The sequence below is a fragment of the Providencia sp. PROV032 genome (assembly GCF_028484875.1).
In the GTDB taxonomy this organism is placed as follows: Bacteria; Pseudomonadota; Gammaproteobacteria; order Enterobacterales; family Enterobacteriaceae; genus Providencia; species Providencia rettgeri_E.
Genome location: NZ_JAMPSX010000021.1, coordinates 1 through 57,671, shown reverse-complemented (window position 1 = coordinate 57,671; position 57,671 = coordinate 1). Strand labels below are relative to the sequence as shown.

Here is a 57,671-nt window from a genome sequence, read left to right as displayed (position 1 = left end):
CAACGATTTTCATTGCGTCGCGTAGCATTGGACCTAAGACATCACGCATCCAATTTAATCGGTCAATGACGCTTTGGTCATTGGCACCCATGCGCAGGATTTTCGCCATTTGTTCACTGAGGTTAGTGAATGCACGGTTACCATAGGTTTTATTTTCAACGATATGCATAAACATCGATGCTGAAGTGACGCCAGCCATCGAGCCAACGCAATCATGTTCATGGCAAGGAGAGAAAATGATTTCCCCAGAAGCCGCAACGCGTTCTGCATCGGCTAAATCTTTTGCCAAGCCTTCGAAAACCAGTGCACCAGTCACCGCACCTTTCATGGCGCCACACATATCTTTCCAAGCAACAGGTGGGCCTGCGTGCAGGATGGTATTTTTGGTCATACCTGGAACTACGTTAATCGCTTGGTCGTAACCGATTAACACAGGCTGAGATTGAATAATGCGCTCAAGTGCTTGGGCATTAGCCGCCGCAATTTTTTCTTGTAGTGCCGCATTACCTTCAATCTGGTCTAGGGCGCGAATGACCGCAACGTTGCCTTGTCCTGGAGGCGTCCAGTTTAAATGCGTGACCGGAACATGTTGTTTTTTCAAGTCATCACTGAACATTTCGATGCCAACGTTAATCACACTTAATGGCTGTTTAAATAATGAAGTCATTATGCTTTCTCCCCTTTCCATACAAACTCACGCCCTAATAAACCCGTATTGGTGCTGCTACTTGCCCAGATGACTCCGGCATCAGTTAGCATTTTGACTTGCGCATCCATTGATGGCGTATCTTGATCGGTGCCCAATACATAGCCTAAAATTTCTAATTCACGGCCATCTTGCTTGGCAATATTCTTCGCTTCTTTAATTGCATCGATCATCACGCCCACTGGGTCTTCGTGAGAACCAAAGCCTAAAACAAAGTCCATCATAATGACGCCAACTTCAGGATCACGAGCTTCTTGCAGTAAACGTTCAATACGGTTGGTTGGGTCGATCATTGGGTGTGGTTTACCGTTGGTAAAGTCATCATCACCAAAGTCGAGGAAAGTGTGCGCAATACTTTTATTGAGGTCTTTTAAGCGATAGTCAGGGTTTGGCTGAATATTGCTGTAAACATCATCGTATTTTTCCAGCGCGGCAAACATGGCTTCGTCACATAGCGTTCCACCACAGAATAAGCCTCGAATGTATTTCTGCTCAGGCTTCAGTTTTGCTCTGACTTCATCAATTAGCGGTAAATTGAGCGGGTGTAAATCTAAATCTTCTTTGCGAATACCGGTTAATAGAACAGCTTTCAGTGCTGCTTCTTTGGTGCTTTGGGCGAAGGTTAAACCCGGTTTGTCTTCTGGTAGTGGCTGGCTACCTAAGAAACACACAACAACAGGTTTATGGCATTTTTCCGCTTGCTCTAGCACTTTTTTGGCTACGCTAGGGGCTGGTGGCTTAGAAATCAATGTGATAACTTGAGTTTCATCATCGGCATCGAGCATTTTTAAGGCGTCAATCATCATGATACCGCCAATCTTCTCGCTTAAATCACGACCACCGGTACCAATTAATTGGGAAACGCCTGCGCCAAATTCGTGAATACGGACGCTGAGTTCTTGGCTACCCGTACCGGATGCACCGATGATGCCAATGCTGCCACGGCGAACGCTATTACCAAAGCACAGCGCGGTTCCGTTGATAATGGCAGTTCCGCAGTCAGGGCCCATCATCAGCAAACCTTTCTTGCTAGCCAATTGTTTAAGGGCAAGTTCATCTTCAATGGAAACGTTATCGGAAAACAGCATGACGTTGAGGTCATTTTCTAACGCAATGCGCGCTTCACGAGCAGCAAACTGACCATTGACTGAAATGACGGCGAGGTTGGCATCTGGGATATGCGTCTTCGCTGAATTAATGGTGGCGTATTTGGCTTCATGTTGCCCACCACCCTGATTTTTCTTATTAAATAAGTCTTCGATAGCAATTAATGTGGCATCGTTTGCTTCATCGCTTGGGCCTTTAATGACAATCATTAAATCGCCATTTTTGGCCTCTTCTAATTCAGGTGTTAGTAACCCTAAATTACGTAAAACGCCTTTATTCATCTCTGTTGCCATCGCGACAAACGCTTGTTCAACATTGTCGAGCTGATTGGCTTTTGTCGAAATAGACATCAGTGATACGGAATCAAAATAAGTATTCTTTTTTATGACAACTTTAGTCGACATAGTTTTCTCCGAAATAATGGGTGATATACAGGGCATCTCGCAAGCCAAATAGCATGTCGCTGCCAGAACTCGACCCGATATTTAAAATCTCTAAAATTTGTGGATAAATATATGTTTCTTTCGCATCAACTAATGATTGAATTAATTGCTGCATATTTTCTCGATATTCTTGGTTTAACGCTTTTTCCAATGTGATGGCACTAATTGGTGTCGTCTGGCTGAGGCTTTGGGTTATTCCTTGATAAAACTCAGGGTAAAAAGTGGCAGCCGGATGACCGGTTAATAATAAAAATGCCATTAACCCAACTAAGTAATCATCTCCTGATGGTGTTAGCCCGATACCTAATCCAACAAGCTGGCGGATCACATCGATAACATTTTCTTTGTTTTTCTTAATTATTGATTCAATCAATTCAGAACGTAATTGAACCAATTGCGCTGTCATAGAGAGATAAAAAAAGTTATCTCCCTGATATTTAAATAGAGAATTTTCATTTTCAGTTAAGATTAGATCCAAATTACTTATTTGTTCTTCGATATATAATAAATAATTTAATTTTTTCAGTTTGTTATCGCTAAAGTTGATAACAGGTTGCCGCCATTCTTTACATAAAGAAAATGATATTAAATAATGACTACCAATCAATATTTCTTTATTTGATAAATTAATGTTCTCTCCTTCTTTAATATCGAAAAGAGAAAAGTCTTTATTGATTAGTCGGCAACTATTTGGTGCATTATCTAACTGAGAACAAAGCAAAGTATAAAGTTCATTATCAATAGAAAAGTTAATGGCTTTATTAAAAACTTGTTCTACTGTTCCTTGGGGTTGTGGCTGATGAAACAAATTGAGAAAATGTGTATCAGCCGTTAGCCCGTATAACCTTTGCCGATGAGATATGGATGCGTTCACATGCCTCCTTATCTATACTCACCATACTTCAAATTACATGGGTGTTAACTGCACTCAGCAACCCGAATGATTTAGAGTATATGGTTTAATTATGCGCCCGCGGCAATCAGCAGCTCTACAATTTCGTTGTAACCCTTTTCACGCGCTAACTCTAATGGTTTTTTACCATATTTATCAGTCATATGTGGGTTTGCACCATGGTCTAATAGCAATTTAACGATTTGCTGTTGTTTTTCGCCACCGTCATTGAGCACGATAGCTTCTAATAGTGGTGTCCAGCCCACGAAGTTGGTGTGGTTAACATTAATCTCGGTTTTTTCAAGTAATTCGCGAACAATTTCCACGTGGCCTTTTTCACTTGCAGGTGTAATACCCACGCCACCAAAACGGGTTAATAAATCTAAATTTGGTTTTGCAGGTAAAACAATGCGTAACAATGTGAGGTCATCATTAAGGCAGCTTAATAAGAAAGGGTTAAAACAGGTTTGGTCTTGTTTATTAATATCCGCCCCTGCATTAATTAGAAAAGAAACACATTCATAATGTTTATTCAGGCTTGCATTAACAATTGCCGTGCGGCCTTGGCGGTTGGTGGTATTAATATCCACACCTTTTTCAAGACAACTTTTTAATATTTCTAATTGTCCTTTTTCAGCTGCAGTTAAAAAGTCGTGAGCGAGAGTACTAGCGGTCATCATTTTCCCCTTAGGTTGGTTTTTATTACCAACATAGATAAAGACAATTTGAAGATTATTTATGATGTTTAAAGCATAGCAATTGTCATTAATAAAAAGAATCCATTTAAATTTAATTCATCAATGAGGCGTTTGATTGTTGAATTCAATTCAATAATCCGGCTTTTTTGTGCGTACGAGCATCCTTTTTTATCGTTTTTTGATGGTTTGTGACTGTTTTATGAACAAAATTGTATGATTTATTTTGTTAATTAAAATCGAAAATCATGATTTACTCAGTTCTGTGATAGACATCAAATTGAAAGTTTTTAATTTGTTAAATTTGTAATTTTATTGATCTCGACTGTGTCGAATGTTAATGCTTGGTTTGCCTATTAAATTCAATAATATTAAGTATTTCGAATATTAATAGTGACGTTAAATGTACGGTTTTTACCTAGGGGGAATACATATCAAATTTAATCTATTCCAGTTGTTAGTAATTCTGTTAAGCTATAAAAATATGCTCGAAAAATAATCCGATTTTTGCGTTATTGAATTTTATTCACATAAAAACATGATTTGTCTAAATTTTAAACATTTTGGCGGTGGGTATGAACTCAATTTTTACGGAAGAAAACTTACTGACTTACACAACAGCAGCCAAGTTTGCGAGTTTTAGTAAAGCCGCGGAAGAATTAGGCGTGACCACCTCTGCGGTAAGTTATACCATCAAACGTATTGAAACTTATTTAGATGTCGCATTGTTTATTCGTAATACCCGTAATATTGAACTCACAGAAGCGGGTTATTATTTTTATCGTAAAGCGACCGACTTACTTAATAATTTCCATTCTATTCAAAAAAGTATTTACTCTATTGAGCAAGGTATTGAAGCGCGGGTGCGTATTTGTATTAATCAGTTATTATATACGCCGTATCATACCGCTAAGTTACTGCAAATATTAAAAAAACAATTTGCTACCTGCCATATCACCGTGACAACAGAGGTATATAATGGGGTTTGGGATGCCATTATTAATAATCATGCGGATATTGCGATTGGTGCTCCGGGTACGTTGATGGATGGCGGTGGAATTGACTACACTGAAATCGGTGCAATTCATTGGCAATTTGCTATCGCAGCAAGTCACCCATTGGCGCTGATGCCAGAGCCCATCGCTGAGAGCCAATTGCGCCTCTATCCAAATATTATGGTAGAGGATACTGCGCATACCATTAACAAGCGAGTAGGCTGGCTATTACATGGACAAGAAGCAATTCAAGTTCCTGATTTTAACACTAAATGCCAGTGCCAGATACTCGGTGAGGGGATTGGTTTCTTACCGGATTATATGATCAAAGAACATGTTAAACATGGCTTGTTGGTAACGAAACAAATTCAGAATCCGCGGCAAGACTCCCATATGCTACTCGCCACACAGCACTCAGCGACTGGGCTTGTGACACAGTGGATCCGCAAAGAATTTGGCGAAAAGGGGGTTTTAGCAGATCTCTACAGCGATCTTCTAAAACCCATCAATTAGTCTTATTGGCTAGCGACATCAAGGGCTTTATCGATGGCATCAGGGATCACTGAACCGTGGTTTTTGCCATCGAATAAGGTAAATTCACAGTGCCTTTGGTGGTTTGCAATTTCAGTGCAAACTTGGCGTGTGCTAATCCAACTTTTGCGCGCTTGGTAATTTTGTACTTGTTCGGCGCTCAATTTGGATAAATCAGGGCTCTCTTCTAAACCGCCTAAAGTCACAAATAAGGGGGAAGCCGTTTGTTTCGCCGTCAGTTTCGCTAAATCCACCATACTTCCTTTACCCCACCATAATGATGGGCTGGCCGAAACATAAAACTGAAAATCATCCGGTTGTTGTTGGTATGCCATCAAGGTAAATAATCCACCAAATGAATGGCCAAATAGGGTTTGCTTGCTTTTATCGATAGGAAACTGCTGCTCTGCCCATGGGCGGATAGTGCCAGTTAAAAATTGGTACAGTACAGGGGCCCCCCCGCCTTGTTTAAAATCCTCACCCGTAACCGGTGGGGTATAATCGAGCGTTCGCCATACTTTTGGGAAGGCTTCGTCGATGGGGTAACCAATTCCAATAATAATTGGTAGTTTATCCGCAGGGAGCTTTGCAACTGCGCGATTAACCGCTTTGGGGTATAAACCATTGCCATCAAGCATATACAGGACAGGGCGTTGTGCGGTGACATTATAGGGTACCGCACTGTAAATGCGCAGCGCACGGTCACCGTAGGCCATATCCGTTTGTTGGATATTGTAAAATTGGCTGACTTGCTCGTCCATACTCGGGATAGTCTGGCTAGGGCGTGCGAATGCACTGCTTGCCATACATAATAATAAGCTGGAAATTAATAATTTATTCAATACTCGTCATCCTTCAAGCTGCAGGGGTGTTGACTACGCTCAGCAACCCGAATTACATACTTTTGAGGGTATACCTGAAACAGGCACACCCTCAGAGCTAATTAGAAACTAACGTTAACGTTCGCCCAATAGCGGCGTCCGTCTTCAACATCCCAGTTGCCATCAACTTTATCAATTTTAGGCCCTTTCTCATTACCAATATTCAGTACCGCAAAGTTCAGTTTCGTATTCTTAAATACTTGGTAAGTTGCCCCTACATCCATGGTAGTGTAGCCACTGCGGTAACGAGGTACTTTCGATCCATTACGTTGTGCAGCCCATACTTGCTCACCGATATATTGCGCACGAGTATATAGATTGAGGTCTTCGTTAAACTGCCAATCTAATTTTGCGTTAGCCATATGTTTTGGTGTTTTATCTAACGGGTAGCCTTTAAGTGATAAAGTTTTGTTGAGTTTTTCATCATCACTTTTGCGTTCTGAATCAGTATAGGTGTAATTCATACTGAGCTTCCAACGTTGAGCTAAAGGAATATTAGTAGCGACTTCGACCCCTTTAATATTGGCTTTTCCCACATTATCATATTTGTAAATGGAGAGATCTTTAATCGTATCTTTTTCACCAGTATCATAGCTGGTTAATTTATTTTTAAAGTCGGTATTAAAGAAGGTTAAGCTAGCATCAAAGCCTGATTCATGGTTATACACGATACCAATTTCTTCGCTGACGCTTTTTTCCGGTTTGAGGTCTGGATTACCATAAATAATCCCATTTCCACCTTCAGTGGAGGTGCCATAACCTTTACTCACTTCACGTAACGTTGGGGCACGAAATGCAGACGAAACACCACCTTTAATGGTGATTTCATCTGTTAAATAATAAACCGCATAACCACGAGGGTTCCAGTGGTTACCATAAGTTTCATGGTGATCTAAACGTAATCCGCCTGTTAGAATAAGATCCTCGGTTGCGGTAAATTCGTTTTCAATAAATAGTGCGGATTGGTCGACACTCATACTGTTATTTTCAAATTTTCCTTTTGAAACCAGTGAGCTGTCTTTGAGTTTTGAGTATTGGTATTGACCACCAACGGTTAGGATATTGTCCGGTAAAAACGCAACAACTTTACCATCTACGACAGTGTTGGTAATTTCAGGTACACGGCCTTCATAGCGGTATTCGAAAAGTTTTGGATTTGTATTTTCTATCTCAATCTCGGTTTTGGTTTTTCTTTTGGTTTGTTCTTGATAAACACTCAATTCAGTATTAAACGAATCCCATTCACCTTTATACGTGAGTGCAGCATGATTTCGATTATTATAGATTTGGGTCTTCTTGTTGTCTTGCTTTGATTTTCCTCGCATTTCATATTCTGCAAGGGACTTACCTGGATTTTCTTCCCTTTCTTGAGTGGTTCTACCTGCTTCTAATAAGAAAGTTTGGTTTTCCATCGGGGTAAACGTCAGTTTTGCGGTTAAGCTTTTATTGTCTTTTTTGTAGTGGCCGTCAGTAATTTTATCTTCTTGGCGGTAATCCCCACCACCATATAATTGCAGGCCGAGTTTATCTTGAATTAATGGGCCTGATAGGTAGAAGTTACCGTCGGTGGAATTACCGCTATCGCTATTTTCTTGAATAATCGCGCCTGTTGTCACACTACCGTGCCATTCATTGGTCACTTTTTTGGTGATGATATTGATAACACCACCCATCGCATCAGAACCATACAGGGAGGACATAGGACCACGGATCACTTCGATGCGTTCAATCGCTTCAACAGGTGGCATAAAGCCCGCTTCAAAACCACCACTGCCGTTTGGACGTGATTCACGGCTGTTTTGACGACGCCCATCGACCAATATCAACGTATATTCGCCGGGTAAGCCGCGGATATTAATATCTTGTTTATTGGCAGCACCAACGATACTCACCCCTTCTACGTCTTTAACCGCATCGGCGAGGTCACGAACAGGTTTGTTTTGTAGTTGGTCTGCACTGATCACAGTCACGCTAGCTGGAGCATCACGCAGTTGTTGCGAGAAGCCTGACGCACTGACGACCATAGTATCTGTTTTACTGTCTGCTGCTGTAGCGCTAAATGAAGATAAAGCCGCACAAACACCGGCGGCAATAAGGGTGTAGTGATATTGCGAAGTCATAGTTATCCCTAGTAAATATAAATGAGAATGATAATTATATTGTTTGCGAATACTATCACTAAAACATATCAAAAATAAATAATGTGCTAACTAATTTATGAGCAATATTTGATCTCAGCTAAGAATTTTCACCTACGGTATTTTCTTCAGTCACCACGTTTGTCTAGTTTAACGAAAAATTAAGGTTTAACTTGTTCGGTTACCGCTGTAAATAGCATTACATTAGCCTTATTAGCACAGGAAGACCGCAATGAGTAAAGGGATAAAAGCTGGCCAAAAGGCCAGTACTGACCCGTACACATTATCACTCTATTAAGCACTGCATTAAGTCCATATTTTATCGACTCATCGAACGCCAATTTCACTCGTATGACCAAAAATAAAAATTGTAAGTTAATAAAATATAAGAGTGGCCTAATAAATAGGGTTATTACATCAAAAAAAGAATGTCAGTAATTGAATGGTAATTTGTTATCAAAAATAAATATAATTAAATATTTTTTATTTTTAATTCTTCCCATTAATCTAATTAAGAATGGATTTGATTAAGTTGATAATAAAAATCAATTTAATGTTCAATTCGGTTTGTTTGTAATTACTTGTTTTATATCAATGGATTAGTTGTTTTTTGTTAGGATTAATTTAATCGTAAATTATTAGCTATTGCTTTATTACATATACTTCGTAAATATAGAGGGAGAATTAATATTGATTTCAGACCTTGAGAGTTATTATGAGTCAAGAAACCCATTCAGAAATACACAATCAAAAAACGACCAATGAAAAACGTAGAACAATATGGATGGTGATAGCCACAATAATTATCGTTCTATTATTTGTAGCCTATGGTGTTTATTGGTTTTTAGTTTTACGCTTTCAAGAATATACCGATGACGCCTATGTATCTGGTTTGCAGATACCGATAGTTGCGCAAACAACGGGTAATGTTACTCAAGTTAACTTTGAAAATACCGACTTGGTAAAAGCGGGTGACGTATTGGTTGTATTGGATAAAACTAATGCCCGATTGGCATTTGAACAAGCCAAACATGATTTAGCAACAACTGTGCGCAAAACCAAAGAGCTGTATATTAATGGTGATGAGTATCAAGCGCAAATTCAAAAAAACCGGGTGACACTTGCGCAAGCGCAAAAAGATTATCAACGTCGTGTGGCGCTAGGGCGTAGCGGAACTATTTCGAAGGAAGACCTACAGCACTCCCAAGAAGCCGTACAACTTGCGCAGGCGGCTCTGGATATTTCAATTCAACAATATAATGCTAACCGTGCATTGCTGCGCAACACGGAGCTTAAAAAGCAACCGGCAATTCAGCAAGCAGCTGATAGCGTACGCAGTGCGTGGATAAACTTACAACGTACTGAAATTAAAAGCCCGATGACGGGGTATGTTTCACGGCGTAATGTTCAAGTTGGTTCTCAAGTCAGCCCACAGAGCTCTTTAATGGCCATTGTGCCTGTCCAGCCTGTTTGGGTAGATGCAAACTTCAAAGAAACCCAACTGGAAAAAGTCCGTATTGGGCAACCCGTGACTATCAATAGTGATTTTTACGGAGAAGATATCGTTTATAACGGCACTGTTGTTGGGCTTGATATGGGAACCGGTAGTGCTTTTTCATTATTACCCGCCCAAAACGCGACAGGGAACTGGATTAAAGTTGTACAGCGTTTGCCTGTCCGTGTTGAATTAGACCCTGAGCAAGTGGCGAAGCATCCATTACGCATTGGGTTGTCTATGAATGTCACGATAGATATTAAAGACCAAAATGGCCCTGTGTTAGCGGAAGTTCAGCGTACAGTACCGGCATTTGAAAGTGATGTGTTGGTCTTAAACTTAAGTGATGTCGACCACATCATCGACACCATTATCAGCGATAACGCAGACTAGCTTGAAAGGAGCCGTTGTGGCAGATATTCAACCACTTAAGGGTGCAAAACTGGTATGGGCAACGATTGCGTTGTCCCTTGCAACTTTCATGCAGGTGCTTGATTCCACGATTGCTAACGTGGCTATCCCGACTATAGCTGGTGATCTCGGGGTTTCCATGTCACAAGGAACCTGGGTCATTACCTCGTTTGGCGTATCGAATGCGATTTCTATTGCGATTTCAGGTTACCTCGCGAAGCGTTTTGGTGAAATCCGTGTTTTCTTATGGGCAACGGCACTTTTCACATTATTTTCATTACTTTGCGGGTTTTCTGATAGCCTTGGTATGCTGATTTTATACCGTGTATTGCAAGGTGCTGTTGCAGGGCCAGTGATCCCGCTTTCGCAAAGCCTTATCATGCGTTGCTACCCGCCGAAAATGCAAAATATGGCGTTAGCATTTTGGTCGATGACCATTATTTTAGCCCCAGTGTTCGGTCCTATTTTCGGTGGTTATATTAGTGATAATTTCCATTGGGGATGGATATTCTTTATGAATGTGCCTTTGGGAATTTTCGTCATTATTGTTGGCTCTATTATCCTAAAAGGGATGGAGTCGAAGATCGTGAAAGTCCCATTCAATGTGATTGGTTTGGCGCTACTTTCGGTGGGCGTTGGTTGCTTACAAGTTCTGCTCGATAAAGGGAAGGAACTGGGATGGTTGGCGTCGAATGAAATTGTTATCTTAGCCGTTGTTTCCGCGATTGCATTGGTCTTCCTCGTGATTTGGGAACTTACTGATAAAAACCCAATTGTCGAATTATCGTTATTTAAATCGCGCAATTTTACTATCGGGACGATTTCTGTCAGTTTGGCATATATGGCCTATTTCGGCGCTATTGTATTGTTGCCGCAACTCTTACAGGAAGTGTATGGCTATACAGCAACCTGGGCAGGGCTAGCATTGGCGCCCATTGGCTTATTGCCAGTGTTGTTCTCGGCTCCTGTGGCGAAATTATCCGATTTTCTTGATATTCGCTGGATAGTGACCTTTAGCTTTGTATTCTATGCGATTTGTTTCTTCTGGCGAGCGTATACGTTTGAGCCGGATATGGGCTTTTCTGCTGTGGTTTGGCCGCAATTGGTACAAGGGATGGCAGTAGCTTGTTTCTTTATGCCACTGACCACATTAACCCTTTCAGGCCTCCCGCCGGAAAAACTCGCTTCCGCGTCGAGCTTAGCCAACTTCTTCCGTACCTTAGCGGGTTCAATAGGGACTTCCATTACTACAACGTTGTGGAGCGATAGAGAAGCCGTGCATCATAGCCAATTAACGGAATTTATTACCGATTACAATCCTGAATCTTTAGGGATGTATCAAGAAATGGCAACTCATGGATTGAGTAATGAACAGACCTCCGGCTTTATTGCCCAGCAAATTACTAACCAAGGATTAATCATTGCTGCCAATGAAATTTTCTGGCTCTGCGGCTGGGTCTTTATTGCACTGATTATTACGGTTTGGTTTGCTAAGCCGCCATTTGGTAGCAAGGCAAAATAATTGAGAGATGGGGCAACGTATGTTTCGCCCCATCTAGCTTATAACTGGGATTTAGGAATAATATTTTCGAAATGTAGGGCCGGCCGGTTTGCTTCGATTTCTTGAAGCGGCTCGACTTCTTTAAAGGTGTTTAAGCAGCGTGTGACTAAGTTTTGATAATCTTTGGTTCCGCTGGTTTTCCACGCAATCTCTTTTTCCGATAGCGCGCGTAGCACTTTGGCCGGTGTTCCTACGATAAGGCTATTATCAGGAAATATTGTTTCAGCCTTGACGAAAGCACAGGCACCGACAATTGAGTTTTCCCCAATCACCGCACCATCCATAATCACACTGTTCATCCCAACCAAGGCGTTACGTTTGATATGGCAGCCATGTAAAATAGCACCATGGCCAATATGCCCATTTTCTTCAATGAGGGTTTCATATTGCGGGAAGCCATGCATTACGCAGTTATCTTGCACGTTTGCACCATCTTTGATAATCAATCGGCCAAAATCGCCACGTAAACTGGCATTTGGCCCAATATAAACATTTTTACCAATAATCACATCTCCAATCACTACCGCAGTAGGGTGGACAAAACTTTCAGGGCTGACGACTGGCGTAATGCCATCGATTTGATAAAAAGGCATATGGGCTCCTGTAATAGAGGTTTTAGGCTGCGAGGTCTCGGAGTACACCACCAAAGCGGCGATAGTAAGCGCTGGATGGTTGAGGAAGTTCGCCTACCGTGGTTTCACACTGTTCAGAAACATATTGGGTCGCAGCTTGGTCGATACGCTGATAAATATTGGTGCAAAGGTGACGCGCAATATGGCCTTCCCATTGTATGGGGAGGAGTTCGTCTGGCAATAACGGGTCTTTTAACGTGACACGGCGATAGAAATGGATCAGCAATAAACGTAATTGAAAGCTGTGTTCCGGGGAAATTTGCACATCAATATTTTCTTTAAGCAGTAATGCGAGTGGCCTAAATAATGAAATAAATTGGTGATAGTGTTCTGAAATTTCTTGCAAAGACCAAGCATGGGAAACCAGTTCTTTGAGGTTTTTTTCTGAGCGGCTATAGGGGTAATCTGCGTGAAAATAAATGACATTTTCCGTCGCATTGAGTTCATTGAGTAACGTCGGTACATCACTTTGTGCACAGCTTGGTGCCGCCATAAGTGATGAATTAAACTGCCCGAAACCAAGCCAGCTCAGTTCTTTTTTTAGCCTGATTTTTTCGTCTTTTTCAGCGGTTTCAAGAAGAAGTAAGTCCCACTTTCCATCCCAATCAGGCTGCTCTGCGAGATAAATTTTATTTTCTGCACGGCGAAATCGGCTTTGCCCGCGCTCAGAAATACGGTAATAGCTGCGACGGCCGATTTTTTCTGTATCAAGCCAACCTTCTTTTTGTAAGCGGAAAACAGAAGTTCGAACAAAACGATCAGTAAAGCCCATCGGCTCTAACAGCTTAGTTAAGCTTCCTAACCACACTTCGCCACCACGATGGTGCAAAGCATCACCATATAGTGAGCTAATGAGAGAGGTACCACTAATAGGTTGACTTGCTATTGCATGTTGTATGAATTGGTTAAGTTTATTTTCCATTTATATTTCATCTATAAAATTTATGTATCAGAAGGCTTACTGAATAGTAGACATAAATTTAAAGGTTGTCTTTGAAGTGACTCTATAAAGTTGATACTTTTAGTTAAATGGCTTGCAAGGCCTAATTTCAGTATTCAACTGGAGTCAGATTTTTTAATTTGATTTTTATCCATTAGGTATTGCAATACTCTTCAATAGTGCCGAGGCTGTTTTTACCTGTGTGGATGATCAAGCGATCACATTCCTAGTCATATCGGACATTCACCATATCGTCGTTCTTTATAGTGTGGAACAACGTACTTAATATCGATTGGTACATGTTAAAGCCAGATAGGCCTTCAAAGGTAAGTTTCTTTTGAGTCTGTTATTGAGTCTGAGTAGTAGGTATATCGGAACTACGGAAGTGAGTAAATGGTCATAATAAAACTGACTCCACCTGTACCAATGACGAATAGCAGATGAAAAAATAAATTATCGTGTTGAAAATACTCAATTACTCGTTTGATTTATAGTTAAGCTTTGAATTCTAATTATTCAATTTATGAGTAACGATTTCAATTAATTGTTATTAAAAGGAAAAAATAAATACATTAATTACTAGAAATAAAGATTCTTACTGTATGAACAAAAGTGTTGCGGAAATTAATATTTTTAACATACCTTGTTTACATTAAGAGTAGAAAAAAATATTAATTGTTTATTAATAAGGTTAGATATCTTTTTTCTTTTTTTTAGTTACTACCAATAATTAAAAATGGAGTTTTACTGGTATGAATAATTACGTGAATGAATATCTTAGAAGATTGAATGTTTCCCCCTCTGAATTGTCAAAACTCGAGTTTTTATTCAGGCTGCATCATGCTCATTTTTATTTAATTCCATTTGAAAATATAGATATGAAACGGAACGCTTTAGAGTTTATATCTGATCAGGATGTTATGAAAAGAATTATTTATAGTAACCGAGGGGGAGTGTGTTTTGAACTTTCCATTTTAATAAAATCCGTATTTAAGCATTTGGGTTATAATTACGGGATTAGATTAGGGAGAGCTTTAACGCCTAAAATAACACCCGCCACACACCAATTCTTTGTTGTAAATATAGATGGAGCCAAATGGATATTTGATATTGGTTATGGAGCTAAAGGTCCTCGCTCTTTACTTAAATTATCTGATGGTTATTTACATGAACACCCATTTTTATCCTCAAGAGTTGAAAGACACAATGAACATGGTTGGGTTGTTTCAGTAAAAGAAAATAGCCAACCAAATGAAAATTGGGAAAACATATATTCTTTTCATGATATTGAAGCACTCAAGCAAGATGTGGAAATGGCTTATTTTTATACTCTACACTCTTCAAACAGCCTTCTCAATAAAAATGTAGTAGTGAGCTTACCGAAAGAAATGGGAAGGATTAGCATTCGTAATAACGTATTTACAGAAATAAAAGGATATTCCGCATCAAACATAAGTATTACGAATAAACATATGATGTCAGATTTACTGTTTGAACGTTTTGGGATTGATATCCCTCCCTCTCTCCTTACTAACTAGAGAAATAAAAACCCATGAATGCAACATATCTCATTGTTCCTGGATATACAAATTCAGGTAAGGGTCATTGGCAATCCTACATGGAAAGAAAATATAGTAATGTCATTCGTGTGCAACAAGATGATTGGAATAATCCATCACGGTATGAATGGGTCGAGAAAATAGATAAAGCAGTTAATGATATTGAGGGAAACATTGTACTTCTGGGTCATAGTTGTGGCGCGGTAGCCATTACTCAATGGGCTGCTTTCAACGCTTGCGAGAAGATAAAGGCATTAATTCTTGTTGCTCCAGCAGATGTTGACTCTGAAATAGCGATTACTCCGATTAAAAATCAGAGGCCATTACCATTATGTTCACTAAATACCAAGTCGTTGCTTATATTTAGCAATAATGATGAATACTTAAGTGAGTCTCGTGCAATTTATTTGGCAAAATTATGGGGTTGTACGACCCATTTTATTCATAACGCTGGTCATATTCACACCAATGCTGGATTCGGAGAATGGATAGAAGGTGAGACTTTATTTGAAGAATTCACAGGTTTTTTATTACTAGATTCGAGAAAAGGGACTGAAGATGTTTGAGGATATCAAACAGTTTTCTCCTGCTGTGCGCCATTTCCTTATTGCAACATTCTTAATGGGATTAAGTAATGGAATGTTTGATACGGTTTATAATTTTTATCTAGAAGCTCGCGGTGTGGATAAAACAAAAATTGGTTACATTTATGCGGTTGCAATGTGTATGATGGCTGGTGTTGTAATTCCATTGATATATCTAAGCAGACGTATGTCTCAAAAAAAACTACTTATTATTTTTTCATTCATTTACGCAGTGCCATTCATTCTATTGCCAATAGTTTCCTCTGTATGGGTAAGTGCAATTACACTTGGATTAATACTTTCAGGTATGATTGCATTATTATCTTTGGGTAATTCATTGACTGGTTCAAATACTAAATCTGAAAGTAGGACAATACTATTCAGTTGTTTTTTTGTTGCTTATTTAGGTGCGGCAATGATAGGCTCGCTAATAGTTGGTTTTATAACTCATTATTTAAAATCAATGGCTCTAATAAGTTTTCAGCTAATTCTTTTAACTTCTTTTATTTCTTCAATTTTGATGATCTATTTTCGGTTTAAATCTATTGTCGGGCTTTCTGAACCGGAGAATGATGCAAGAAAATTCACCTGGGGAAATAAAATGGAATGGAGGAATTTATCTAAATTATTTTTAGCATCTTTATTTTTAGGTGCTTCTATTACATTAATATTTAGGTTTGTTAATGTTTTATTTAATTTAGCTTATTCCATGAGTTTGAGCGAAATATCTCTAATAATGAGCATTGATAAAATAATTAGTATTGTAGGTGCGTTATTTTCACCACTTCTTATTAATAAGCTTACATTGAAGCCGACTATAATGATCATTGGAATATTAACCGCTTTATGTCTTTATCTACAGTCACTCCATATATCGGTAGTCACTTTTATTTTACTGTATTTTATCAGATTACTGCTAAATTATTGTTTGATGCCGCTTTTAGATACTCTAGCAATTACTGGTTTTTCTACTGAAAGAACACTTTTATCCACAAGTGTGCGACAGCTTGCATTTTATTTAGGGAGTGCCCTATCGGCCATAACTTATGGGAGGTTATTGGATGCGGGATATTGGGAGAAAGCTTTAGTTATATCTTCTATCTTTGCATTTGTCGGCACTATCTTCATGAGTCTTATTCATGTAAAAAACAAATAATATTTCTATATCTAATATGTAGGGGGTTAAATGAAAACTACTTTTGAAATACCAGATAGTCATAGCGTTGAATTGATGTTATCCAAACTTTCGATGCTTTGGGCAAATAGAGCCGCAGTTAATAATAAACATTTAGACTACGCAGATCTTGTTTTCGATGCTACAAAGAGTGACTTCAGTGAATCATTATTACCATTTAGAAACCACGATGCGTGGAAGGAAGCTCCTGAAATCGTTAAAAGCCGATGCTTATCATACGCATGGGGGATTTATAATTTAAAGACAATCTATATAGAATGCGATGTAGTTACTCCGGCTTGTGAAGATATTATTAAATGTCCACCGACTAACTCTAAGAATAGAGCTAGATTACAGGATGTGATGTCCGAAGCTCTTCTTGATGAAGCTTTGCATACAAGAATGTCGATTATGGCATGTAATTATATTTATGACCGTAGAAAATTAGAGCATCTAAATTACACTGATTTTAATTTGATTAAAGCTCGTCAGGTAATGCTTTCGGATTGCACCGCTGAGTGGCAAAGACGACTAACTTGTTTTGCCGTGGCGTGCGCAAGTGAAACTTTGATAACCGACTATCTAAAGGTTATGGCAGAAGATTGCAGCATTCAAAATATTTGTCATGAGGTTACAAAAACTCACGCTCATGATGAGTGGAGCCATTCTAGTGTTTTCAGTTATGTTGCTTATGATATTGTCCGTGATTTAGGTTTTAGTGAGCGTAAATATATGAGAGATATAATGCTGAGAACTGCTAACCTTTTTGCTGATAACGAACTTGGATCTTGGAAGGAGGCTTTCAAGCTTTCAGGTATGCCTCATGCAAGAGATATTATTGAAGAGACAGATAACTTAAATGAAATTCAGATTTATTTAGAATCGGCAGAAGCTGTAATTACCAGAATAGGCTTATAGTTAAAATAGAGAGTATGAAATGAAATTCACTTTGGTAGAGTCACATATGTTAACCGACAAAATCAGGATGTTTCTTCTTAAACCGACATTAGACTCAGATATTCTAACTGGCGCAGTTCCTGGAAAACATTTCAACTTCCAATTTATTGGAAGAGATAAACGATTAAAACAACGTAGTTATACACTGGTATCTCAGGATATAAATAACCACTATAAATTTATTATTGAGAACAGAGGATGCGATAGTGAATCTTCAACAATATGGAAATTGTTATTAGATAATGTAGGCATTAGTGTTTGTGGGGTCGGAGGTGAAATAACATTTGATACTATTAAAAATAGTAGAAATGTACTTTTACTTGCAGGAGGAATTGGTATAACGCTACCTATTTCTTTAATTTATGAATGCGCTAAATATTATAGCCACATAATGTCAGATAAGAACATCCAATTAGTTATAAGTTATCCCAGTCTTAGAGATATTCCATATTTAAATGAGTTTATTGGTTTTCACTTTAAATATAAATGGTTTACATTGAGGATTAACATTACGCGCTCTAAATTAAGAAAGACTAGTGATATTATTAATATGGGCAGAATAGACTTAGCAACTGAAAAAATAAATGGAATTCCAGATACAGTAGTTATTTGTGGAAGCAAAATGTTTACTGAATCCATGGTTGCAGGTGTTAGATACAGTTTTCCACAAGCATCTATTTTCACGGAAGTGTTTGGTTCAACTCAGGTTCAACTTACTAACTCCGAAGAACTCAACAAAGATAAAAGTATTGTAAGAGTAAAGGACTTCGATACGCCATTGTTAATAGATAATAACAGAACTGTGTTAGATAACCTATTACAGCATAATATCCCTATTAGATATATTTGTTATTCGGGGATTTGTGGTAGCTGTAAATATAGATTAATTAGAGGTTCAGTGTTGAACCATCCTGAATTTTGTTTAACAGAAAAAGAAAAGGATGAGAATATTCACCTTGCCTGTTGTTCTTTTCCTAAAACTGATATTGATATTGAAATCGTCTGAGGTTACTAATATAAGGAAATTCAATGAGCAATAAATGTGTATTGATTGTAGACCCATTTTCCAGTGGAGCAATTTTTGTTGGGCGAGTTAAAAAATACTTTGGTTATGATGTGATTGCATTAATAACTAATAATGAGCTTCCAGCTATAATATTGAATTCATTCAAGGAAGAGGAATATTCATTCGTTTTTTATTCCTCCTATCATGATGATGCTGCACGCCAAATAGAATTATATTTAGGTCGAGCCCCTGATTTTATAGTATGCGGTTCTGAGCCTGGTGTACTTATTTTTGATCAATTAAGTAACAGGTGGAACTTATTACCTAATATATTTAAGCTTAGCCAAACTAGACGAGATAAGTATTTGATGCAAAATCAACTAAAGCTTGATGGAATACGTTACATTCCACACTACAGAGCCAGGAAATTAATAAATATGCTGGCATGGTGCGATGAGAATAATTTTTCTGAATATGTTGTAAAACCAATTTACTCTTTTGGAACTGATGGTGTTTTTTTCTGTAAAAATAAAAAAGAAGTTGAGAAAGCATTTAATTTGTTAATTAATACGTATGACTATTCTGGTAATAAAAATAATGAATTATTAATTCAACAAAAAATAGAGGGTATTGAATATGTAGTGGATGCTGTAACAAGTAACGGAGTTCACTTTATTGTTAATATATTCAGATATATAAAGCAAGAGGTGCAAGGTATACCGATTTATCATCAGATGGTAACGGAACCAATAGAAGAACATCTTGAATTGGTAAATTATACAAAGTCTATACTCACGTCTCTTGGTATATGTAATGGTACATCACATAATGAAATAATACTGTCTTCTGAGGGGCCTGTATTAGTTGAATCAGGAGCAAGAATGCATGGAGGGTTAGGGCCAGCCATTGTCGAACGATGTAACACTCACTCTTTGATTGACCTTAGCTTAATTGTTCGGATTGACCCTGCTAAATTCATAGAGAAAACACGTATACCACCTACATTACATTGCTATGGAATAGAGTATTTTCTTAGTTCAACTAATTCAGGGTATGTAAAAGAAATAAATATAGAAGATCTTTGTGAACCCTTAGAAAGTTATGGTTTAACTGTTTGTAAATTAAAGACTAAGGACTATTTAGATAAAACGGTTGATTTGATTACTTCCTACGGAAGAATAGTTTTTTTTAATAACGATCGTGAGATTTTATCATCTGATGTTAAAACTGTTGTTGATTTAGAGAAAACTGGGAAATTAATTACTTTTATGTAGTTAATGAAAACGTCTTGCAATGGGAACAGCGGAACTAATGTAATATGCTCTTCTTAAAGAGTAATATACAACCAGATGATCTAACGCTTTGATAAATTTTGCTATGTTTTCGTAACTAAAGTCACTGTCTGACTGTTTGTAGAGATGATTGAGTCATTTCCCTCATCATGCTCTTCCTCGTGTTTCTTGAAGTCCGGCAATAAGCGGCTTTTGTAAGCCCAGTTTGAACAACTGATGTTCACTAAGTCGTGAAATATCTTTCATAGCTTTTCCTCATTCGGTTTTTTTTAGTCCATCGCGGAGTCTCTTGCCCACGAAAAAAGACTCTCAGTAATTAGTTGTCCAGCCCCTAGGAAGGACTTCACTTCCATTACCTGTTTTGAACACTTTCTCAGAGATTAAGGCATATCAGAGTAGTTCATTCCAATATGCCTTAATAATTTGAATTAAATCGCAATTCTAGTATCAATTACTCGTTCTGCTTTGCCTTGAGAACGGGGGATGTCGCCGCAATTTACAATACTAATACGGGTGCTAATGCCCACCATCGATTTGATTCGGTGCTTTAAATGGTGGCAGATATTACAGCGTTCATCATAAGTGAGCTGTTCAGGGTGTTTAAGTTCAACACGGACAGATAAATTGTCCATATTGCCTTGGCGACCAATCTCTAATTGGTAATGAGGAGAAAGCTCCTTAAATTGCATGATTTGTTCTTCAATCTGAGAAGGGAACACATTCACGCCGCGAATAATCATCATGTCATCCGAACGACCGGTGATTTTACCAATTCGACGCATATTGCGGTTGACCCCCTGCATGAGGTGGGTGAGGTCGCGAGTTCGATAACGAATAACAGGCATAGCTTCTTTTGTCAGGGTAGTAAACACTAACTCACCATGCTCACCTGCCCCCAGTGTTTTTAAGGTGTTGGGGGAAATAATTTCTGGGTAAAAATGGTCTTCCCAGATAGTTGGGCCGCTCTCACCTGAGTCGGCACACTCCATAGCGACACCAGGCCCCATGACTTCAGATAAACCGTAAATGTCTAATGCTTTGATACCAAGACGAGTTTCAATTTCTGTTCTGAGGGATTCAGTCCAAGGTTCAGCGCCAAAGACACCTAATCTAAGTGAGCACTTACTAGCATCTCCGCCCATGATTTTCTCAAGCTCATCAATAATACTTAAGCAGTAAGAGGGCGTTACCATGATCACATCGGGTTTGAAATCCGCGATTAGTTGCGCTTGTTTTTCAGTTTGCCCACCAGACATAGGAATAACGGCGGCGCCTAGGCGCTCCGCACCATAGTGGGCCCCTAGGCCTCCGGTGAATAAACCATAGCCGTAAGCAACATGGACTTTATCGCCTCGGACAGTGCCCGCAGAGCGTAAACTACGTGCGATCAGGTCAGCCCAGTTATCGATATCTCGTTGAGTGTAACCCACTACTGTTGGTCGGCCAGTGGTGCCGGAAGAGGCGTGAATACGGATGATTTGGTCCATTGGCACCGCAAAGGTGCTAAATGGGTAGTTTTCACGTAAATCCTGTTTGGTGGTGTAAGGGAACTTTTCGATATCGCTAAGTTGTTTGAAATCGTCAGGGTGTACACCTGCGTCATCGAATTTTTTACGATACATGGGCACATTTTCATAGGCGTGAGTGAGTGTCCACTTCATTCGAGAATACTGTAAAGACTCGATCTCATCCCGTGATGCGAATTCAATTGGGTCGATGCTATCTTGTATATTGCTCATAATTGCCTGTCCTCATAATTATTATGGTACCCGTTCGCTGTGATCGCGTTATGGGTATAAGCCTGAGCAGGTGTAGGGTTTTCAGGCTGTTTTTATTTGTAGTAAGACGTTGTTCAGACTCGTTCAATAATCATTGCTATGCCTTGGCCAACACCGATACACATGGTGCATAATGCATAACGACCTTGTTTGCGGTGCAGCTCATTGATAGCAGCAATAACAAGCCTTGCTCCACTCATTCCAAGTGGATGGCCTAGCGAAATTGCCCCCCCGTTAGGGTTAACGTGTGAGGCGTCATCAGGTAAACCAAGCCCTCGTAAAACGGCAAGTGCTTGTGCGGCAAAGGCTTCGTTTAATTCAATCACATCCATTTGTTCGATGGTGAGTCCTGCCATTTTTAATACTTTTTGCGAGGCTGGCAGTGGGCCGATGCCCATCAACCTTGGTTCGACTCCACAAGTGGCTGTCGCGATGATACGAGCCCGTGGTGTTAACCCTTGCTGCTTGGCAATAGTGTCGGATGCGATAATCAGTGCGGCAGCCCCGTCATTAACACCGGAGGCATTACCCGCTGTTACCGTTCCGTTATCGCGAAATGGGGTTTTTAGTTTCTGTAGTTGTTCAAACGTCGTTTCTGCTCTTGGGTGTTCGTCTTCGCTGACGACGTATTCATTTTTACGTTGTTTGACCGTAACGGGGATGATTTCTTGCGCAAAAATGCCGTTAACTTTGGCAGTTTCGGTGCGTTGTTGGCTGCGTAATGCAAAAGCATCTTGGTCTTCACGGCTAATGTTGTAGGTTTCAGCCACATTTTCCGCAGTTTCTGGCATTGAATCTGTGGAAAACTGTTGTTCCATTAGTGGGTTGATAAACCGCCAGCCAATAGTGGTATCAAACACTTGTGCTTGGCGTGAGAATGCGGACTCTTGTTTGCCCATGACAAACGGTGCGCGGCTCATGGACTCGACGCCTCCGGCAATCATCAGCCCAGATTCCCCCGCTTTGATACTTCTTGCCGCTAACGCAATGGCATCAAGCCCAGAGCCGCATAGGCGGTTAATGGTGGTTCCAGAAACGGAAACAGGGAGCCCGGATAACAGCCCAGCCATACGTGCCACATTACGGTTGTCTTCCCCTGCTTGGTTTGCGCAACCAAAAATAATGTCGTCAGTTAATGACCAATCAAGTTGCGGGTGTCTTTCCATTAATGCTTTTAATGGGATAGTGGCAAGGTCGTCAGGACGTAATGGTGATAAAGCGCCCCCATAGCGGCCAATTGGAGTGCGAACGCCATCGCAAATAAACGCATCAATCATGATTGTTCTCCTGTTAAACGATGACCTAACCGATGAGAACGACCGTGGAACAGCGCGAGTGTTTTGCCATCTTGGTTAGTTATCTCGACTTCATATAAGCCGTTACGTTTACCTTGGTGTTTCATCGTGGCAGTGGCAGTGAGTAAGTCACCTTCAAAACCGGGACGGATAAAATCAATGGAACACATAGAGGCAACAGCAGCATGCCCTTGGCTATTACAGGCGTAGGCAAACGCAGTGTCGGCGAGGCTAAATAATTGCCCGCCGTGGCAGGTTTTATGGCCGTTAAGCATTTGTGCTGTGATAGGCATTTTTAATTGCGCAAAGCCTTCTTCGACTTTTTCAATGGACATACCCATAGCTTTTGCACATGCATCATCACGGTACATAATGTGAGCTGATTGCTGGGCCAGCGTGTCGTTTGGCAGTGAAATCATGATATCTCCTTGAAAGTTAAAGATTGATAACCTGCGGCTAATTGCCTTAACAGCGGATTTGGCCGATAACGGTTGTCCCCATAAAACTGAGCCAAATTTTCAAGTACTGACAGCACGCGTTGCCAGCCTAGCTGCATACCCCAAGCGAGGGGGCCTTTGGGATAATTCACCCCAAAACACATGGCATTATCGGTATCTAAGGCTGTTGCTATCCCCTTATTGACGATATCTAACGCTTCATTGCATAACATCGCGACCGTTCTCATGGTTAACAGCGCTGGGTAGTCTGGCAATACAATCACGTGTTTACCTAATGATTGAAAAAACGCGATAGCTTGCTGGTTTTGTTGCGCACTGTTTTGTGCTGCACAGCTTAACGTGATGGTTGTTGCGGCAAGGTAATTTGCCGATAAGTCAAAATGCACGACGGCTTGTTTCTGCATTTGCGCATGTGATGATGCCAATTCACCATTTGTTAACATAATAATAACGTCATTAACAATAAGTGTCGGGGATTGTTCGGAATGTTGTGTTAATCCTTCGAGAGAGATCCCATTTTCAGTTAAAAGCTGCGCAAACTCAGGAAATATCTGCCAATCGCCACAAACTGTTATATTTTGAGGTTGGTCAAGGTGGATTTTTTCTACAACGGAGGGTAAAGGTTGAGGTTTATTATCATCATAATGATAAAACCCTTGCTTCGATTTACGGCCTAAATGACCTGCTTGGACTAATTCCAATTGCATTAATGAGGTTTGAAAGCGTGGGTCATAGCCGAAGGCCTGAAATACGGATTCGGTGACAGCATAGTTCACATCATGGCCAATTAAATCTGTTAGTTGTAGTGGTCCCATGGCGAACCCCCCAGCGTCACGTATGGCGCTGTCTAATGTGGCAGGTGTGCCAACTTGTTCTTCAAGTGCGCGTAATGTTTCAGCGTAGAATGGCCTGGCGACACGATTAACAATAAAACCAGGTGTTGAGCGACAAACGACAGGGACTTTACCAAATGATAGCGTCAATTCTTGTAGCTGTTTTATTACTGAATCTGATGTTTCTAGCCCACGGATCACTTCAACCAATTTCATTACGGGCGCTGGGTTAAAAAAGTGTAATCCGGCAAGACGCTCTGGATGCGTGAGTTGTCTACCGATTGCGGTAATTGATAAAGACGAAGTGTTACTAGCGAAAATGGTTTTTTCACTACAAATACCTTCAAGTTCACCGAAGATGGCTTGTTTTATTTCAAGTTTTTCAGCAATAGCTTCTATTACCAATTGTGCGTCCGACAGTGCCGAGAGACTTTTTGCCACCGCAATGTTTGCGATAATCGCCTCTGTGGCCTCGGGTTTGACTTTCCCTTGCGCAACACGTTTGCGTAAACGTTGGGTCATCGTTGATAAACTACGGCTTAAGACGTCTTGGTTCACATCAAACAGCAAGACGGATAAACCCGCCGTTGCTGCCACTTGCGCTATACCAATCCCCATGGTTCCAGCGCCAATTACCGCGACGGTGTTGATGGTTGAATTCAAAGGTAAGGTCATGATTATCTTCCTTTAAACTGTGGTTCACGTTTATTTAAAAAAGCATTGACCCCTTCGCGATAATCTTCACTTCGTCCACCAAGGCGCTGTAAATCGCGCTCAAGGTTGAGTTGCTCATCGAGAGTATTGGTTGCCGCGGCATAAATGGCCTTTTTGATAAGTCCTAAACCATAAGTGGGCTGGGTTGCAAGGTGTTGTGCGAGCTGTTGAGTGGTACTGATGAGCTCTTCATTCTCAGTGACTTGCCAAATCATTCCCCACTGTAATGCTTGCTCAGCACTTATTTTATCGCCTAATAATGCCATCCCCATTGCCCGCGCATGGCCCGCTAATTGAGGTAAAAACCAGCTTCCCCCTGAGTCAGGAACCAAGCCAAGGCGGCAAAAAGATTGAATAAAACTGGCACTTTTTGCTGCGATAACAATATCGCCAGTGAGTGCAATGGCGGCGCCTGCACCTGCGGCAACACCATTAACTGCGCAAATAATCGGTTTCGGTAATGCAGTTAGACGACGGATCAAGGGGTTATAGTAAGTTTCAACGGAAAACCCAAGATCGGGTGCTTCACTGCCCACGCTCACATTGCGATCATTCAGATCTTGCCCCGCACAAAATCCACGGCCTGCGCCAGTGATCACTAAACAGCGTACAGTTTCATCGCGTTCTGCTATTTTGATCGCTTCACTGAGCTGGCGATGCATTTCGTCATTAAAGCTATTCAGCCTATCAGGGCGGTTAAGAGTGACGGTGAGAACCCCATTTTCTAACGTAGTGAGGATCATTGCTTCATTGGTCATGATTATTGTCCTGTAAACTGAGGTTTTCGTTTTTCGAAGAATGCCTCGATCCCTTCACGTCGATCGTTCGTCCCCGCTAAAGTCACAAAATATTGGCGCTCAAGCTGTAACCCTTCGGCAAGGTGGTTTTCTTGAGAATGCACCAGTGAGGCTTTTGCCGCTTGTACCGCTAAAGGGGCATGCATCGCGATACGCTCTGCCAGCTTTTGGGCGCGTTCTAGCACTAACTTATCCACACAAATTTCACTGATTAGCCCTGCTTGTAGCGCATGTTTTGCTGTGATCGGTTCACCTGTTAGTACCATTTGCATGGCGAGAGATTTACCGACTGTGCGGATTAAACGCTGTGTTCCTCCCGCGCCTGGCATTAAACCCAGAGTAATTTCGGGTAATCCGAAGCGAGCAGACTCACCGGCAATAATGATGTCGCTGGCGAGTAATAATTCAAAACCTGCACCCAGTGCATAACCATTTGCAGCACTAATGATGGGCTTTGATATCATCGATAACCTGCGCCAAACTTGGGGGCGTTTGTCGGTGATCGCACTAGCAACGGTTTGCTGCTGTAGTTCTTTAAGGTCGGCGCCAGCCGCGAAAAAACGCGGATTTCCGGTGATCACGATCGCACCGATCTCATCATTTATTTGTGCTTGTTCGAGGTGCTGAACCAGCAACTCTAAGCAGGCGGTGCTCAGCGCGTTGCGCACTTCAGGGCGGTTCAACGTGAGTGTGAGAACGCGGTTATGTTGTTGTGACAAAATCCAGTGGTTTTCCATTGCAGCTCCTACACATCAAAGTCTAGAACAACACCATCGCCTTTTGGCCACGCTTGGCAGCTAAGGATGTACCCCGCAGCGATTTGGTCGGGCTCAAGACTGTAATTGACCCCCATTTCCACTTCACCAGAGCGCAATTTACATTTGCAGGTTGCGCAAACGCCCCCTTTACAGGCGTAGGGTAAATCTGCGCCTTGACGTAATGCGGCATCCAAAATGCTGTCGTCTTGGCTATCCATAGCGATGTTCATGGTTCTGCCGTCTAGGTGAATACTGACTTGGCGTGTTTCGCTAGTTATGGCGGTTGCGGGTTTGAATTTGGCGCCTGAAGTGTTGAAACGCTCGGTGTGAACATATTCTTTTGGCATGCCATAACCGACTAAAGTGTCATGCACTTCATCCATCATGCTGTCGGGCCCACAAATAAACGCTCGGTCAAATTGTTTAAAATTCAATAAGGTTTTGCCTAACGCATTGAGCTGCTGTTGGCTGATTCTGCCGCTGAGTAGTTCGCTATCTTGTTGTTCTTGGCTAAATAAATAGAGAATTTGAAAGCGTGTAGAAAAACGGTTTTTCAGATCAGCAATGCTCTCTTTAAACATCACGGAGCGGCTATTGCGGTTACCATAAATCAACACAAAACTGCTTTTAGGTTCAGTTTGTAATGTGGCCTTAATGATGGAAAGCAATGGGGTGATCCCAGAACCAGCTGCGACGGCAAGGTAGTGTGCGTGGGTATCTGCCTCTGGTTGGTAGCCAAATTGCCCTTGCGGAACCATCACATCAAGGCTATCGCCAACTTGTAGTTCTTGGTTAACGAAATTAGAAAAACGTCCCTCGTAAATGGCTTTTACTCCAATTTTTAGCGTGTTTTCATCCGGTGAGCTGCAAATGGAATAACAGCGACGCAGGTTTTCGCCATTAATAGAGGCCTTTAATGTGAGATGTTGCCCTGGGCGGTAATGATATTGCTCTCGTAATGCATCTGGTACGTTAAAAGTAATGGCGACAGCTTCAGGGGTGTCACGCTCAATGGCAGCAATACTTAAACGATGAAATACAGTCATATGGGTGCCCCTAAATACATTTAAAGTAATCAAACGGTTCTAAGCATTCAGTGCATCGATACAATGCCTTACATGCAGTGGAACCAAATTCACTAATTTTTTCGGTCTGCTCGCTGTCACAACGTGGGCAACGAACCGCACCTTTGTGTTCTGGGTGTTCGCAGGACGTACCTTGTGGTGGTGCGATACCGAATTCACGTAGGCGCCTTTTCGCATCCTGATTCATCCAATCTGTTGTCCAAGCCGGGGTTAACAGAATTTCGATGTCGATGTTTGGAAAACCGGCATTACCTAGAACAGTTTTGATTTCATTGATTAAAAATTCAGTTGCTGGGCAACCTGAGTAGGTAGGTGTAAAAATAACTTTCCAACCCTGAGCCGCAGGTAGCACATTGCGGATCATGCCGAGATCAGTAATAGAGAGTGCGGGTAGCTCAGGATCGGGTATTTGGTGAAGCTGTTGCCAGATCTGGTGAACCTGGGGCGATTGAAGCTCACGATATTGCAGTCTCTGTTCCATAACATCACCACTGGCTGTTCGGGTAAGCGCGTTGCACAAACTGCAATTGCGTTAATAACAAGCCCAAGTGCTCAGTGTGGCTGCCTTGCTTGCCGCCTAAGCGATACGCTTTTTTCTCTGGCACAGTGAGGGTCGCTTCCGTGAATGTTTCGTTAATGGTGTTTAACCATGCGGCTTGTAAAGAACGTGGGTCAACAGCGATACCTGCTTCGCTGAGTGCAATTTCAATTTCATCAGCATGGAAAAGCTCACCGGTAAAGCGCCATAGCGCATTCACTGAACGTTGGATCCGTTGATGGCTTTCTTCACTGCCATCCCCTAAGCGGATCATCCACCCACGGCTAAAGCGCAAGTGATAAACGGCTTCTTTGAGGGATTTTTCCGCAATTGCTGACAATTGTTCATCACTGCTATGAATTAAGGCTTCATATAATGGAACATGATAAGCATCCATAAAGAATTGGCGCACTAGAGTGTCATCAAAGCCATTGTTGGGTTGCTCAACCAGTAATAAATTGCTGAACTCCCGTTCATCACGCAAAAAAGCAAGGGTATCTTCATCACATTCAGCCCCTTTTAGTTGCGCGGCATAGCTTAAAAAGTGACGCGACTGCCCTAGCAAATCTAAGCCGATATTCGATAGCGCTAGGTCAATTTCGAGCTCAGGGGCGTGGCCGCACCATTCGCACAGACGCTGCGCTAAAATTAAGGGACTATCGCCAAGGCGCAATGTGTAATGGTGGAGCCGTTCTTGTTGGTTCATGGCAAGCTCCTTACATGTTTTTGATGCCATCAGGGATGGTATAGAAGGTTGGATGACGATAGACCTTGGTGTCCGCTGGGTCGAAGAACGTACTTTTATCTTCGGGCTGTGAGGCGATTAAATGCGTGGCCTTTACCACCCAAATTGAGCAGCCTTCACTACGCCTTGTATATACATCGCGGGCATTTTCTAGCGCCATTTGGTCATCAGCAGCATGTAAACTGCCGACATGACGATGGGCAAGCCCTTGCTTACTCCGAACAAAAACTTCATATAAAGGCCAATCTTGATTGCTCATGGTGTTTTCCTTTTCGTAAAATGGTCAGTGATTAAGCCGCAGATTTAACGGATTTCTGTTTGCGGCTATGTGCCATTGCACCTTCACGTACCCATGCGCCGTCTTCCCACCCTTTGCGCTTTGCGCTGAGGCGTTCGTGATTACAAATACCATTGCCTTTGATGACTTGGTAAAACTCTTCCCAGTCGATTTCACCGAAACGGTAATGGCCAAGTTCTTCATCCCAAACCAGCTCAGGATCAGGGATCGTCATACCTAACGCTTCCACTTGCGGAACGGTGTTATCAACAAACTTTTGCCGTAGCTCATCATTACTGAAGCGTTTGATTTTCCAAGCCATGCTTTGAGCGCTGTGTGGGGAGTCCGAATCATTCGGACCGAACATCGTGAGCACGGGCCACCAAAAGCGGTTTATCGCATCTTGCAGCATCGCTTTTTGTTCATCGGTGCCTTCTGCGAGCGCCATCACTGCTTCATAGCCCTGACGTTGGTGGAAACTTTCTTCTTTACAGATTTTCACCATCGCTCTGGCGTAGGGGCCATATGAGGCGCGACATAGCGCGACTTGGTTCACAATGGCGGCACCATCGACTAGCCAGCCAATAACGCCAATATCAGCCCAACTTAACGTGGGGTAATTGAAAATGGAGGAGTACTTCATTTTTTCATCAAGTAACTTTTGATAGATATCTTGACGGGAGCAACCGAGGGTTTCGGCGGCGCTATATAGATATAAACCGTGGCCTGCTTCATCTTGAATTTTAGCCAGTAAAATCGCTTTACGGCGGAGTGTCGGGGCGCGTGTTAGCCAATTTGCTTCTGGCAGCATACCGACGACTTCTGAATGGGCATGTTGGCCTATTTGACGGATAAGGTTCTGCCGATACGCATCGGGCATCCAATCCTTGGGCTCGATGGAAATATCGGCTTCGATTTTGGCTTCGAAGTTAGCCTGATTTTGCTCGCTCATTGATCTTTTCCATTAAGTGATTCGATTGTTATTATCTTTTCGGTAATAGTGAATCATATTCATTTAACATCAATGCTAGGAATTGTTAACAAAAAGATCAATATTCATTAACCCTATTTTGCGAGTGGCTTCACAATCAATAAATTAAATTCAAATGAAAACAATGAGTTGGTGTTGATTGTTTTTGTGTGGTTTTTATGGGTGTGGGTATTTAAGACAAAGTTGTTCTTAATTTGTTAAATTTAAATTGGCGTCTATGCTTATTTTTATGATACATATTTGTTATCTGATTTTAATTGGTGTTTTTTATTTCTGGAGAGGAATATGCAGCATTTAACAAGTTATATTATGGGGAAATGGGTGCAAGGTGAGGGCGAAGGGCGAAAAATTCATCATGCACTAACGAATGAAACCTTATATACGGTGACGACTGAAGGGTTGCCGTTAGCAGAAAGCTTACAGTATGGCCGCCAAGTGGGGGGCGAAATATTGTCAGCGATGACATTCCAGCAACGCGGGCAGATGCTTAAGGCACTCGCAAAATATCTACTGGAACATAAAGCGCAGTTATATGCGATTTCGGCACAAACTGGCGCAACCAAAGCGGATAGCTGGGTAGATATCGAAGGGGGAATTGCTACACTGTTTTCTTATTCGGGTCTCGCTAACCGTGAGCTGCCAGATGACACGATTTGGCCAGAAGAGGAAATGATCCCGTTATCGAAACAAGGGCAATTTATTGGCCATCATATTTTAACGTCTCGCCGTGGCGTTGCCCTGCACATTAATGCATTTAACTTCCCGTGTTGGGGAATGTTAGAAAAATTGGCACCCACATGGCTTGCTGGCATGCCAGCCATCATCAAACCAGCAACTGCCTCAGCACAGTTAACACAGGCGATGGTGAAATTGATGGTGGACAGCGGCTTGGTACCTGATGGTGCTATCCAACTGGTTTGCGGTGGTGTTGGCGATATGTTTGAACACCTTGATTTTGAAGATGTAGTGACTTTTACAGGGTCGGCAAATACAGGGCAAAAACTGAAATTGCACCCACGTATCATTGCTAAATCAGTGCCTTTTACAATGGAAGCGGATTCACTGAACTGTGCAATTTTAGGCGATGACGTCCAGCCAGAACAGCCTGAATTTGCGTTATTTATTAAAGAAGTCGTTCGTGAAATGACCGCCAAAGCGGGGCAGAAGTGTACCGCTATCCGTCGCATCATTGTGCCGCAAAACCAGCTCGAAAATGTGAAGCAGGCATTATTGAAACGCTTATCCGCTACAACAGTGGGTGACCCTGCGGTTGAAGGGGTCAGAATGGGGGCGTTGATTAACTTAGAACAGCGCCAAGACGTACAAGAGAAAGTAAATTATTTACGTGATCATGGCTGTGATGTCTTATGTGGTGGGCAATTCGAGAAGCTTGATGTGATTGGTGCAGATAGCCAACACGGGGCTTTTTATCCACCTACGTTGTTGTATTGTGCAGAGCCTTTTAAATCTACAGCAGTACATGAAATCGAGGCTTTTGGTCCAGTCGCCACGTTAATGAGCTATGAGAATATCGAACAGGCGGTGCAATTGGCGATTTTAGGTGGTGGGAGCCTTGCGGGGACGTTAGTCACTGCGGATACACAAGTCGCGCAAACGGTCATTCGTGCGAGTGCGCGAGCTCATGGGCGGATGCTAATTTTAAATGAAGCATCAGCCGTGGAGTCCACTGGCCACGGTTCACCGCTTCCGCTACTGGTACACGGTGGCCCAGGGCGTGCGGGTGGTGGTGAGGAGCTAGGTGGCTTGCGAGCAGTCAAACACTATATGCAGCGTACTGCCATCCAAGGTAGCCCTTCGATGCTAACGGCAATTACCAAACAATGGATCCGAGGTGCAGATACCATCGCTGATGTGGTTCATCCATTCCGTAAACATTTTGAAGACTTAGTGATTGGCGACACGTTACTGACCGCAAGGCGTACCGTTACAGAGGCTGATATTGCTAATTTTGCCTGTCTCAGCGGTGATAATTTTTATGTTCATGTTGATAAAATTGGCGCAGCACAGTCGCTATTTGGTGAACGGATTGCGCACGGCTATTTTGTCGTTTCAGCCGCTGCGGGGTTATTTGTCGATGCAGGGGTTGGGCCTGTGATCGCCAATTATGGGATGGAAAGCTTGCGCTTTATTGAACCTGTGAAAATTGGTGACACCATACAAGTTCGCCTAACGTGCAAGAAAAAGATCAAGAAAACGCAGAAACTTGCTGAAGACAAACCTAATGGCGTTGTTGAATGGGATGTGCAAGTGTTTAATCAGGACGATACCGTTGTGGCGTTGTACAGTATTTTAACGCTGGTGGAGCGTCGTGTAGGTGATTTTCACTAGTCATTATACGGTATGAATTAATTGTCGAGCTAATAGGTGCTTTTTCAATCATTTTCTGTTGTGATGAGGTAAAAAGTCATTTTGCTGTACAAGCCAATGGCTTATTTACCTCAGATGTGGTTATGTGAATTTCAACGTCAGTAAGCGGTTAGTTGGTAATAAACTGCGCTTGGTTCAATTGGCTAAGCGCGGTATTGACCGCAAAAATTTCACCACGTACTTCAGGGATACCGAAAGATTTCAGGCGTGCGCTGTGTTTTTGTAGATATGCTTTGGCATCGGCTTCAGAGGTAAACAAATAAACGCCTCCGGCTTTTTGAGTTTGTTGGTTTTCTGTCCAAATTTTCCACACAAAACCAGGTTCTTGGTTGATTGAATTGGCTAATTCATCCATTGCCACGGTCATTTCTGCGCCCCAAGGCCCTTGATACGGGAAATCAACTTGTAAAATAACGCTCATATCTGCTCCTTATGATTGAAGCGCTATAGTAATTCTTAAAGCAAATAATAACTTTGCTATTTATCGTATTTTAAACGATTTATTGCTTCAAACTATTACGCTTACCCGCTTCAAATGCCGCTAGAGTGGCGAGACGGGCTTGTTTATGGTCAACAATCGGTTCTGGATAATTAATCGGTGTGCTGCTGAGCACCGCCCATTCATGGGGTGTATGAATATACTTATCGGGAACTTGCTGTAATTCGGGTAACCAATGGCGAATAAAAGTCCCTTGCACATCAAACTTTTTCCCTTGAGTGGTTGGGTTAAAGATACGAAACCAAGGGGAGGCGTCAACGCCAGTAGAGGCTGACCACTGCCAACCGCCGTTATTTGCGGCTAAACTGCCATCAAGGAGTTGGCTCATAAAGTATTTTTCACCTTTGCGCCAATCAATCAGTAAGTCTTTGACTAAAAAGCTAGCCACAATCATACGTAGACGGTTATGCATCCAACCTGTTGTATTCAGTTGGCGCATAGCGGCATCCACAATTGGGTAACCCGTTTGTCCCGTTTTCCATGCGGCAAAATCGGTTGAAGAATCATTCCAGTGAATGTGTTGTGTCCATTGAATAAATGGCTGATGGCGACATAGGCGTGGGAACGCCACTAAAAGATGCGAATAAAATTCACGCCAAATTAACTCATTTAACCAAGTGAATGCCCCGCTATCTGGGTAATCCAACACTTGGGGATTTTCTGCTTGTAATCGGTTGAAGCATTGGCGAGGGGACAGCACCCCCACTGCGAGGTAAGGTGATAATTGGCTGGTACCATCAATAGAAGGAATATCTCTATCGTTTTTATAACCGGCGACTTTCTGGGAACAAAACTGCCTGAGTCGCGTTAAAGCAGATTTTTCACCAGCAGGAAATTGTGGTGAGTCTTCAATGGGCTGATGCGGAAATAACGGTAAAGTTTTATCAATGTTGATGGCGAAAGCTCGTTTTTCTGGGGCACGCAGTGAACGACAATCTGTCACGGTAAGTTGGGTGATGAAAGCTCGGCGAAAAGGGGTATAGACTTGATACATCTCCCCTTTTTGATTCGTGACGGAACCCGGGGGAAGTAATAAGTAATCGTCAAAAGCATGGATATGCAACCCATGAGGTTGATTGATTAACCATTCATCCCGTTGTTTTTCGTTCCACTCGTATTGCCGATTAAAAAACAAGGCATCAGCCTGTTGCGTCTTTGCGTAATCGAGTACCCATTGTGCCGCATCGGCAAAATTCGCCTCAGTTTGACAAACCAGTGGAATACCAAGCTCAGCGAGTGAATTTTGCAGTTCAACGAGGTTTTGGTGAATAAAGGAGATTTGTCGCTCAGCCATATCATGTTGTTGCCATTGCTCAGGGGTGGCAGTAAATAGGGCGATGACTTGCGCATCTGGATCTGCGCAGGCGGAGGAAAGTGCTTTGTTATCAGTGACCCGTAGGTCATTGCGAAACCAGATAAGATGACAAACTTGTTTGGCTGCCATCGCCTCCCTCCTCGGTTAACATTTTTGTTGAAGTCAAAACAAAGGGCCGGTAAACGGCCCTATTATGTTTAATCTAATTTAGGATGCTGATTGATTAAGGATTGGCGTTTTTTCTCAAGTTCAGCAATTTGTTCGTCAATATCTTCAACTTTTTGTTCAATATTGTCAAAGTGCTCGCTAAGAATTTCTTTTGCCTCGGCTTTATCTGATGCCGCAGGTGTTGCGCCCCGCAATGGTTTATTTGCCGTTTCTGGCATTCTGATACCCGTATATAAGCCAATTAAAGCAATCACGATTAAGTAATAAGCTGGCATATATAAGTCAGTGGTTGATTCGACCAACCATGCCGCAACAGTCGGTGTCGCACCGGCAATTAATACTGAAATATTAAAGGCAATCGCTAATGCACTGTAACGAATGTGCGTTGGGAAAATCGCGGGTAAAATGGAAGCCATAACCCCAGTAAAGCAGTTCAACAGCACCGCTAAAATTAATAAACCTAGGAAAATTAAGCCAACAGAACCACTGTTGATTAACATAAATGCAGGGTATGCCAATAAAATCAGACCGACACTACCGGTAATAACAAATGGGCGGCGACCAATTTTATCACTAGTTAAACCGATAATCGGTTGAACAAATAACATACCAATCATAATAGCAATAATAATTAGCACACCATGGTCAGTAGAGTAATTTAGGTTGTGTGATAAGTAACTTGGCATGTAGGTCAGCAACATATAGTAAGTCACGTTGGTTGCGATAACCAAGCCAACACAAATCATCAAGCTTTTCCAATACTTAGTCGCCACTTCACGCACTGAGATTTTGGGTGGGTTTTGAATATTGGCTTTATCTTGTTTTTCTAACGATTCAACATGTTGTTGGAACGCTGGGGTTTCTTCCAGTGAATGACGTAGATATAACCCGATGACCCCTAACGGTAATGCTAAGAAGAACGGAATTCTCCAGCCCCAATCATGGAAGTTGGCTTCCCCAACGATACTAGAAATTAGTACTACGACACCCGCACCTAAAACGAAACCGGCGATAGAGCCAAAGTCTAACCAGCTTCCCATAAAGCCACGTTTACGGTCTGGTGAATATTCTGCAACGAAGATAGCTGCGCCAGAATACTCCCCACCTACAGAGAAACCTTGAGCTAGCTTAGCAATTAATAACAGAATAGGTGCCCAGATACCAATGCTTTCATATGATGGGATCAAACCAATACAGAAGGTACTGACTGCCATGATGATAATTGTCATCGAAAGGACTTTTTGACGGCCGTATTTATCACCTAAGATACCAAAAACGACCCCACCTAATGGCCTAACTAAGAAAGGCACGGAGAAAGTGGCTAATGCGGCAATCATCTGTACGCTCGGTGATGCGTCCGGAAAGAAAACCTGACCTAGAACATAGGCTAAGAAACCGTATACCCCAAAATCAAACCATTCCATCGCATTACCCAGCGAAGCCGCGGTAATTGCTTTTTTGAGTTTACCGTCATCAATAATAGTAATATCACTAATATTTAACGGCTTTTCTTTTTTCTTCTTGAATCTCATGAAACCATCCTCTTATTTTAATTTCAATAATCGAAACAACAGCACTTAAGATATGGGTTTTCATACATCAGAAAATATAAAACCTTATTATTTAGAATAGACGTTGTTTACGCAATAGATAAGTTTTTAGTGTTTTTATGTAGCGCTGAAATAACAGGCTAAAATAGATATGTAATGGGTAGAATAATGAGAATGTCTGTCTTTTAAATACAGCAAAAAAGTCACCTTGAGTTAAAAAATACAGTGCTAATACTACATTAATATCGAGCAAATGTAAAATGTAGGTGCTTTATACTGATTCATACGCGTTATTGGGATTTTATATTGGCAATATAACGATTGAATTTAATACTTGAAAAAATAGAACCTTGGGGATGAATTAGGTGAATATAAATTGTTTTAAATCAATTTAGTATATATTTTTTGGTGAATTTTAGTCTGTCATAAATATATAAGGTTATTGATTTAATATGGTGGAAACAATGGTGTGACTGTAATGAATAATATACGCAGATAACCACATCTTTTTATGATGCTCTTGTTTTGCTTAAGTTATTAATAACTCGCCTATTTATTTATCTTGTTGCTATCCTCTTCTTTTGATAATAACGGTGGATTGTGCTGTTCTGTTTTATATTTAATTTGATGAGTAGGAATGAGGAATTTACTTAGTTACAATCAATCTATTATCGATATTGGGTTTGATATACGCGAGTATGACAAGATTCTACTTTGAATGTTGTTATATTTCTAAAAGTACCTTTCATATTTTGAGCTGCAAGATATCAAGGGTATCACATCCGACTTAAAAGAGTGCCATTATGAAAAAACAGAGTGTTGCATCCTATATTGCAAAAGTACTTGATAATGCAGGTGTTAAACGTATTTGGGGCGTTACAGGAGACTCGTTGAATGGCTTAACCGACAGCTTGCGTCGTCAAGGCGCGATTGAGTGGTTAGGAACCCGCCATGAGGAAGTTGCTGCTTTTGCTGCCGGTTCAGAAGCTCAGTTAACCGGCAATTTAGCTGTCTGTGCGGGCTCTTGTGGACCCGGAAATATGCACCTTATCAATGGGTTGTATGATTGTCACCGTAATCGAGTACCCGTATTAGCAATTGCAGCTCATATCCCATCCAGTGAAATTGGTAGTAACTATTTCCAAGAAACCCATCCAACTGAATTATTCCGTGAGTGCAGCCATTATTGTGAAATGGTCTCTAACCCAGAACAAATTCCACAAGTTCTCGGTATTGCTATGCGTAAAGCGATCCTGAATAAAGGGGTATCAGTTGTTGTGATTCCGGGTGATATTGCGCTGAAAGATGCGCCAGAGTCAGCGAAAGAGACATGGTATCAGCCGCAAGCGCCACTGATTATGCCTCAGCGAAGTGAAATCGAAAAACTCGCCGAACTGCTGAATCAGTCTAAGAATATCACGCTATTCTGTGGTAATGGCTGCGCAGGTGCCCATGATGAAGTGGTTAAGCTAGCAGAAACCCTAAAAGCGCCGGTAGTACACGCGTTACGTGGTAAAGAACATATTGAATGGGATAACCCATACAGCGTCGGAATGACAGGTTTAATTGGTTTTTCATCAGGTTACCACGCAATGATGAACGCAGATACAGTTGTTTTGTTAGGAACACAATTTCCATACCGTCCTTTCTACCCAAGTGAGGCTAAAATCATTCAGGTTGATATCAATGCTGGCAGCTTGGGCTCCCATTGCCATATTGATATGGGGCTGATTGGGGATATTAAAGCGACATTGGATGCATTACAGCCACATTTACAGGCTAAGCAGGATACAAAACACCTTGACGGCGCTTTAAAACATTATGCAGAGGCTCGAAAAGGGTTAGATGATCTCGCTAAACCGGGTCATGAAGGATTAATACATCCTCAGTATCTTGCAACAAAAATTAGTGAATTAGCTGCGGATGATGCGATTTTCACTTGTGACGTTGGAACCCCGACAGTATGGGCTGCACGCTACTTGAAAATGAACGGTAAACGCCGTTTAATTGGCTCTTTTAACCATGGGTCAATGGCGAATGCGATGCCACAAGCTATTGGTGCGCAGGCCGTTGATAAAAAACGTCAAGTGGTTGCCATGTGCGGTGATGGCGGTTTCAGTATGCTAATGGGGGATTTTATCTCTCTTTCTCAAATGCAATTGCCAGTAAAAATTATCATTCATAACAATGGCGTGCTTGGTTTTGTGGCCATGGAAATGAAAGTGGCAGGTTTCTTGACCGCTGGGACTGATTTACATAACCCTAACTTTGCAGCGATTGCGAATGCTGCGGGTATCAAAGGGATCCGTGTTGAAAAAAGTGAAGACCTAGACGGCGCATTAAAAGAAGCGTTTGCCCATGATGGACCTGTGGTCGTTGATGTCTTGACCGCCAAACAAGAGCTGTCTATGCCGCCAGAAATTGCAGCGCAAGAAGCGAAAGGTTTTAGTCTGTATATGTTAAAAGCGATTATGAGTGGTCGCGGTGATGAAGTCGTTCAATTAGTGAAAACGAATTGGCTACGTTAAGTTATTCTTGTGAATAGCTGGAAAGCCCAATTCAGATGGATTGGGCTTTTTTATTCATCAATATCCTGCGGCTGATTGACTACGCCACAAATGGGCGGCAACCAATGCACGCCATGGGGTAAATTGTTCCAACCATTTTTCTGTTTCTTTGGCGCTGGGTTGTTCTGGTTTATCGAGCAATGTTTGCAAATTACGTCTTACCGCCACATCTCCATGTAAAGAGCCATCCAAATAATTAAATCCTCGGAGTAAAGCATAGCTTACCGTCCAAGGGCCAATTCCTTTAATTTGTAATAATTGTTCAGTTATTTGATTTGCATTGGCGTGAGTGACGAGCCGTGATAAATCAATTTTTTGATTTTCAATGGCTTCACAAAGAGCTCTGAGGGCGATAATTTTACCCTTCGAAAAACCTGTTTGGCGCAGCGTTTCGTCATCAACTGACCTGACCTGTGGCGTATCGGGAAAACACCAAATACCCGAAGTATGTTGGATCCCCACGGCTTGGATAAATCGCCGACGAATGGCAATAGCTGCATGAACACTGATTTGTTGGCCAATAATAGCCCAAACTAACGCTTCAAATGCACTAGCCGATTGATAAATCCTCAATCCTCTTTGTTTTTCAATGAGCTGTCCAAGTATTGGAGTTTCAAGGTAGCATTTTTCGAACTCATCAATATTTTGTTTCAAACCAAGTACATGTTGTGCCAGCGTTAGTAAATCTTGCTCATTGATAATGATAGATGGAGAGTCAATCGCTAATGAAATCGTTGCTTGTTGTTTTTTAAGCTCCAATGTCATTTTTGTTGCATGTTGTTGCCATATTATACCTTTATGTAATGTATTTTCTTCCACTATTTCCGCAACATTGTGTTGATCTCTCAGATGAAAGGCAAAAAAATCACTGTAAAGGTAATTTGTTGGGAGTGCTAGCTGTGCGGTGAATACTGGCATAATGATGGCCTTGTCAGATTGTTCTTTATTAGCAATATTATTGTGAATTAGCACATTGATCGACTCATTTTTTACTGAATAGGTATGCTATCTTATATAGGGTTATTAATTTTGTACTGATGTTATTTATCCATAGAATAAGGAAGTGTAAATGAAAACTGAGGATCACAGTTCATCTCATGGCACTTCGGTACCATTACCGCAACCAAGGAAAGAATTAAAAGGCATTGGTGGATGGCTTATTTTTCCTATGTTAGGGATAATATTGTCCTTGATTATTTTGCCTTTTTCTATTTATGAGCAAAATACTCAAGTGATTGAATATTGGGTTGAATTAACAGACCCACAATCAAGTTCATTTATTCCATTATTTAAAGAACTAATCTATTTTGAGGTTTTAGGTAACATTATTTTATATGCGACCTTACTTTTCCTCAGTTATGTCTTTTTTACAACGAAAAAGCTCACAATTAAAATTTATATTTTTTTCCAGATCTTTTCTTTAGTTTTAACGGTTACGGATATTATACTCGCAAGTGTCTTATTAGATTTAGAGGTTGAGACCTCCGATATCAAAGATATTTTTCGGGCTCTCATTGCCTGTGCAATTTGGATACCGTATTTTTTAGTTTCAAGGCGTGTCAAAAATACCTTTGTAAATTAACAAATAAAATTCTGTGGTTTATTAATTGGGTAGGTAAATGATGATTAAATGCAAACGAGTTTATGACCCAGTCGATGATAACGACGGTTATCGCGTACTTATTGATAGACTGTGGCCAAGAGGAATAAAAAAAACTGATTTACAACACGACTCTTGGAATAAAGACGTTGCACCTTCTAATGAACTACGAAAATGGTTTCATCAGCACACGGATCAGTTTGCACAATTTATTGAGCGGTACCAGCAGGAACTTAATAGCACAGCAGCTTGGCAGGTACTGGTTGCTCAGGCAAAACAAGGTGATTTAACACTGTTATACAGTGCTAAAAATACAGAATATAATCAGGCCGTTGTACTCAAAGCATTTCTTGAAGATAAAATGCAAAGTAAAAAGTAAATAAAGGTTATTGGAATGGATATTCAGCAATCAACCCCGCAAACAGAGTCTGCAATAATATCATCGGTGGCTCAACAAGTGGCTAAAAAACCGTTACAAGGGATCGGTGGATGGTTAATTTTACCGGTTATTGGTCTGTTTTATATGTTGTACAAAACGGTCACGATGCTATTGCAAGAAATCTCGCAAGTACAAACTGCATGGCCATTGGCAACTGAAGCGGATTCTGATTTTTATATTTCAGGCTTTGCGACAGGTTTTTACCTCTTGCAACTCGGTTATGGTGTTTTAATTGCTCTATTTCTTTGGACGTTTATCGCTGCGGTTAAATGGAAAAAACAGGCGAAGTGGCTGTTTATCACCACCATGGTACTATTTACTTTAATGGTATTAGTTGCTCGTTTTGTGTTCCCATATATATTTGGTTTGGAAATTAACTACTCAAATATTATTACCGCTATAAATGGCAGCTTCTATTGTGTGTTATGGATCCCCTACTTTTTAGCTTCTCATCGCGTTAAAAATACGTTTATCCATTAAAGCGGATGGCCACACCTAATTTGGTAGTGGCCTAGTAGACAGTTATTTATCAGAAAGATTTAGCGTATGGGTTATATTGCAGTTTGCAATAAAGGCGTCATCGTGAGAAACCAGTAAGAGTGTTCCTTGGTAGTCCTGCAATAGCGCTTCAAGTAGTTGTTTTGAATCCAAGTCTAAATGGTTATCCGGTTCATCGAGTAATAAAATAGCAGGTGGGTTTGGGCTATGTGTGAGTGCCAATAGTGTTGCTTTTAGCTGCTCACCACCACTGAGCTGTTGTAGTGGCAGTAATGATTTATCTCCTCGTATTCGCAGCATACCTAATTGCGTGCGCCACTGCTCTACGGTAAACAAGGGCTGGTATTGATGAAGTGCTTCAGCGACAGGTAATGTTTTATCGAGTAAGTTGAGGTGCTGGTCTAAATAGCAAAATGTACCACTGAGGCGGCACTCTCCTGAATCTGATGGCAATAGGCCAGCAAGCACCTTCAGTAGGGTTGATTTACCACAACCATTACGCCCTTGAATATGCCAATGTTCTCCACTGTATATGGTGAATGAAAGTGGTGATGAATAACCGTAGGGCAAATGCAAATCAGAAGCAAAAATGGTGACTTTACTCCCTTCGTTTTGATAGTTAATCGTCATTTTTTGTGGTTTGATATGGCGGACTTTCTCTTGGTTTTCCTGTTGTTGATTTTGTAGGTTATCCATAACCCGTTGGTGCCGTTCTGCGACATTTGATTGCCTTTTTTCTGCACGGTTCTTTTGCATATCAAGTAGCAGTAAGGATTGCGACCCACCATAGCGAATTTTTTCCCCCTGTTTCTTGCGTTGAGCGGCTTTTTGTAATGTGGCCTGTTGCTGCTTTTTCTCTTGGTGAATACGTTTTTCTAAGCGCTCACTTTGTGCATCAATTGCGGCAATTTCCAAGTTTTTTTGGGTATCGTATAACGCATAATTCCCCCCATACTCGTGTAACCCTTTTTCTGTTAATTCAAAAATAGTATCCATTTCGCCTAACAGGGTTCTATTGTGAGAAATAACGAGGCAGCCAGCTCGGTGATCTGTGAGTTTTTGGCTGAGCCACTGCCGGCTTTGTGTATCTAAATGGTTATCCGGTTCATCGAGTAGCAAAAAGTGATCTTGATGAAGAAATGCACGACAAAGCGCGAGGCGGGTACGTTCACCACCACTTAAATGGGAGATAGGTGCTTCCATTGAGATAGCGAGCCCCGCAGAGTCCAATAGACTTTGCCATTGGGAAGGTAAATGCCATTTATCTTCTGTGAGCTCAAAATCTGCCAAAGAACCATTTCCTGCCTCAATGCGTAAGAATGCATGATAAAGCTCATTGATGCCTAAGGCATCGATGAGAGTGTCTCCTGTGAGTCGGGTTAATTGACCGACATAGATAGAGGGGAGATCCCAATGTACATTTCCTTTCGTAGGGGCTAATTGGCCAGCAAGAATACGCATCAAAACGGATTTTCCTTTGCCATTATGACCAATTAAGGCATTTTTTTGGCATGATAGCGTCCCGTTTAGCGGTGGAAAAAGGGCGGTTTGGTTAAATTCAATATTGAGCTGTGAAAAGTGACAAGCAATCGTCATATGTACCTCCAAAATAATGAGGACAGACAACGTCGTTGACTTATCAAGAAGTGTCGATGAAAGCGTTTGCCTGCCAGGAACAGAAAAATGAATACCAAAAGGGTATTGGAAAATATTTTCTGGCAGTGCTTAGTTCATCGTGAGGCGTACCTGTGAAGTTGGGTGAGAGGTAAATTCGCATACATTATAAACAGGCGTAATTGATTTGTACAACTTATCGTGATTGGGTCTTTTCTGAAATTCTTGGCAACGATTTAAAATAAAAAAAGCCAGTCAAACAGTGATGACTGGCTTTTTCCATTAACAACGAGATTTTATAACAACGAGATTTTACGATTATACAGAGGTATTCTCTGACAACCCATTTTTTGCTAACCATTGAGCAATGCGCTGCTTTTCTTCTTCATTCAGCCACATACCCAATTTAGTGCGACGCCAAATAGCATCATCCAACTCTGTTACCCACTCATGTTTGACTAAGTAACGTAACTCCGCTTCGTAGACATTCGCAGAGAATGCTTCACCAAGGTCGCTGAGTGAATTCGCGCCTTCAAGGATCAATTTACTGTTGCTACCGTAAGTTCTGGCAAAACGTAGCGCTAAGCCTTCAGGAAGCCATTGATAATGTTGACGTAATACACGTGCATAACCATCACGGTCACAACCTTCGATATCACCACCCGGTAACTGACCATTTTTGGTCCATGGGGTGCCTGCATTTGGATAATATGCTGCTAATTTAGTAACAGCAGCTTCTGCTAATTTACGGTAAGTTGTTAATTTTCCACCAAATACCGACAGCAATGGCGCTTGGCCTTGGTCATCGTGAATATCCAATGTGTAATCACGAGTAATGGCTTGTGGGGAGTCTGATTCATCGTCGCACAGTGGGCGAACACCTGAGTAGTCCCAAACAATATCACTCACGGTTAACTGTTTTTTGAAGTGGTCGTTATACACTTTCAGTAAATAGTTAACTTCGTTCTCATCAATTTTGACGTCTTTCGGATCGCCTTTATATTCTACGTCAGTGGTGCCGATGATAGAAAATTCATCCATCCACGGGATAACAAATACAATACGGTTATCTTCATTTTGTAAGATATACGCTTGTGGTTCATCATGTGCACGTGGAACGACAATGTGGCTACCCTTGATTAAGCGAATACCGTAAGGTGATTTTAATTTCAGGCCATCATCAAAGAACTCTTTTACCCAAGGCCCAGTGGCATTAACTAGCCCTTTCGCTTTCCATGTATGGGTTTCACCCGTACGTAAGTCCTGAGCTTCAACAACCCATAAGCCATTTTCACGGTAGGCACGAGTCACTTTTGTGCGAGTACGAACCTCACCATTCTTACGTACCACTTCTTGAGCGTTTAATACAACTAAACGCGCATCATCAACCCAACAGTCAGAATATTCAAAACCTTTCGTTAATTCAGGTTTGAGTACGGAATTTTGGTTAAACTTCAGACTCTTGCTGCTTGGTAAGCTGACGCGTTTGCCTAAATGGTCATATAAGAATAGGCCAATACGGATCATCCAAGCTGGACGTAAATGAGGCTGATGCGGTAAGCGGAAGCGCATTGGGAAGGCAATATGTGGTGCTAATCGTAATAGCACTTCACGTTCAGCCAACGCTTCGCTGACTAATCTAAATTCATAATGTTCTAAGTAACGTAAGCCACCATGAATGAGTTTAGAACTCGCAGATGAAGTGGCACTTGCTAAGTCTTGAGCTTCGAGCAGTAATACCGATAATCCACGACCTGCAGCATCTGCTGCAATTCCAGCGCCGTTGATCCCGCCGCCGATGACAATCAAGTCTTTAGTTTCCATGCATCCCCCTGAGATGTTCGAAACACTTTCAATAATGTTCGTTTTCGCTCATTTGATTGTAGTCAAAATAGATAGTGATGCCAACTATTATTAATGAAAAAAATAACAACTGCGTGATATTGGTAACAATTTTTTTTCAATACCCACACATAAAATATTGTTATTCACAATGGAAAAAAGAGAATTTCGCGCGAAAAAGAAAAAATGACGGTAAGGCTGAGGATTAAAATAGAGGAATAGCAAGAAGCATGATGGTAGTAGGAACTACCATCATGAGGATAATTTCTTGATTAACAAAGCTCTAATTGAACATTATGTTGCTCAATCACTTTGAGAATACTGTCTGGTGGCTGTTTATCAGTAAATAAGTAGTCAATCAGGTTCATATTACCCAAATTAACCATCGCGTTACGACCAAATTTAGAATGATCGGTGACAAGCATGACACAGCGTGAATTTTCAATAATCGCGCGCTTGGTACGAACTTCGTGGTAATCGAACTCAAGCAATGAGCCATCCATATCAATACCACTGATACCCAAAATACCGTAATCAAGCCTAAATTGAGAAATAAAATCGAGGGTCGCTTCACCAACAATACCGCCATCTCGTGAACGTACTTCACCCCCGGCTAAAATGAGGCGAAAATCTTCTTTTGGCATCAGCAAGGTGGCGACGTTAAGGTTATTGGTCACCACGCGTAGGTTTTTGTGATTAACCAATGCATGGGCAACGGCTTCGGGGGTGGTACCAATATCTATAAACAATGTTGCACCATCAGGAATTTGGCTCGCAACATGTTGCGCGATACGCGCTTTTTCATCTGACCACATGATTTTACGGTCATTATAGGCCGCATTTACCGAACTTGAAGGCAGTGCTGCGCCACCGTGGTGCCGCTGAATTTTATTTTGTTCAGCGAGATCATTGAGGTCTCGACGGATTGTTTGAGGGCTAACCTCAAAGTGTTCGACGAGTTCTTCAGTACTGACATATCCCTGAAGACGCACAAGTTCCACTATTGCATCATGTCTCTGGGTTTGTTTCACAGCGTTAGCCTCTAATTATTAAAATGTTTTATCTGGAGCTCTGGTGTTTAAAACTGTGTCTATTATCCCATACTCCCATTAATAAGCCGATAATTAACCCTGAAGTATGTGCGGCATTGGCGATATGCATGCCTAAAACATCGAAATAACCGAAAAAAAGCCAGATAATGGAAAAAATCATTAACCCTCGAGGAACGCTAATGCCACTTTCAGGGCGACGTTCACCCGTTAACCACACATAACTGACAAGAGCATAGACAACACCGGATAATCCGCCAAAGTTGTTTTCACTAAATAGCGATTGTCCCCAGTTACTAAACAGCGCAGAGACCAGTAAGATAGTGAGTAACTTACCCGTCCCAAGTTTTCGCTCTACTTGCCCAGCCAAAAACCACCAGAGCGCAAGGTTGAAACCAATATGTGATAGCGAAAAGTGCACCAATGCAGGGCTAAACCAGCGCCAAAGCTCAGTTTGTTGGTCGCCAATAGGCCATGCCAAATAACGTAGAACTTCACGGGCATCAGTCATTTCTACCCAAAGATATACAACAACCGATAACAAAATAACAGCGATAGTTAAAGGGCCAGATTGCTCTTTAAGATAACCCCAAGTTAGGTAATTGCGATATTGAAATTGAGTATCTGCGCTTCCTGTGTGCCAACTGGCTTCTAGGTAGCGGGGGTGATTTGGGTCTTGTAGAAAAATATCTAATTCTTTTTGGACTTGAGGTTGAAGCTGCTCATCTTCTAGCCAAAGCTCAAAGACGGCTTGTTCCTGTGATGGCTTTATTTTTAGGTGAATATTTTTGCTCGCCATATAGTCAACAAAAGCTTGCGCCATTCTGGGATTAGCAAAGGAGGTGATGTGGATCATGAATGCGTTTTCTCATCTAGAGAGCCGTAACGGCTTGTGGATATTCCCTTAACCATGCTTCAAATCCACCATTGATGCTATACACCGATTCAAAGCCTATGTTGATCAGATACTGTGCAGCACCTTGGCTACTATGCCCATGGTAACACATCACCATAACAGGTTGTTCGTAATCCGTTTGTTCTAGAAATTGGCTCAGTGACTCATTGGTGAGGTGATAGGCCCCACTAGCATGGCCTGCACGAAAACTTTGTGGGTCTCGCACATCTACCAGTATGGCGGTGCCGTCTAACCAATGTTGATAGGCTTGCTCTGGTGTTAATGTTTCAAAATGGTCCATAAAATACCAAATACAGTAAGTAACAACCCATAAAAGGTTAAATGATAGGCACCCGTAAAGAACCGAGTGCCAAATATTCGTGGTATTGATTAGTAGAAAGAGTGCTCGCCACGTTGGTGCTCAGTCAGGTCTTTAACGCCTTTTAACTCACCTACAAACATTTTGAGAAGTTCTTTTTCGATACCTTCTTTAAGGGTGACATCGACCATTGAACAACCGTTACAGCCGCCACCAAATTGCAGAATTGCAAAGCCTTCATCGGTGATTTCCATCAGGGAAACACGGCCACCGTGGCTGGCAAGTTGTGGGTTAATTTGTGACTGTAAAACATACTCAACACGCTCAATTAATGGTGCGTCATCAGAGACTTTACGCATTTTGGCGTTCGGTGCTTTTAATGTCAGTTGTGAGCCGAGTTGGTCGGTGACGAAGTCAATTTCGGCATCATCCAAGAAAGGGGCGCTAATTTCATCAACATAAGCAGATAACTTCTCGAACTTTAGTTCTTTATCTGTGGCTTCAACGGCACCCGGAGGGCAGTACGACACACCGCACTCAGCGGTTGGCGTGCCTGGGTTGATAACAAAAACACGGATTTGAGTTCCTGGCTCTTGATTTTCCAACAACTTGGCAAAATGAGCCTGTGCTGCTTCAGTAATATTAATCATAATCATTTGCTCAATAATAGTTGACTGCTTTAGTTGGTTATAATACGCCCATTTACCCCTTTCCTACAAGGTGCGACACAGTGACCATGCATCAACAGTATGCGCTCCCGCACAAATCAACAATTGTGCTGCACTATTCATGGTAGAACCTGTTGTAATAACATCATCAATAACAGCAACATGTAGGTTTGAAACCGAACTGTTTAAGGTAAATGCTCCCTTTAGGTTATTTCGGCGATACTCACGTTTTAGTGTAGTCTGTGCCAGTGTAGCACGACTACGCAATAATGAATTTTGCGAATAGGGAATATTTAACCATCTGGACAAATTTTCACCTATTAATGCCATATGGTCAAATCCTCTCCACCATAGGCGGTGACGATGCAGTGGAATGGTGATGATTAAGTCTGGTTTTTGCCATTGTTGTTGGCGATAACCTGTGAGCCAAAATAATGCAAAAATACGTGCTAAAGTAGAAGCAAGCTGAGGTTGTTTTTGAAATTTAAAACGATGAATTAACATACGTAAAGCGGCTTGGTATGGGGTTACAGTGATAATTCTTTGCCATGAGGGAGGGCTCTTTAGGCAGCGTCCACATTCCATGGTCGGCTGCTCACAGGGTAAAGCGCAGCGTAAACAGCAGGTTGGCATTTTAGGTAGTCCTTTGAGGCAAAAATGGCAAATCCCCTGGTGAGATAATTTTAGTGATTGATGGCATAGCCAGCAGCCCCCCTCCATTGTTAGCATAGTAGCGTCCCGTTAAAACGAATTGGCAAATAAATGAATGAAGAGAGTGTAACGATGGCAAAGTTATATTGGCAGACCGTTGGTGAAGGTAAACAAGATCTTGTGTTGCTGCACGGATGGGGGCTGAATGCGCAAGTCTGGCAAACAATTATTCCGCGAATCGCTTCGCACTTTCGGGTTCATTTGGTTGACCTTCCGGGGTATGGGCGGAGCCAAGGTTTCTCCCCCATGAATATTCAATCGATGGCGAATATTTTGTGGGAGCATGCCCCTAAAAACGCGATTTGGCTTGGTTGGTCACTTGGTGGGCTAGTTGCAAGCCGTATCGCGCTTGACCATCCCTATGAAGTTAAAGGGCTCATTACGGTTGCTTCCTCCCCGTGTTTTAAAGCCGAAGAAAACGGTTGGGCAGGGATCCGGCCAGAGGTTTTATTGGGTTTCGAGCAGCAACTTTCGGCCGATTTTCATCGCACAGTCGAGCGTTTTTTAGCATTGCAGACATTAGGGACAGAAAGCGCCAGAAACGACGCAAAAACCTTGAAATCTGTGGTACTCGAACAGCCTATTCCAACGGTTGAAACGTTAAATGCAGGGCTTGAATCATTGCGTACCGAAGATTTGCGCGAGGAATTAAAACAGTTACCGATCCCCTTCTTACGCATTTATGGCTATCTCGATGGCTTGGTACCGCGCAAAATAGTGCCAAGTTTAGATGAGCTGTATCCGAATTCGCCATCCGTGATTATGCGCAATAGCGCTCACGCGCCATTTATTTCTCATCCTGATGAGTTTTGTGAATACCTGTTGGATTTTCAAAGTCGTATTGAGGAATAAATAAAAAAATCAGCCTAATTCGAGGCTGATTTTTTTTGTGGTGTGCTTATTATTTGATTTTATACACAAAATGAGTGCAATCAGTACTTTCAGGGCAGCCTTTACAGCTACTGCCTGTTAAACAAGCACTGATATCAACTTGTTCAATTTTCTCTAAGCTGACGAGCTTCTCAACCATCGCTTGAATCAATGGAATTGGTGTATTTAGCTGCTCACTGAGTAGCGCGATGTCAGCTTGCCCATATAAGGCGATTAAATCTCTTACCTGTAGCAAGCTGGTCATCGTTTTATTCCTTAGTGGCAAGCATCGCTTGAACAGCCAGAACATTGCTCGGCGGTTCTGTTTTTGATGTTGAAGGTTACGCGGCTACGCATGCGACGTAAGAATATGAACAAGGCAAGGTTGAACAGAACAACCGCGGCTATAGTAATCAAGCTACTTTGTGGGTGTTCACTGAATGTGGCGACTTGGTAAAACAGAGCTGCAAGGCTATAAGCCACATTCAAGCCCCACAGAATGGAGAAGCTCATCCAACTTTTGTTGGTTTCACGTGCGATAGCCCCCATCACAGAGACACAAGGCACATACAGCAAGACGAAGATCAGGTAGCTATAGGCTGCAATCCCTGAGCCAAATTTCGCGGCCATGGTGCCCATTGAGCCGGATTCCATCTCTCCATCGCCTTTACTAGCTTCGATAGGGTTCGATAACGCGCTTAAGGTAAAGGTCTCTTTTAAGCTATCCCAAGTTTCAGAAACCGCATCTCCCAGCTCTTCCCATAAGTTGAAAGATTCTGCATCAAACGGCTCAGAAGTAATGGCTTCAGCGGTATACAGGGTGTTTAGTGTACCCACTACCACCTCTTTGGCCATCGCCCCGGTAATCAACCCAACAGTTGCTTGCCAGTTATCAGCATGCACGCCAATTGGCTGTAAAGCCGGGGTTATCACTTTGCTGACAGAAGCCAGTGCGGAGTCATTAATATTATCAACAGGCTTACCAGAGAAAGAAAAGCTATTTAATGCGCCAATAAAGATACTGGCAACGATGATAACTTTACCTGCACGCACTACGAAGCCTTTGAGGCGTTGCCATGTTTGAATCAGCAGTGTTTTGATGTGCGGTACATGGTAAACTGGAAGCTCCATAATAAATGGAGAGGCTTCGCCACGCATCAGGGTATGTTTGAGTAGTAACCCAGTTAAGATAGCGACAACAATCCCTAAAATATAGAGTGAAAAGACCACGCTGGCCCCATTTTTGCCGAAGAAAGCGGCCGCAAAAACAGCGAAAATGGCCAGTCTTGCCCCACAAGACATAAACGGTGCCATTAAGACCGTAATTAGCCTTTCGCGCGGTGCATCGAGAGTGCGTGCGCCCATAATCGACGGTACGTTACAGCCAAAACCGACAATCAAAGGCACGAAAGATTTACCCGGTAAACCTAAGGCTTGCATGAGGCGGTCCATCACGAAAGCAGCTCGCGCCATATAGCCCGAATCTTCCAGTATTGAAAGAAACAGATACATCATCCCAATTTGTGGCACTAACGGTAAAACCGTGTTAATACCGCCACCAACACCTTGGGCAAGGAAAATAGTTAGCCAATCAGGGAAGCTAAAGTAGGCACCAACCCACTGAATACCATGAATAAATATCGCTTCTGACGCACCTTCAAAGAAGGGTTGTAAGGCGCCACCGATGTTGATGGCTAAAACGAACATCAAATACATCACAAACAAGAAAATAGGTACGCCGAGCCAACGGCTCAGAATAAATTTATCCAGTGATTGTGTTAGTCGATTTGGTTCAGCGGCACTATTGTTAATCGCAGCATTGCAAATGGTCGCAATAGATTGATAACGTGCGTCGGCAATGAGTAATTCGGGTTCTTCGTTTAAGCTTTCTTTCAGTGTTTGGCGTATCGCCAGCAATTGTCCTTCAGATATTTCTGCGCGTTGGCGGCTATAGATATCCCCTTCGAGGATCTGCAATGCTAACCAGCGGCGTTGCTGGTGGCTAAATTGTTGTGCTGAAATTTGTTCAGATAATGAATCTACAGCTTGTAATAATTGTGCTGGATACTCTACAAGAGCTTGTTGGTTGTTTTGTGGATGTGTATCAATGGTTTTTTTCAGTTTATCGATACCCGTTGCTCGAGTTGAAACCATTGGGATCACAGGACAACCGAGCTGTTTTTCTAACTCAGCAATATTAATATCAATATGTTGGCTTTGAGCGATATCCAACATATTCAAGGCGACAATACATGGAACGCCTAACTCGACTAATTGCAATGTCAGGTAGAGGTTACGCTCTAAGTTGGATGCATCGACAACATTAATGAGCATGTCTGCCTCACCACTTAAAATAAAGTAGCAGGCGATTTGTTCGTCAAGAGAGGTTTGCTCAGAAATGGTGGTCAAAGAATAGGTGCCGGGTAGGTCAACAAGCTCGATTTTATGGTCATCTGTATGGAAGCGGCCCACTTTTCGTTCAACAGTGACCCCCGCCCAGTTACCGACCCGCTGCCTTGACCCTGTGAGCTGGTTGAATAAGGTCGTTTTGCCTGCATTGGGGTTACCAATTAAGCCGATAGTTAATCGTTTCATAGTGTTTGCCAATAATAAAAAAGAAATACTTAAACGGTGGTCGCTTCATCTAGATTGAGTAGAGCAAGATCTTTTTTACGCAGCACTAAGCTGACGCGGTGAGTTTCTATTTGAACAGGATCACCAAAAGGCGCTAAGCGCACCACTTTAAAGACAGAACCCGGAAGTAAACCGAGTGAGAGTAGTTTTTGTCGGTATGCAGGACTGATTTCTGGAGAGAAACCAAGTATTTTGTAACTGCATTGAGGAAGTATTGCCATAGTGTCTTCCTAATCATTTAATTAATAATGATATCGATGACAATTGTTAAAGAGTGCAATTGCTCAGGTAAATAAGGTCGCCAAACAAAAATAAATCTAATTAACAATGAGAATCATAATCATCCACCTTTTGTTATATTTAGCCTCTTTTTTCGTCAATTTGACTTGATGTGGATCAACGAAGCATTGAGTTTACGGTGTTCCGCTAGCGAAATTAATGGTGGAGTCAGTGAAGAGAAGGGGGCTGAATTATACTCAATACATTGTTTGATTTAATCAATAACAGCATTATTTATTGAAATAGGCGCCACAATAGGTACATTGCGATGCCTATAAAGAAAGTTAACGTTTCTTACCGAATGCCGCGGCAAGGGCATCACTCATGGCGCTGTTACCCGAAGATGCGTTGTTTTGGCGTGAGTTACCTCTTGATTGAGGCGCTTTACGTGTATTTTTATCCTGTTCAGGGGCTGCACGGCGAGGAGAACTATTAGAATCCCCCGCTTGTTCATCTAAACGCATCGTTAGCGCAATACGTTTGCGTGCAATGTCCACATCTAACACTTTGACTTTTACAATGTCGCCTGCTTTTACCACCTTGTGTGGGTCTTCGACATAACTATTTGAAAGTGAAGAAATATGAACTAAACCGTCTTGGTGAACACCAATATCCACAAAAGCACCGAAGTTGGTCACATTGGTGACTGCACCTTCTAAAATCATGCCAGAAGTCAGGTCATTCATGGTTTCGACACCTTCGGCGAAGGTGGCAGTTTTAAACTCAGGACGTGGGTCACGCCCCGGTTTTTCTAACTCTTTAATGATATCAGTGACGGTTGGAACCCCGAATTGCTCAGTGGTGAAATCACGTGGGCTCAAGGCATTAAGGACTTGTGAGTTACCCATAATTTCTTTGAGTGGCTGGCGGACAGACTCAAGAATTTTTTCAACAATCGGGTAAGCTTCAGGGTGAACAGTAGAAGCATCTAACGGGTTTTTACCATCAGTGATACGTAAGAAGCCCGCGCATTGTTCAAAGGCTTTTGGCCCAAGACGTGCAACTTTGAGCAACTGCTTTCTATCACTAAATTGGCCATTTTGGTCACGCCAATCTACCACGTTTTGCGCAATCATTTTGCTTAGACCGGCAACGCGAGTCAGTAAGGCAACGGAAGCGGTATTCAAATCAACACCAACCGAGTTTACACAGTCCTCGACGACTGCATCGAGTTTACGCGCTAATTGTGTTTGGCTGACATCATGTTGATATTGGCCAACCCCAATGGATTTAGGGTCAATTTTCACTAATTCAGCCAGCGGGTCTTGTAGGCGACGAGCAATGGATACGGCACCGCGCAACGACACATCTAAGCTTGGAAATTCTAACGCTGCAAGTTCAGAGGCCGAATAAACAGAAGCCCCAGCTTCGCTGACAATCACTTTCTGTGCAGTGACTTCAGGGTATTGTTTTTGGACTTCAGCAAAGAAACGTTCCGTTTCACGAGAAGCGGTGCCGTTACCAATTGCCACTAATTCAACATTGTGTTTTTGGCAAAGTGCGGCCACGATGGTTGCTGCTTTTGCGGCTTGCCCGGTATGTGGGTAAATCGTGTCGGTAGCAATTAATTTACCTGTCGCATCGACGACTGCTACTTTTACCCCAGTACGCAAGCCAGGGTCTAAGCCCATGGTGGCACGCATTCCCGCTGGCGCCGCCATCAGTAAGTCACTGAGGTTACGCGCAAACACGTTAATAGCTTCCTCTTCAGCTTTTTCGCGCAGTGAGCTCATCACTTCGGTTTCTAAGTGCAGTAATATTTTGACGCGCCATGTCCAACTGATCACAGCTTTACGCCATTGGTCAGCAGGCGCATTGTTTAAACGAACATCTAAATGGCGGGTAATAATTTCTTCACAGTAACTCTCTTTTGGCGGTTCATCGAACTGAGGGTCACAGTTTAATGAAAGCTGTAAAATACCTTCGTTACGACCACGGAACATCGCAAGGGCTCGGTGAGAAGGCACCTGAGCAACGGGTTCGTGATGTTCAAAGTAGTCACTAAATTTCACCCCTTCTTCTTGCTTACCTTCAGCAACAACAGAAACAAGGTGGGCATTTTTCCAAATATAGTCACGAACTTTCGCTAAAAGAGCCGCATCTTCGGCGAAACGTTCCATAAGGATGTAGCGAGCACCATCTAAAGCGCCTTTAACGTCAGCCACACCTTTATCCGCATCGATATAGGTTTTAGCGAGTTCATCAGGTGACTGGTTTGGGTCATTCCACAGGGTATCTGCTAAAGGCTCGAGCCCTGCTTCAATAGCAATTTGCCCGCGGGTGCGACGTTTTGGTTTATAAGGAAGATACAGGTCTTCAAGTTCGGTTTTATTGAGCGTCGTGTCAATAGCGGAGGCAAGCTCTGGTGTCAATTTACCTTGTTCTTCTATCGACTTGAGGATGGTTTGCTTACGGTCATTTAATTCACGCAAGTACCCTAAACGGCTTTCTAACTGGCGAAGCTGAGTATCGTCCAACCCACCGGTAACCTCTTTACGGTAACGTGCAATAAACGGGACAGTATTTCCTTCATCTAATAGCGTGATTGCAGAAAAAACTTGTTTCGGCTGGGCTTGCAGTTCCGCTGCAATAATTTGGCTTAGAGTTTCATTCATGTCGAGTTTCAATACCTACTGTTTAAATACCTACTGGAAGAACAGTTAAAAATTTATTGCACTGTTATACTTGGTGGTAACGAGAATTTCCAGACTGAATTTGAGCCTATTGGTAGGAAAGTCTCAGATTATGTTCTATAAAATATTATAATTATGGGTTCCATTGGCTAATATTTGAAGGTTATGACTAAAAGTCTTTTAATTACACGTGAAGGTTGGGATGCGTTAGATAAAGAATTGAAGTACCTGTGGAAGGATGAACGTCCTCGGGTGACTCAATCTGTTTCAGAGGCCGCAGCTCAAGGGGATCGCTCAGAAAATGCAGAATACATTTACGGCAAAAAAAGGTTGCGTGAAATTGATAGACGCATCCGTTTTTTATCCAAAAGGCTAGATCAATTAAGAATTATTGAGCCTGATCCTCGCCAAGAAGGCCGTGTCTTTTTTGGCGCATGGGTTAAACTAGAAGATGAAAATGAAAATATCAGAATATTCCGTATCGTCGGTGCTGATGAATTCAACCCGACAAAACAATGGATTTCAATTGATTCTCCCGTAGCGCGAGCCTTGATAGGCAAACAGGTTGATGATGAAATAACAGTAAATACGCCAGGAGGGCAGGTGACTTATTTTGTATTAGAAATAAGTTATCGGCCACTAACCTTCTGAAGTGTAAAATGATTCATTAAATCCCATGTTAGTGGTAAATTAGTGAGCATTAATATTGTTTTACTTACATTCATTAAAAAAATAATTTGAAAGATGCACATCTTGAGGGCTACAAAATGCAGGAAAGTTATAAGGTTCTTGTCGTCGATGATGATATGCGTTTACGTGCGCTGCTGGAACGCTATCTCACTGAGCAGGGTTTTCAGGTAAGAAGTGCTGCAAACGCTGAACAGATGGACAGAATCCTGACAAGGGAATCTATTCACCTGATCGTCTTAGATTTAATGCTACCGGGCGAAGATGGCTTATCAATTTGTCGTCGCTTACGTAGTCAAAATAACCCAATTCCAATTATTATGGTGACAGCGAAAGGCGAAGAAGTGGATCGCATCGTTGGCTTAGAAATTGGTGCGGACGACTATATTCCCAAACCTTTTAATCCACGGGAATTGCTAGCTCGTATTCGTGCGGTATTACGTCGTCAAGCTAATGAATTACCAGGTGCGCCATCTCAAGATGATGCGATAATTACCTTTGGTAAATTCAAATTAAATCTTGGAACGCGAGAAATGTTCCAAGGCGATGAAAATATGCCGTTAACTAGCGGTGAATTCGCGGTGTTAAAAGTATTAGTTTCCTATCCAAGGGAACCGTTGTCGCGTGACAAGCTAATGAGCTTAGCCCGGGGCCGTGAGTACAGTGCGATGGAACGTTCTATTGATGTTCAAATCTCACGTTTGCGTCGCATGGTTGAAGAAGACCCAGCACATCCTCGTTATATTCAGACGGTTTGGGGATTGGGTTATGTGTTTGTTCCGGATGGAAGTAAAGCATGAAGCGACTGAGGTTTTCAAGGCGTAGTACATTTTCTCGCTCGTTATTTTTATTTGTAGCCTTACTGTTTGCGAGCCTCGTAACCAGCTATATGGTTGTGTTGAATTTTGTTGTGATGCCTAGCTTACAACAATTCAATAAGGTATTGGCATACGAAGTAAGAACATTAATGACAGAGAAAATGGTTCTACAAGATGTAACCTCAGTGCGGGTATCTCCCGCGTTACGTAAGAAAATCTACAATGAATTGGGGATCACTTTTTATGCACATTCAGCAGCGATGGAAGAAGGGCTGAATTGGGCGAAAGAGTATGATTTCCTAAGTGAACATATGTCGGAATATATTGGTGGCAAGGCGAGTGTTCACCTCGAATTGGGCCGAGAGTACCCCATTCTATGGTTAACGTCTTATCTTGCACCTGATATTTGGGTTCGAGTTCCACTGACTGAAATTGGCCAGAACCAGTTCTCCCTTGTTTTTCGCTATACATTAACGATTTTTCTCACAATTTTTGCGGGGGTATGGCTGTATATACGTTACCAAAACAAGCCGTTGCTTGAATTGGAGTACCACGCAGGTGAAGTCGGTAAAGGGGTGATTTTGCCCCCAATGCAGGAAAAAGGTGCCACCGAGGTCAGGGCCGCCATCCGTTCTTTTAACCATATGGCTACAGGGATTAAAACCTTAGAAAACGACCGAACTGTCTTAATGGCAGGGGTAAGCCATGACCTAAGAACCCCCTTAACTCGTATTCGTTTAGCAACAGAAATGATGAGCCCAGAAGATAGCTATCTGGCTGAATCCATTAATAAAGATATTGAAGAGTGCGATGCAATTATCGGCCAATTCATGTCTTACCTGAAAACGGGTCAAGAAATGGATATGGAATTCTGTGACCTTAACGCTATCTTGATGGAAGCAGTGAACTCAGAAAGCAGCGTCGTCGGCGAAATTGAAACCGCACTTGAGCCAGGCTCAATGATTGTGAATGGTAACCCATTAGCGATAAAACGTGCTATTACAAATATGATAGTCAATGCATATCGTTATGGTAATGGCTGGATCAAGGTCAGTAGCGGTAAGACTGAAGACTCAGTTTGGTTCCAAGTAGAAGATGACGGTGCAGGTATCAAAGAAGAAGATATTCACCGCCTATTCCAGCCATTTGTTCAAGGTGAGAAAGCTCGCAGCAACAAAGGAACAGGGTTAGGTCTGGCGATTATTCGCCGAATTGTCGATGCCCACGAAGGGAGTATTGAGATCCATAAGAGTGAGCGTGGTGGGTTTGCGATTAGGGCTCTACTTCCCCTCAAAGAAAAAGAAGACTAAATACTCTTCACACTTTGCGCCGCAGCGTTGTTGGCTGCGTTCGGCTACTC

General features: G+C 41.9%; 52 protein-coding genes (1 of these 52 running past the window's edge). 18 read left to right on the top strand and 34 right to left on the bottom strand.

The window, feature by feature from the left end:
• The 4 genes from PSF42_RS14725 to PSF42_RS14710 all read right to left on the bottom strand — a co-directional run.
• A protein-coding gene (locus PSF42_RS14725; protein WP_125891792.1) for a DUF1116 domain-containing protein crosses the window boundary here: on the bottom strand, positions 1 to 667 show its 5' end (the start). The gene continues 749 nt to the left of window position 1, outside the view; only the first 667 of its 1,416 coding nucleotides appear in the window; it begins with the start codon at positions 665 to 667; its stop codon lies beyond the left edge, outside the window.
• Entirely contained in the window at positions 667 to 2,217 is a 1,551-nt protein-coding gene (gene fdrA / locus PSF42_RS14720; RefSeq protein ID WP_272680278.1) for an acyl-CoA synthetase FdrA, read from the bottom strand. Before fdrA ends, PSF42_RS14725 begins: the two co-directional genes overlap by 1 nt.
• Positions 2,207 to 3,130 (bottom strand): DUF2877 domain-containing protein, encoded by a 924-nt coding sequence (locus PSF42_RS14715; RefSeq protein WP_125891790.1) that lies wholly within the window; start codon positions 3,128 to 3,130, stop codon positions 2,207 to 2,209. The genes fdrA and PSF42_RS14715 overlap by 11 nt, the downstream gene beginning before the upstream one ends.
• Before the next feature lie 89 nt (positions 3,131 to 3,219).
• Positions 3,220 to 3,825, bottom strand: a complete 606-nt coding sequence (locus PSF42_RS14710) for an ankyrin repeat domain-containing protein (RefSeq protein WP_125891789.1) — start codon at positions 3,823 to 3,825, stop codon at positions 3,220 to 3,222.
• A 593-nt stretch (positions 3,826 to 4,418) separates the two neighbouring features.
• On the opposite strand from PSF42_RS14710, the gene PSF42_RS14705 reads away from it, so the two are divergent.
• Positions 4,419 to 5,351: a LysR substrate-binding domain-containing protein gene (locus PSF42_RS14705; protein ID WP_125891788.1), complete on the top strand. Its 933-nt coding sequence runs from the start codon at positions 4,419 to 4,421 to the stop codon at positions 5,349 to 5,351.
• A 2-nt stretch (positions 5,352 to 5,353) separates the two neighbouring features.
• Here PSF42_RS14705 and PSF42_RS14700 read toward each other — a convergent pair whose 3' ends face one another.
• Positions 5,354 to 6,211, bottom strand: a complete 858-nt coding sequence (locus tag PSF42_RS14700; protein WP_272680277.1) for an alpha/beta hydrolase — start codon at positions 6,209 to 6,211, stop codon at positions 5,354 to 5,356.
• Between the two features lie 101 nt (positions 6,212 to 6,312).
• Positions 6,313 to 8,370: a TonB-dependent receptor domain-containing protein gene (locus PSF42_RS14695; protein WP_125891787.1), complete on the bottom strand. Its 2,058-nt coding sequence runs from the start codon at positions 8,368 to 8,370 to the stop codon at positions 6,313 to 6,315.
• A gap of 733 nt (positions 8,371 to 9,103) precedes the next feature.
• Here PSF42_RS14695 and emrA point away from each other — a divergent pair.
• Together emrA and PSF42_RS14685 are read left to right on the top strand one after the other, a co-directional pair.
• Entirely contained in the window at positions 9,104 to 10,276 is a 1,173-nt protein-coding gene (gene emrA, locus PSF42_RS14690) for a multidrug efflux MFS transporter periplasmic adaptor subunit EmrA (RefSeq protein ID WP_213913507.1), read from the top strand.
• Positions 10,277 to 10,292: 16 nt separating this feature from the next.
• The gene (locus PSF42_RS14685; RefSeq protein ID WP_213913508.1) at positions 10,293 to 11,816 is read left to right on the top strand and encodes a DHA2 family efflux MFS transporter permease subunit; all 1,524 of its coding nucleotides are present in this window, start codon (positions 10,293 to 10,295) and stop codon (positions 11,814 to 11,816) included.
• A 38-nt stretch (positions 11,817 to 11,854) separates the two neighbouring features.
• Here PSF42_RS14685 and paaY read toward each other — a convergent pair whose 3' ends face one another.
• Together paaY and paaX are read right to left on the bottom strand one after the other, a co-directional pair.
• Complete coding sequence (paaY, locus tag PSF42_RS14680) at positions 11,855 to 12,448, bottom strand: phenylacetic acid degradation protein PaaY (RefSeq protein ID WP_125891784.1); 594 nt, start codon at positions 12,446 to 12,448, stop codon at positions 11,855 to 11,857.
• A gap of 22 nt (positions 12,449 to 12,470) precedes the next feature.
• The gene (gene paaX / locus PSF42_RS14675; RefSeq protein WP_125891783.1) at positions 12,471 to 13,409 is read right to left on the bottom strand and encodes a phenylacetic acid degradation operon negative regulatory protein PaaX; all 939 of its coding nucleotides are present in this window, start codon (positions 13,407 to 13,409) and stop codon (positions 12,471 to 12,473) included.
• Between the two features lie 770 nt (positions 13,410 to 14,179).
• Here paaX and PSF42_RS14670 point away from each other — a divergent pair.
• The 6 genes from PSF42_RS14670 to PSF42_RS14645 are packed head-to-tail and all read left to right on the top strand — an operon-like array spanning position 14,180 to position 19,981.
• Entirely contained in the window at positions 14,180 to 14,965 is a 786-nt protein-coding gene (locus PSF42_RS14670; RefSeq protein WP_248467373.1) for an arylamine N-acetyltransferase family protein, read from the top strand.
• Positions 14,966 to 14,979: 14 nt separating this feature from the next.
• A complete protein-coding gene (locus PSF42_RS14665; RefSeq protein ID WP_213913510.1) occupies positions 14,980 to 15,552 on the top strand; it encodes an RBBP9/YdeN family alpha/beta hydrolase in 573 nt (190 codons plus the stop codon).
• Positions 15,545 to 16,726 carry an MFS transporter gene (locus PSF42_RS14660; protein WP_272680276.1) on the top strand — a complete coding sequence of 394 codons (1,182 nt, stop codon included), beginning with the start codon at positions 15,545 to 15,547 and terminating at the stop codon, positions 16,724 to 16,726. Before PSF42_RS14665 ends, PSF42_RS14660 begins: the two co-directional genes overlap by 8 nt.
• Positions 16,727 to 16,756: 30 nt before the next feature.
• Positions 16,757 to 17,662, top strand: a complete 906-nt coding sequence (locus PSF42_RS14655) for a diiron oxygenase (protein ID WP_213913512.1) — start codon at positions 16,757 to 16,759, stop codon at positions 17,660 to 17,662.
• 46 nt (positions 17,663 to 17,708) lie between these two features.
• Positions 17,709 to 18,707 carry an iron-sulfur cluster-binding domain-containing protein gene (locus PSF42_RS14650; RefSeq protein ID WP_272680275.1) on the top strand — a complete coding sequence of 333 codons (999 nt, stop codon included), beginning with the start codon at positions 17,709 to 17,711 and terminating at the stop codon, positions 18,705 to 18,707.
• Between the two features lie 23 nt (positions 18,708 to 18,730).
• Positions 18,731 to 19,981 (top strand): ATP-grasp domain-containing protein, encoded by a 1,251-nt coding sequence (locus tag PSF42_RS14645; RefSeq protein WP_272680274.1) that lies wholly within the window; start codon positions 18,731 to 18,733, stop codon positions 19,979 to 19,981.
• A gap of 446 nt (positions 19,982 to 20,427) precedes the next feature.
• Here PSF42_RS14645 and paaK read toward each other — a convergent pair whose 3' ends face one another.
• The 11 genes from paaK to paaA all read right to left on the bottom strand — a co-directional run bounded on the left by paaK (position 20,428) and on the right by paaA (position 30,229).
• The gene (paaK, locus tag PSF42_RS14640; RefSeq protein ID WP_094960845.1) at positions 20,428 to 21,738 is read right to left on the bottom strand and encodes a phenylacetate--CoA ligase PaaK; all 1,311 of its coding nucleotides are present in this window, start codon (positions 21,736 to 21,738) and stop codon (positions 20,428 to 20,430) included.
• A gap of 113 nt (positions 21,739 to 21,851) precedes the next feature.
• Entirely contained in the window at positions 21,852 to 23,054 is a 1,203-nt protein-coding gene (gene pcaF / locus PSF42_RS14635; protein ID WP_272680273.1) for a 3-oxoadipyl-CoA thiolase, read from the bottom strand.
• A complete protein-coding gene (paaI, locus tag PSF42_RS14630) occupies positions 23,051 to 23,491 on the bottom strand; it encodes a hydroxyphenylacetyl-CoA thioesterase PaaI (RefSeq protein WP_004262926.1) in 441 nt (146 codons plus the stop codon). Before paaI ends, pcaF begins: the two co-directional genes overlap by 4 nt.
• Positions 23,488 to 25,038, bottom strand: a complete 1,551-nt coding sequence (locus PSF42_RS14625) for a 3-hydroxyacyl-CoA dehydrogenase (RefSeq protein WP_272680272.1) — start codon at positions 25,036 to 25,038, stop codon at positions 23,488 to 23,490. The genes paaI and PSF42_RS14625 overlap by 4 nt, the downstream gene beginning before the upstream one ends.
• A 2-nt stretch (positions 25,039 to 25,040) precedes the next feature.
• Positions 25,041 to 25,835 (bottom strand): 2-(1,2-epoxy-1,2-dihydrophenyl)acetyl-CoA isomerase PaaG, encoded by a 795-nt coding sequence (gene paaG / locus PSF42_RS14620; protein ID WP_272680271.1) that lies wholly within the window; start codon positions 25,833 to 25,835, stop codon positions 25,041 to 25,043.
• A 2-nt stretch (positions 25,836 to 25,837) separates the two neighbouring features.
• Complete coding sequence (gene paaF, locus PSF42_RS14615) at positions 25,838 to 26,611, bottom strand: 2,3-dehydroadipyl-CoA hydratase PaaF (RefSeq protein ID WP_125891779.1); 774 nt, start codon at positions 26,609 to 26,611, stop codon at positions 25,838 to 25,840.
• 8 nt (positions 26,612 to 26,619) lie between these two features.
• Complete coding sequence (paaE, locus tag PSF42_RS14610; RefSeq protein ID WP_272680270.1) at positions 26,620 to 27,678, bottom strand: 1,2-phenylacetyl-CoA epoxidase subunit PaaE; 1,059 nt, start codon at positions 27,676 to 27,678, stop codon at positions 26,620 to 26,622.
• Between the two features lie 10 nt (positions 27,679 to 27,688).
• Positions 27,689 to 28,198, bottom strand: a complete 510-nt coding sequence (gene paaD, locus PSF42_RS14605) for a 1,2-phenylacetyl-CoA epoxidase subunit PaaD (protein WP_102138796.1) — start codon at positions 28,196 to 28,198, stop codon at positions 27,689 to 27,691.
• Positions 28,199 to 28,202: 4 nt separating this feature from the next.
• Positions 28,203 to 28,961: a 1,2-phenylacetyl-CoA epoxidase subunit PaaC gene (paaC, locus tag PSF42_RS14600; protein ID WP_125891776.1), complete on the bottom strand. Its 759-nt coding sequence runs from the start codon at positions 28,959 to 28,961 to the stop codon at positions 28,203 to 28,205.
• 10 nt (positions 28,962 to 28,971) lie between these two features.
• Complete coding sequence (paaB, locus tag PSF42_RS14595; RefSeq protein ID WP_125891775.1) at positions 28,972 to 29,259, bottom strand: 1,2-phenylacetyl-CoA epoxidase subunit PaaB; 288 nt, start codon at positions 29,257 to 29,259, stop codon at positions 28,972 to 28,974.
• A 31-nt stretch (positions 29,260 to 29,290) separates the two neighbouring features.
• The gene (paaA, locus tag PSF42_RS14590) at positions 29,291 to 30,229 is read right to left on the bottom strand and encodes a 1,2-phenylacetyl-CoA epoxidase subunit PaaA (RefSeq protein ID WP_125891774.1); all 939 of its coding nucleotides are present in this window, start codon (positions 30,227 to 30,229) and stop codon (positions 29,291 to 29,293) included.
• Between the two features lie 324 nt (positions 30,230 to 30,553).
• On the opposite strand from paaA, the gene paaZ reads away from it, so the two are divergent.
• Positions 30,554 to 32,617 carry a phenylacetic acid degradation bifunctional protein PaaZ gene (gene paaZ, locus PSF42_RS14585; protein WP_125891773.1) on the top strand — a complete coding sequence of 688 codons (2,064 nt, stop codon included), beginning with the start codon at positions 30,554 to 30,556 and terminating at the stop codon, positions 32,615 to 32,617.
• 148 nt (positions 32,618 to 32,765) lie between these two features.
• Here the strand turns inward: paaZ and PSF42_RS14580 are convergent, their stop codons facing one another.
• From PSF42_RS14580 to proP, 3 genes are all read right to left on the bottom strand, one after another.
• On the bottom strand, positions 32,766 to 33,077 hold the full coding sequence (locus tag PSF42_RS14580) for a monooxygenase (protein WP_213913520.1): 312 nt from the start codon (positions 33,075 to 33,077) through the stop codon (positions 32,766 to 32,768).
• A gap of 79 nt (positions 33,078 to 33,156) precedes the next feature.
• The gene (gene phrB / locus PSF42_RS14575) at positions 33,157 to 34,599 is read right to left on the bottom strand and encodes a deoxyribodipyrimidine photo-lyase (RefSeq protein WP_272680269.1); all 1,443 of its coding nucleotides are present in this window, start codon (positions 34,597 to 34,599) and stop codon (positions 33,157 to 33,159) included.
• A gap of 68 nt (positions 34,600 to 34,667) precedes the next feature.
• Entirely contained in the window at positions 34,668 to 36,170 is a 1,503-nt protein-coding gene (gene proP / locus PSF42_RS14570; RefSeq protein WP_125891770.1) for a glycine betaine/L-proline transporter ProP, read from the bottom strand.
• Between the two features lie 821 nt (positions 36,171 to 36,991).
• Here proP and poxB point away from each other — a divergent pair.
• Positions 36,992 to 38,716 (top strand): ubiquinone-dependent pyruvate dehydrogenase, encoded by a 1,725-nt coding sequence (poxB, locus tag PSF42_RS14565; RefSeq protein ID WP_125891769.1) that lies wholly within the window; start codon positions 36,992 to 36,994, stop codon positions 38,714 to 38,716.
• A 57-nt stretch (positions 38,717 to 38,773) separates the two neighbouring features.
• Here poxB and PSF42_RS14560 read toward each other — a convergent pair whose 3' ends face one another.
• Entirely contained in the window at positions 38,774 to 39,673 is a 900-nt protein-coding gene (locus PSF42_RS14560) for a DNA-3-methyladenine glycosylase family protein (protein WP_125891768.1), read from the bottom strand.
• 151 nt (positions 39,674 to 39,824) lie between these two features.
• Between PSF42_RS14560 and PSF42_RS14555 the strand changes: the two genes are divergently transcribed.
• The 3 genes from PSF42_RS14555 to PSF42_RS14545 are packed head-to-tail and all read left to right on the top strand — an operon-like array spanning position 39,825 to position 41,274.
• On the top strand, positions 39,825 to 40,337 hold the full coding sequence (locus PSF42_RS14555; RefSeq protein ID WP_213913523.1) for a DUF2569 domain-containing protein: 513 nt from the start codon (positions 39,825 to 39,827) through the stop codon (positions 40,335 to 40,337).
• A gap of 40 nt (positions 40,338 to 40,377) precedes the next feature.
• Positions 40,378 to 40,734 (top strand): DUF488 domain-containing protein, encoded by a 357-nt coding sequence (locus tag PSF42_RS14550; protein WP_125891845.1) that lies wholly within the window; start codon positions 40,378 to 40,380, stop codon positions 40,732 to 40,734.
• Between the two features lie 15 nt (positions 40,735 to 40,749).
• Complete coding sequence (locus PSF42_RS14545; RefSeq protein WP_213913524.1) at positions 40,750 to 41,274, top strand: DUF2569 family protein; 525 nt, start codon at positions 40,750 to 40,752, stop codon at positions 41,272 to 41,274.
• Between the two features lie 42 nt (positions 41,275 to 41,316).
• Here PSF42_RS14545 and PSF42_RS14540 read toward each other — a convergent pair whose 3' ends face one another.
• The 7 genes from PSF42_RS14540 to PSF42_RS14510 all read right to left on the bottom strand — a co-directional run bounded on the left by PSF42_RS14540 (position 41,317) and on the right by PSF42_RS14510 (position 48,408).
• A complete protein-coding gene (locus PSF42_RS14540; RefSeq protein ID WP_213913525.1) occupies positions 41,317 to 42,888 on the bottom strand; it encodes an ATP-binding cassette domain-containing protein in 1,572 nt (523 codons plus the stop codon).
• Between the two features lie 336 nt (positions 42,889 to 43,224).
• Positions 43,225 to 44,730, bottom strand: a complete 1,506-nt coding sequence (gene glpD, locus PSF42_RS14535) for a glycerol-3-phosphate dehydrogenase (protein WP_248467392.1) — start codon at positions 44,728 to 44,730, stop codon at positions 43,225 to 43,227.
• A 290-nt stretch (positions 44,731 to 45,020) separates the two neighbouring features.
• Positions 45,021 to 45,779, bottom strand: a complete 759-nt coding sequence (locus PSF42_RS14530; protein WP_004262881.1) for a DeoR/GlpR family transcriptional regulator — start codon at positions 45,777 to 45,779, stop codon at positions 45,021 to 45,023.
• Positions 45,780 to 45,807: 28 nt separating this feature from the next.
• Entirely contained in the window at positions 45,808 to 46,653 is an 846-nt protein-coding gene (glpG, locus tag PSF42_RS14525; RefSeq protein WP_125891764.1) for a rhomboid family intramembrane serine protease GlpG, read from the bottom strand.
• Positions 46,654 to 46,669: 16 nt separating this feature from the next.
• The gene (glpE, locus tag PSF42_RS14520) at positions 46,670 to 46,993 is read right to left on the bottom strand and encodes a thiosulfate sulfurtransferase GlpE (protein WP_004262879.1); all 324 of its coding nucleotides are present in this window, start codon (positions 46,991 to 46,993) and stop codon (positions 46,670 to 46,672) included.
• A gap of 89 nt (positions 46,994 to 47,082) precedes the next feature.
• Complete coding sequence (gene nfuA, locus PSF42_RS14515) at positions 47,083 to 47,661, bottom strand: Fe-S biogenesis protein NfuA (RefSeq protein ID WP_125891763.1); 579 nt, start codon at positions 47,659 to 47,661, stop codon at positions 47,083 to 47,085.
• Between the two features lie 63 nt (positions 47,662 to 47,724).
• The gene (locus tag PSF42_RS14510; RefSeq protein WP_125891762.1) at positions 47,725 to 48,408 is read right to left on the bottom strand and encodes a DNA utilization protein GntX; all 684 of its coding nucleotides are present in this window, start codon (positions 48,406 to 48,408) and stop codon (positions 47,725 to 47,727) included.
• Positions 48,409 to 48,462: 54 nt separating this feature from the next.
• On the opposite strand from PSF42_RS14510, the gene bioH reads away from it, so the two are divergent.
• Positions 48,463 to 49,242, top strand: a complete 780-nt coding sequence (gene bioH / locus PSF42_RS14505; RefSeq protein WP_272680298.1) for a pimeloyl-ACP methyl ester esterase BioH — start codon at positions 48,463 to 48,465, stop codon at positions 49,240 to 49,242.
• 49 nt (positions 49,243 to 49,291) lie between these two features.
• Here the strand turns inward: bioH and PSF42_RS14500 are convergent, their stop codons facing one another.
• From PSF42_RS14500 to PSF42_RS14485, 4 genes are all read right to left on the bottom strand, one after another.
• Positions 49,292 to 49,525, bottom strand: coding sequence for a FeoC-like transcriptional regulator (locus PSF42_RS14500; protein WP_125891760.1), 234 nt, complete (start codon positions 49,523 to 49,525; stop codon positions 49,292 to 49,294).
• A gap of 11 nt (positions 49,526 to 49,536) precedes the next feature.
• Complete coding sequence (gene feoB / locus PSF42_RS14495; RefSeq protein WP_272680268.1) at positions 49,537 to 51,855, bottom strand: Fe(2+) transporter permease subunit FeoB; 2,319 nt, start codon at positions 51,853 to 51,855, stop codon at positions 49,537 to 49,539.
• Between the two features lie 29 nt (positions 51,856 to 51,884).
• Positions 51,885 to 52,115, bottom strand: coding sequence for a ferrous iron transporter A (gene feoA, locus PSF42_RS14490; protein ID WP_004266125.1), 231 nt, complete (start codon positions 52,113 to 52,115; stop codon positions 51,885 to 51,887).
• A 342-nt stretch (positions 52,116 to 52,457) separates the two neighbouring features.
• Positions 52,458 to 54,788 carry a Tex family protein gene (locus PSF42_RS14485; protein WP_272680267.1) on the bottom strand — a complete coding sequence of 777 codons (2,331 nt, stop codon included), beginning with the start codon at positions 54,786 to 54,788 and terminating at the stop codon, positions 52,458 to 52,460.
• A gap of 183 nt (positions 54,789 to 54,971) precedes the next feature.
• Here PSF42_RS14485 and greB point away from each other — a divergent pair, with 183 nt between their 5' ends.
• The 3 genes from greB to envZ all read left to right on the top strand — a co-directional run bounded on the left by greB (position 54,972) and on the right by envZ (position 57,621).
• The gene (gene greB / locus PSF42_RS14480; RefSeq protein ID WP_125891757.1) at positions 54,972 to 55,457 is read left to right on the top strand and encodes a transcription elongation factor GreB; all 486 of its coding nucleotides are present in this window, start codon (positions 54,972 to 54,974) and stop codon (positions 55,455 to 55,457) included.
• Between the two features lie 116 nt (positions 55,458 to 55,573).
• Complete coding sequence (ompR, locus tag PSF42_RS14475) at positions 55,574 to 56,293, top strand: osmolarity response regulator transcription factor OmpR (protein WP_004266122.1); 720 nt, start codon at positions 55,574 to 55,576, stop codon at positions 56,291 to 56,293.
• A complete protein-coding gene (gene envZ / locus PSF42_RS14470) occupies positions 56,290 to 57,621 on the top strand; it encodes a two-component system sensor histidine kinase EnvZ (protein WP_272680266.1) in 1,332 nt (443 codons plus the stop codon). The genes ompR and envZ overlap by 4 nt, the downstream gene beginning before the upstream one ends.
• Positions 57,622 to 57,671: the final 50 nt, after the last annotated feature.

Coding starts and splice junctions, on each gene's coding strand:
- fdrA (WP_272680278.1), bottom strand. CDS start 2,217: ATGTCGACTAAAGTTGTCATAAAAAAGAATACTTATTTTGATTCCGTA.
- PSF42_RS14710 (WP_125891789.1), bottom strand. CDS start 3,825: ATGACCGCTAGTACTCTCGCTCACGACTTTTTAACTGCAGCTGAAAAA.
- PSF42_RS14705 (WP_125891788.1), top strand. CDS start 4,419: ATGAACTCAATTTTTACGGAAGAAAACTTACTGACTTACACAACAGCA.
- PSF42_RS14695 (WP_125891787.1), bottom strand. CDS start 8,370: ATGACTTCGCAATATCACTACACCCTTATTGCCGCCGGTGTTTGTGCG.
- emrA (WP_213913507.1), top strand. CDS start 9,104: ATGAGTCAAGAAACCCATTCAGAAATACACAATCAAAAAACGACCAAT.
- paaY (WP_125891784.1), bottom strand. CDS start 12,448: ATGCCTTTTTATCAAATCGATGGCATTACGCCAGTCGTCAGCCCTGAA.
- paaX (WP_125891783.1), bottom strand. CDS start 13,409: ATGGAAAATAAACTTAACCAATTCATACAACATGCAATAGCAAGTCAA.
- PSF42_RS14670 (WP_248467373.1), top strand. CDS start 14,180: ATGAATAATTACGTGAATGAATATCTTAGAAGATTGAATGTTTCCCCC.
- PSF42_RS14665 (WP_213913510.1), top strand. CDS start 14,980: ATGAATGCAACATATCTCATTGTTCCTGGATATACAAATTCAGGTAAG.
- PSF42_RS14660 (WP_272680276.1), top strand. CDS start 15,545: ATGTTTGAGGATATCAAACAGTTTTCTCCTGCTGTGCGCCATTTCCTT.
- PSF42_RS14655 (WP_213913512.1), top strand. CDS start 16,757: ATGAAAACTACTTTTGAAATACCAGATAGTCATAGCGTTGAATTGATG.
- PSF42_RS14650 (WP_272680275.1), top strand. CDS start 17,709: ATGTTAACCGACAAAATCAGGATGTTTCTTCTTAAACCGACATTAGAC.
- PSF42_RS14645 (WP_272680274.1), top strand. CDS start 18,731: ATGAGCAATAAATGTGTATTGATTGTAGACCCATTTTCCAGTGGAGCA.
- paaK (WP_094960845.1), bottom strand. CDS start 21,738: ATGAGCAATATACAAGATAGCATCGACCCAATTGAATTCGCATCACGG.
- pcaF (WP_272680273.1), bottom strand. CDS start 23,054: ATGATTGATGCGTTTATTTGCGATGGCGTTCGCACTCCAATTGGCCGC.
- paaI (WP_004262926.1), bottom strand. CDS start 23,491: ATGATTTCACTGCCAAACGACACGCTGGCCCAGCAATCAGCTCACATT.
- PSF42_RS14625 (WP_272680272.1), bottom strand. CDS start 25,038: ATGACCTTACCTTTGAATTCAACCATCAACACCGTCGCGGTAATTGGC.
- paaG (WP_272680271.1), bottom strand. CDS start 25,835: ATGACCAATGAAGCAATGATCCTCACTACGTTAGAAAATGGGGTTCTC.
- paaF (WP_125891779.1), bottom strand. CDS start 26,611: ATGGAAAACCACTGGATTTTGTCACAACAACATAACCGCGTTCTCACA.
- paaE (WP_272680270.1), bottom strand. CDS start 27,678: ATGACTGTATTTCATCGTTTAAGTATTGCTGCCATTGAGCGTGACACC.
- paaD (WP_102138796.1), bottom strand. CDS start 28,198: ATGGAACAGAGACTGCAATATCGTGAGCTTCAATCGCCCCAGGTTCAC.
- paaC (WP_125891776.1), bottom strand. CDS start 28,961: ATGAACCAACAAGAACGGCTCCACCATTACACATTGCGCCTTGGCGAT.
- paaB (WP_125891775.1), bottom strand. CDS start 29,259: ATGAGCAATCAAGATTGGCCTTTATATGAAGTTTTTGTTCGGAGTAAG.
- paaA (WP_125891774.1), bottom strand. CDS start 30,229: ATGAGCGAGCAAAATCAGGCTAACTTCGAAGCCAAAATCGAAGCCGAT.
- paaZ (WP_125891773.1), top strand. CDS start 30,554: ATGCAGCATTTAACAAGTTATATTATGGGGAAATGGGTGCAAGGTGAG.
- PSF42_RS14580 (WP_213913520.1), bottom strand. CDS start 33,077: ATGAGCGTTATTTTACAAGTTGATTTCCCGTATCAAGGGCCTTGGGGC.
- phrB (WP_272680269.1), bottom strand. CDS start 34,599: ATGGCAGCCAAACAAGTTTGTCATCTTATCTGGTTTCGCAATGACCTA.
- proP (WP_125891770.1), bottom strand. CDS start 36,170: ATGAGATTCAAGAAGAAAAAAGAAAAGCCGTTAAATATTAGTGATATT.
- poxB (WP_125891769.1), top strand. CDS start 36,992: ATGAAAAAACAGAGTGTTGCATCCTATATTGCAAAAGTACTTGATAAT.
- PSF42_RS14560 (WP_125891768.1), bottom strand. CDS start 39,673: ATGCCAGTATTCACCGCACAGCTAGCACTCCCAACAAATTACCTTTAC.
- PSF42_RS14555 (WP_213913523.1), top strand. CDS start 39,825: ATGAAAACTGAGGATCACAGTTCATCTCATGGCACTTCGGTACCATTA.
- PSF42_RS14550 (WP_125891845.1), top strand. CDS start 40,378: ATGATTAAATGCAAACGAGTTTATGACCCAGTCGATGATAACGACGGT.
- PSF42_RS14545 (WP_213913524.1), top strand. CDS start 40,750: ATGGATATTCAGCAATCAACCCCGCAAACAGAGTCTGCAATAATATCA.
- PSF42_RS14540 (WP_213913525.1), bottom strand. CDS start 42,888: ATGACGATTGCTTGTCACTTTTCACAGCTCAATATTGAATTTAACCAA.
- glpD (WP_248467392.1), bottom strand. CDS start 44,730: ATGGAAACTAAAGACTTGATTGTCATCGGCGGCGGGATCAACGGCGCT.
- glpG (WP_125891764.1), bottom strand. CDS start 46,653: ATGATCCACATCACCTCCTTTGCTAATCCCAGAATGGCGCAAGCTTTT.
- glpE (WP_004262879.1), bottom strand. CDS start 46,993: ATGGACCATTTTGAAACATTAACACCAGAGCAAGCCTATCAACATTGG.
- nfuA (WP_125891763.1), bottom strand. CDS start 47,661: ATGATTAATATTACTGAAGCAGCACAGGCTCATTTTGCCAAGTTGTTG.
- PSF42_RS14510 (WP_125891762.1), bottom strand. CDS start 48,408: ATGCTAACAATGGAGGGGGGCTGCTGGCTATGCCATCAATCACTAAAA.
- bioH (WP_272680298.1), top strand. CDS start 48,463: ATGGCAAAGTTATATTGGCAGACCGTTGGTGAAGGTAAACAAGATCTT.
- PSF42_RS14500 (WP_125891760.1), bottom strand. CDS start 49,525: ATGACCAGCTTGCTACAGGTAAGAGATTTAATCGCCTTATATGGGCAA.
- feoB (WP_272680268.1), bottom strand. CDS start 51,855: ATGAAACGATTAACTATCGGCTTAATTGGTAACCCCAATGCAGGCAAA.
- feoA (WP_004266125.1), bottom strand. CDS start 52,115: ATGGCAATACTTCCTCAATGCAGTTACAAAATACTTGGTTTCTCTCCA.
- PSF42_RS14485 (WP_272680267.1), bottom strand. CDS start 54,788: ATGAATGAAACTCTAAGCCAAATTATTGCAGCGGAACTGCAAGCCCAG.
- greB (WP_125891757.1), top strand. CDS start 54,972: ATGACTAAAAGTCTTTTAATTACACGTGAAGGTTGGGATGCGTTAGAT.
- ompR (WP_004266122.1), top strand. CDS start 55,574: ATGCAGGAAAGTTATAAGGTTCTTGTCGTCGATGATGATATGCGTTTA.
- envZ (WP_272680266.1), top strand. CDS start 56,290: ATGAAGCGACTGAGGTTTTCAAGGCGTAGTACATTTTCTCGCTCGTTA.